We start from the raw sequence: 55,394 nt of genomic DNA, 5'->3' as shown, positions 1-55,394 counted from the left end.
TGCGCCGATGATACTACAAGGGAGGCCTTGTGGGAAAGTAGGTCGTCGCCAGGTCCAATGGAATATTAAATGCAGAAGAAAATATCTTCTGCATTTTTTAATTTTCATCTATTTTTCTATATAAAGTTGCTATACTTATGCCAAGTTTTTCAGCTATAATTTTTTTACCATTTAAGTCATTACCGTATCGATTAAGATAATCCTTTATAATCTTTTTTTCATAAGTTTTAGTCATTTCTGATAGTGTTAAATCTACATTTCCAATGCTTGTGTTATTCCATTTTTTATTTATAGTTTCAGTATCTATATAATCTTTACTTTCGAAATTAACAGCATATTCGATCAAGTTTTTCAATTCTCTTATGTTTCCGGGAAAAGAATAACTAAGTAGTGCTTGTTCACAATTTAAAGTAAAGCCTTTAATATCTTTATTATATATGTTATTGTATTTATTTAAAAAATACTTAGCTAATATAATGATATCATATCCTCTTTCGCGTAAAGGTGGTATTACTATAGGAACTACATTTAATCTATAAAAGAGATCTTCTCTAAACCCTTTATCTAAAACCATATTATGCAGGTTTTTATGAGTGGCAGAAATAATTCTTGGGTTAACCTTTATGTTATTGTAACCACCCACTCTCATAAGTTCTTTTTCTTCAAGAACTCTTAAAAGCTTTACTTGCATGTGCAAAGGTAAATCTCCTATTTCATCTAAAAATATAGTACCATCTTTAGCTAATTCAAATTTACCTATTTTACCTGTGGTGTTCGCTCCCGTAAAGGATCCTTTTTCGTATCCAAAAAGTTCACTCTCTATTAAATTGTCAGGTATAGCACCGCAATTAATAGGCATAAAAACATCATTTCTTCTTTTGCTAGCAAAGTGTATAGCTCTAGCAAAAACCTCTTTTCCTGTGCCACTTTCACCAAGTAAAAGTACAGATATATCCTTCTCAGCTATTTGGATAGCTTGACTTTTAACATATTTTATAGCTTCGCTTTCACCAACTATATCATCGAAAGTCACTATACCTGATATTTTACTAGCATTTAGCACAGATTCTTGCATTTTATCAAAATCTGAGAATACTAGCACTACTCCTTGATTTGCACCTTTAACTATAATTGGAGAAGCATTGATTAAAAATTTATTTTTTTCAATGATAATAGGACCAATTTCTCCATTAAAATTCTTTTCAATTAGATTGTTTACTACTTTGACAGGTATAATATCAGATATATTGGCATATTGATTTATGTTTGATATATTTAATCGATCTTTCATATATTTATTTATTGATAATATTGTTTTGTTATTATTAAGTATTATTATTCCTTCATTTAAGGAATTGATTAGGGTCATAAGTTCTGATGAACGATATTCGACGATTACTCCTAGTTTTTCCTCATTTATTCTTGTGGAGATTAAACTACTTAATCTACTTTCAAAATTCTTAAAGTCTTCCTGTTTATTTATAAAATCTAACTTTGTTTTCTCATCAAATATACACATGCCTAAAATACCTATTGTTTTATTATCGATTCTTATAGGTATACATAATTCTAATTTTTCTTTACAACTATCTCTGCCATAACAGTCAATACATAAATCATCTGTAGCAGGATCAACGATTAAATATTGACGACCTGAAATTAGAGATTTTTCAAAAGCAGAGTTTTTAGGAACATAACCACCTATTTTATCTTTTAATACACCTGTCCCCGCAATTCGTTTAAGATTATTGTCAACAATAGTTACGTCAACACCTGTTATAGCTTTTATAGTTTCAGCTATGTTCTGAAGTTCATTTCCTATATTTTTCATAAAAATTAACCTCCATTTAACTATTTAATAGGAGTATATATTAATAATACCATGAATCTGTATAAAAATTTATATAATAAAAATTATTTATCAAAAATGATAAATAATTTTTATTTTTGATAAATACAAATACTACTTGATAAATCAAGAAAGTTGTATGAAAAGTATATTTTATTATCAAAAGTGATAAATACATAGCAGAAATACCATGAATTTTGTAGAGTTAACTTAATGGCATAAACTTTGCTTTATAAATTAATGAATGTTTATAAAAGGGAGATGCTAGATATGGATAAGAATCTTATTATAGAAATATTAAAAGCAGGAGTTACACCAGCATTAGGATGTACAGAACCAGGAGCAGTAGCCTATGCGGTAGCGAGGGCAAAAGAAATATTGGATAAAGAAGTAACAGAGTTAGATATATGGGTGGATAAAAATATATTGAAAAATGGTATGGATGTAGGTATACCTGGAACAAAGGAAAAAGGAATTATATTTGCTGCAGCACTTTCTCTAGTATGTGGTAAACCACAGTATAAATTAGAAGTATTAAAGGATTCAAATAATGAGGATATAGAAAAGGCTTATGAAATAGTTAATAAAAAAGTTATTAAATTGAATTTACAGGAAAGTACTGAAGGATTATATATAAAGGTTGTAGCAAAAGGACAAGGAGAGGAAGCGGGAGTTGTTATTAAAAATAATCATTTAAATATAGTTTCTGAAGAGAAGAATGGAAAAATATTTGAATTATTAGAAGATACAAATATTAATAATGAGAGAGAAGAAAAGAATAAAAACTATGCAATAAAAAATAGAATAAAAGAGTTTTCTATTGATCAACTAATAGAATTTTCTGATGATGTAAATTACAGCGATATAGAGTTTATAAATGAAGGAATAGAAATGAATAAAAGAATTGCTTTTATAGGAGTTAATGAAGAATTGGGCATAGGAATAGGAAAATTATTAAAAAATCAAGCTAATGATTCAGAATCCCTTGCTAAGGCATTAACTGCAGCAGCTTCAGAAGCAAGAATGTCTGGATATCCTCTACCAGTAATGAGTAGTGCAGGTTCAGGAAATCATGGGTTAGTTGCTATACTACCTATTGCTATTATTGGAGTAGAAAAAGGAATAGATAGAGATAAAATAGTAAGAGCAGTAACACTGAGTCATTTAATAACCGCCTATGTAAAAGTATATACAGGAGCTCTATCAGCAGTTTGCGGATGTGGTGTGGCAGCAGGGGTAGGTTGTAGCGCAGGTTTGACTTACTTAATGGGAGGAAATAAGCAGCAGATAAAGGGATCTATAAAAAATATGATAGCAGGATTGACAGGAATGATATGTGATGGAGCTAAAATTGGATGTTCATATAAACTATCTATATCCGTAGCATCAGCAATTGAAGCTTCAAAATTAGCTTTAAATAATTTATTTATACCTTCAGACAATGGAATTCTAACAGAAACTGCAGAACAAACAATCGAAAATTTAGGAAGAGTTTCCATGGAGGGAATGAATAATACTGATGACGTTATACTAGATGTAATGTTAAAGAAATGCATTTAATTGATATTATCGCCCCTATAAGTATATAATATAAATAGTACATTTAATGGGGGTAATAGTAATGAATAATAAAGAAAAGCTCAAAGAGATAATAAGGAATAGTTCAAATATAGTTTTCTTTGGAGGAGCTGGAGTTTCTACTGAAAGTAATATACCTGATTTTAGATCAGAAGTTGGACTATATAAAACTAAGGATAATTACTCCTACCCACCAGAAGTTATGCTAAGTCATACTTTTTTCTGTGATCACACTGAAGATTTTTATGATTTTTATAAAAATAAAATGATATACAAAAATGCAGATCCTAACGCAGCTCATTATGCTCTATCTCAATTAGAGGAGATGGGCAAATTAAAAGCTGTGATAACTCAAAATATTGACGGCCTTCACCAAAAAGCAGGATCTAAAAATGTTATAGAGCTTCATGGTAGTGTTCATAGAAACTTCTGCACGGATTGTGGACAATTTTATGATTTAAATTATATATTAGATAGTAAAGAGGAAATTCCTAGGTGCGAAAAATGTGGTGGTATTGTTAAACCAGATGTTGTACTATATGAAGAACCTTTAGATGATGACGCAATAAATAAAGCGGTTTATTATGTTGAAAATTCTGATGTTTTAATTGTAGGAGGTACATCTTTAGTAGTTTATCCTGCAGCTAATTTAATTTACTACTATAAGGGAAATAAGTTAATACTTATAAATAAATCATCTACTTCTTATGATTCTAATGCATCTTTAGTTATCAATGATAAAATAGGAGAGATCTTGGGGGGAATAGTTAAAGAATTATAATTTTAAATAATAGCATTTAAAAGTCATTGACAAAATGATTTTTAAATGCTATACTTATATAGTATTTTATGTGGCGCTATAGCCAAGCGGTAAGGCAAAGGTCTGCAAAACCTCTATCCCCCGGTTCAAATCCGGGTGGCGCCTCCAACAAAAAACCTCTGAAATTAAAATATTTCAGAGGTTTAAGTTTTATAAACAATATTTTAATATAGAGTTTATTAGGCACTTACTTAATAGTAGGTGCTTTTTTATTTTCCTATGGCATAATTAACACTTATTATATATGTAATGTGACTAATATATTGATATTATTAAATGAATATAAAATTTTTTTTAGTAGCGGTGAAAAATAACAATATACGAAGATATAATGAGTAAATATGAAGCTTCTATTGTAATATAGTATATAAAGATGAATAATTGCCTCTATAAGGCTATAATAAAATGTAGCTGCTATAGATAAAATATAAAAACCCTAGTATAATCTCTATGGTATTAATAATAGTTCCTTTTATAATGGAGGTTATTTTATGGGAAACATGTATAAAGAAACTATAGGCAGAAAAAAACTTTCTTCAATAGTTAAATTTTTTTCTATTCTAGTTGTATCTTTGTTTTTTATGGAAATTATGGATGAGTTTGGGAGATTAACTGTTGCTGTATCTTCTGTCCTTATAATTGTCACTTTAATTTGTGAAATTATGTACTGTAGGGTCAGATATACTTATTCTATAATAGCTGATCAGTTTATAATTCATAGAATAATTGGCAATGAAGATAAAGTGGTAGAGAATATAAAGTTATGGAACATTGAATATGTTGGACAAGAAAATTTATTAGTTTCACATAGGAAAATATTTAATGCTAAAAGATATATATGTTCAGCTTTTAATACTAAACCATGCTATTGCATTTATAGGGATGGAAATAAAATAAAAAAATTTTACTTTGAACCTAGCGATAATTTAGTAAAAAAAATAATGTTCAATAAAGAAAAAGTAGCCTAATATTTTAGGCTATTCTTTTTTTATTGTTTTGTTAAATTCTAATTTTATTTCACTCAATAGGCTTTCTTTTTGTAGTAGATCAAGAGCTGTTATTGCTAATGCCTGAGCAACTTTCATCACTTTTTCATGAGCAAAACGTGAAATAGTAACCATTGCAAATTCTGGAGATGAATATTTAATAGAATCACTTTCTACAATTGAAATATAGGGATGAATACAAGGTACAACATGACTCACTGTTCCTAAACTTAATGAAGAAAATGTATCTTTAGGAGGATCTATATCAATTAAACCACTTTCTTTAAGATTATGAGAAAAAATTCTTGATAAAGTACTATTGGTTATAAGCTCCTCATAAGGTAGTTCATATAAGGAAATCTCTGAATGAACCTCTAGTAGATTAGAAATATATTTAACTAAATCGCGAATCTTTTTTTCAATAGGTTCAATATGACACATTTTTGAGCCTCTTATATAAAATTTCCCTTGCCATAGATGAGGAAGTAATGCAGGAGAAGTTCCTCCTTCTGTTATAACACCATTAACGCTAATTGTAGAATTGAATCCTTTTGATAGAGCGTTTATAGCATTGAATGTAAGTATACCGGCGTCTAGGGCCGAATGTGATGAAGACTTCATAAAGCTCATTCCCTTTTCACTAGTATATGTGATTTCTAATGGAATTAATGCGGTGGAGCTACCACTCTCTGCTGTTACGGTATTAGGATGAGCCATTAAAACAGCATCAATTCCATTAAATACTCCCTGCCTAACCATGGTCACTTTTGAACTTCCAACATATTCACCAGGGCAGCCGATAACTACTATGGATCCGCCTATTTTGTCTACAGCTTTTGTAAGGGATAAAGCAGCAGCAATAGATATGGATGATATTAGGTTATGACCTGAAATATGTCCTAAGTCATCAGCTGAATCATATTCACATATAAAGCATATTTTAGGATGGCCTATTCCATATTCCCCATAAAACGCCGTAGGCATATTCATAAAGTTTTCTATTACATTAAAGCTATGCTTTTTTAATATATCAATTAAATAAGCAGAACATTTATATTCATGAAAACTTTTCTCAGGATTATCATATATATATCTTGAGATATTAAATATTTCTTTATCTAATAAATTTAAAGAAGTTACAATTTCTTGTTTCATAAAATCATCTCCATATTAGGTTTTTATTAGTATAACCAAAATTTATTTCATATATTTATGTGGACAAAATAAATTTCAGCACTATACTGAATAAAATATATAGTAAGAGGCAAAAATTTAGATGTAGAAATTTTAAGGAGGAAATTTATGAAAAGACAATGCTGTATTATATGTGGTAAGCCTCTAAACCGTGGTATAATATTAAATGGAAAAGGAATATGCCAGAATTGTGAAGAGAAAATGGTGAATGTAAGAATGGATACAGATTTTTATTTGTATTATAAAAATTGCATAAAAAAATATTTAACATACTCTATGTTAAGAGGAGAGGATAACAGGTGTCAAAATTACCACTTATAGAAGGGGTTTTAAAATACTTAAAAGAAAATAATATTAATTTTGCCATGCCAGGCCACAAAAATGGAGAGGGATTTAGCACTACCATTGAGGGGAAAGAGTTTATAGATAATTTAATTCATTTTGATATCACCGAAGTAGACGGTGTTGATAATCTTCATAATGCTGAAGGAATAATCAAAGAATCTAGTAAACTTCTATCCCAACTATATGGTAGTGAAAAGTCTTATTTTTTAGTTAATGGAAGCACTAGTGGCAATATGATAATGATATTTTCCTCTTTTGAAGAAGGAGACAAGGTTATAATAGATAGAAACTGTCATAAATCTATATTCAATGGAATTATAATGAGAAAATTAAAACCAATTTATATTGAGAATATAATAGATGAGAAATTTAATGCTCCTTTTTCCATAAATATGGAGCATTTTTTTCAATGTATAAAAGAAAATAGTGATGCTAAAGGCATAATACTAACTTATCCTAATTATTATGGTGTATGTTGCTCTTTGGATAGGATAATTAAAGAAGCTAAAAAATATAATATGAAAGTTTTAATAGATTCAGCCCATGGGGCACATTTTGGTATAAACCCTAATTTACCTGAGAGTGCAGTAAAATTAGGAGCGGATATGGTGGTTATGAGCTCTCATAAGACTTTACCAAGTTTCACTCAAACCGCATTTCTTCATGTAAATAAAAAAGAGGATATAGAAAAAGTGGACTTTTATTTTAGTTCATTTTCTAGTACAAGTCCCTCGTATTTATTTTTATGCTCAATGGACTATGCAAGATATTATTTAAGTGAATTTGGATACGAGGATTATGATAAGTTAATAAATGTCATGGAAAAATACAAACATAAAATTAATGAAATAGAAGGTATAAATATAATAGATAAAAATTATGTGAAAAGCAAGTATGGTTATGATTTAGACAGTACTAGATACGTATTGAGTTTAAATAAAGGATATAATTCTAACTTGCTTTTAGCTTATTTAAGAAAAAATAAAATACAATGTGAAATGAGCGATACTTTTAATTGTATATTAATTTTTTCACCGTTTAATAGTGAAGAGCAGTTTAAACACCTTTATGAGGTTTTGAAAAAATGTAATTTATTAGAGTTTAAGGATAAAACTATAGATTTGATAAACCATCATATACCAAAATCTATTATAGCCCCATACCAAGCTTTAAACATGAAAAAGAAAAAAATAAAATTGAGTAAGTCTATTGGTAGTATATGTGGTGAAAATATAATCCCTTATCCACCAGGAATACCAGTAATTATGATGGGTGAGCTTATAGATAAAGAAGTAGTAGATATGTTAAAATATTATAAAGAACATGGATTAGATATTATAGGATTACATGGTGAAGAAATAAATATAATTGAAAATGATTAGTACGGAAGAGGTTAAGAATATGAACAAAGGAAAATTGATTGTGTTAGAAGCTAGTGATGGAAGCGGAAAAGCTACTCAAACAAAAAAACTTTATGAAAGATTAATAAAGGAAGGATATAAAACAATAAAAATACAATATCCAAACTATGATAGTCAGTCATCAGCTTTAATAAAGATGTATTTAAATGGTGAGTTTGGAGATAAACCTGAAGACGTAAATGCGTATGCGGCATCTACATTTTATGCAGTAGATAGGTTTGCTTCATTTAAGAAGGAGTGGGAGGATTTTTATAATAATGGGGGTATAGTTTTAGCAGACCGATATACTACATCGAATATGGTTCATCAAGCAGCTAAAATAGAAAATAAAGAGGAAAAGTATAAGTATCTAGATTGGCTTTGGAATCTGGAATTTAATTTAATGGGATTACCTGTACCTCATACTGTAATTTTTCTTGATATGCCACCTAAATATAGTAGACAGTTAATTATGAATAGGAAGAATAAGTTTACTGGTGAAAATAAAAAGGATATACATGAGAAAGATGAGGATTATCTAATTCATTCTTATGAAAATGCCTGTGAAATTGCAGATAAATATAATTGGCTTAAAATTAATTGTGTATACAATGAAAAGATTAAGACTATTGATGAAATACATGAGGAAATATACAATGCAGTAACTAAAAGCTTATAATGTATGATAAAATATAATTATAAGTTATTAATACGAGGAGGTATGTTTTATGAAACTCATAATTGCAGTTGTTCAAGATGATGATGCAAATGATTTAATAGATTTATTAACGGATAAGGGCTTTAGAGTTACAAAACTAGCTACCACCGGAGGTTTTTTGAAATCAGGAAATACTACACTTATGATAGGTGTAGAGGAAGAAAAGATAGATGAGGTAATAGGACAGATAGAAGAGATATGTAAAACGAGAAATCAAATAATGACAACACCTTCACCTATAGCAGGTTCTACTGGGGTATATGTTCCATATCCAATTGAAGTAAAAGTAGGTGGAGCTACTATATTTGTGGTAGATGTAGATAAATTCGTTAAAATATGATGGAGGAGTAATCATTGGATTATATAATAGGCCATGATCATATTAAAAATCAAATAATTAATTCTATAAATAGTGAAAGATTTTCCCACGCCTACCTTATATGTGGAGAAGATGGTATAGGAAAAAGCTTAATAGCTAAGGGGATAGCGTGTTTATTATTGGGAAAAGAGCCAAATAGAGAATATGCAGATATAATAGAGTGTAAAATTAGTAAAAACAAAAAATCTATTGGCGTTGAAGAGATAAGAAATATTATTGAAGAGACTAATACTAAGCCCTATGAAGGGGATAAAAAAGTAATAATCATATATAATTCAGAACTTATGACAATACAAGCTCAAAATGCATTTTTAAAGACTCTTGAGGAACCTCCTAGGGGAGTTTTTATAATAATGCTATGTGAAGAAGCAGAAAATGTATTGGATACTATTAAATCAAGATGCCAAGTATATAAACTTAATCATTTGAGTAATGATGAGATGAAACAATTTTTAACTAGTAAATACCCTCATTTAAACGAAGAAGAATTAAAGATAATTTCTGTAATTAGTGATTATATTCCTGGTAGAGGTGAAAAATATATTGAAAATTCAAATCTGAAGGAAATACGTGATAATGTACTAAGTATTTTAAATAGCTTAGCAAATAAGGATTTAGATATTTTAAGCTATGAGGAAATTCTTGTAAAATATAAATCTACTTGGAAGGAGACCTTAACTTGGTTTCTTTCCTATGCACGTGATATTATGATATATAAAGAAATTGGAGAAAGTTCATTGATGATAAACTTAGATAAATTAGACCACATAAAAAATCTAGCTGAAGTATTTTCATTTACACAACTGAATGATATTATGGAGATAATAAAAGATACAAGGGATAAATTAGAGAGCAATGTAAATACATCTTTAGTTTTTGATACAATGTTGCTGAAGATGCAGGAGGTATAAAACAATATGGTAAAGGTAGTAGGAGTACGCTTTAAAAAGGCTGGGAAAATATATTATTTTTCTCCAGGAGATTTAGAAATAGGTAAAGATAATAATGTTATAGTAGAAACTGTTAGAGGAGTAGAATTTGGTCAGTGTGTAATTGGACCAAAAGAGGTAAGTGAAGATGATATAGTTGCTCCTTTAAAAAATGTTATAAGAAAAGCTACAGAAGAAGATGAAGATAAGCATTTACAAAATAAAAATAAAGAAAACGAAGCTTTTAATGTATGTTTAGAAAAAATTCAACAGCACAATTTGCAGATGAAGCTTATAGATGTAGAGTATACCTTTGATAATAATAAAGTAATATTTTACTTTACAGCAGATGGAAGAGTGGATTTTAGAGAGTTAGTTAAAGATTTAGCAGCTATATTTAGAACAAGAATAGAGCTTAGGCAGATTGGTGTAAGAGATGAGGCTAAGATGGTAGGAGGACTGGGTCCTTGTGGAAGAGCTATGTGCTGCTCTACATACTTAGGTGATTTTGCACCAGTATCAATAAAGATGGCTAAAGAGCAAAATCTTTCATTAAACCCTACTAAAATATCAGGTATTTGTGGAAGACTTATGTGCTGTTTAAATTTTGAACAGGATACCTATGAGGAAATAAGAAAAAAATTACCGAGGGTTGGTTCTATAATAAGTAGCTCATATGGAGAAGGCGAAGTAATATCAAATAGTGCTGTAAAAGAAAGCGTAAAAGCTAAGATAAAACCTTTGAATGGTGAGGAATTTATTCAAGAGATTCCAATAGAAGAATTGAGTTTAATTTCAGGATCATTCGAAGGAACGATAAGTGATGAAGATATTAAAATAGAGATAGATGATGAAGATGAAGTCATAATTAAGGAATTATTTAAAGAAAACTAGGAGGAAGCTATGAAGTCTATTATAAAGATATGTAATATGAAAAATATGAGCGATATTAGTAGAGTTAGAAAAGCTATATCAAATAATGAGGGTGTAGTAGCTTGTCAAATAAATCCTGAAAAAGGAGAAGCTAACATAGTTTATGATGAACATTTCATATCATTAGATGAAATTATAGAGTCCATAGAAGACTTAGGATATACTATTTTATAAAAATCACTTTAAAAATCTTACTAAACGTGGTAAAATATAAATCGTAATAACTTGTCCAAAATTTAAGGAGGTGTGCACATTATGGCATATAAAATAACAGACACTTGCATAAGCTGTGGAGCATGTTCTTCAGAATGTCCAGTTAGTGCTATAAGCCAAGGAGATACTCAGTTTGATATCGATGCTGCATCTTGCATTGATTGTGGAAACTGTGCTAACGTTTGCCCAGTAGGAGCAATTGTTCAAGAATAATAAAAAAGACCACTTAAATAAGTGGTCTTTTTTGTAATGGTTTTAATTTGTATGGAGGATAGATAATATGTTTAATTTGTTAAAAAGAAATCATACTTTAACTGCCCCTATGGATGGGAAAGTAATAGATTTATCAACTATACAGGATAAGATTTTTTCAAAGAAGTTAGTGGGAGAAGGTGTAGCAATAGATCCTATTAACGATGTTGTAGTTGCGCCTGCTAATGGAAAATTAAGTTTATTATTTAAAACTAATCACGCTTTTGGAATGGTTTTGGACAACGGTATTGAAATACTAATTCATATAGGAATAGATACAATAGGCTTAGAAAGCGAAGGTTTTACTCCTTTAGTAAAAGAGGGGGATACGCTAAAACTAGGAGAGCCTGTAATTAAAATAGATAGGGAACTTATTATAAATAAGGGATATTCTTTAATAACTCCAGTTATAATAACTAATGTTGATGTAGTAAAAGAAATAGAATATAATACAAATGAGAATGTAAAGTCTGGTGAAGACATTTTATTTACTTATAAATTATAGACACTAGAAAAAATGAAACAAATAGTTTATTTGTTTCATTTTTTTAATATTTTATGGAAAGGGAAAATACTATGAAGAGACTAGAACTTATAAAAGATGGAGAAACTTTAGATGATTTGCAAATAAATGGCTATGCGGTTATACAAAAAGAATATGGATTTAGATTTGGCATGGATGCAATATTATTAGCTAACTTTGCAAAGGTAAGAGAAAAGGATTCTTTGGTAGATCTATGTAGCGGTACAGGAATAATACCTTTTGTTATTGCTGCAAAGAATAAGGTTAACAAAATTGTAGGCATAGAAATACAAGAAGATATGGCAGAGATGGCTAATAGAACAGCTTTATATAATGATATTAGTGAAAAAGTAAAATTTATAAATGGAGACTTAAAGGATAAAAAGTTAATGAAGTCTTTAAACAAAGTAGATGTGGTAACAGTTAATCCTCCTTATAAGTTAATAAATAGTGGATTAGTAAACTTAGATAATAAAGATTCCATAGCAAGACATGAAATATGTTGCACTTTAGGGGATGTTATAGAAGCGGCTAGTACTATATTAAAAGATAAAGGTAGATTATATATGGTACATAGACCGGAGAGAATAGCAGATATCTTATGTGAAATGAGAAAATATAAGATAGAACCCAAAGTAATTAAAATGATTCAACCTTCTATGAATAGACCTCCAAATTTAGTGTTGATTGAAGGACAAAAAGGCGGAGGCAAGTTTTTGAAATGGGATAATACCTTATGTGTGTATAATGAAAAAGGTGAATATACTGAAGATATAAATATAATATATGGTAAAGAGGATGATAAAAATGAGTAAGGGAAAGCTTTATATTGTTCCTACACCAATAGGAAATTTAAAGGATATTACTTTAAGGGCTATAGAAGTGTTAAATTCAGTAGATATTATAGCCGCAGAAGATACAAGGCAGACATTAAAATTAACTAACCATTATAATATAAAAAAGCAGTTGATTAGTTATCATCAGCATAATGAATATGGTAAAAGCAATAATTTAATAGAAATTCTTCAAGAAGGAAAAGAAATTGCATTAGTAAGTGATGCAGGAACACCAGGTATTTCAGATCCAGGAAGTGTTATTATTAAAAAATGTATTGACAATAATATAGATTTTGAAGTATTGCCTGGAGCTACAGCGTCTATTACAGCATTAGTATACTCGGGTATGGATACCTCTAAATTTATGTTTTTAGGTTTTATTCCTAAAAGTAATAAAGAAAAAAAAGAACTAATCGAAGAAATAAAAGAAAGAAAAGAAACGTTAATATTTTATGAGGCACCTCATAGATTAATAAATACTTTAGAATTTTTAAAGGATAATTTAGGTGAACGTAGAATATCTTTATGCAGGGAGCTTACAAAGCTTCATGAAGAAATTATAAGGATGACTATTGAGGATTCTCTAGAGTACTATAAAAAAAACTTGCCAAAAGGAGAATACGTTCTTATATTAGAAGGAAAAAGTCAAGAAGAAATAGAAATGGAAGAAAGAGAGAAATGGCAAGACTTATCAATAGAAGAACATATAATGATGTATATAGAAGAGGGCTTAAGTAAAAAGGACGCAATTAAAAATACTGCAAAGGATAGAAAATTATCAAAATCTGAAGTTTATAGGTTCTCTATAAATATCCATAAAGATTAATTTAGCATGAATTTCCATCGGTAATATATATTTTGCCATTGAGATTTTGTTAAAAATAATGTTATAATAAAAAAGTAACAAAACGGTAACAATTATAAGATTATGATTAAACTATTAAGTTGATAAACAAAAGTATTACGGGGGGTGTCTTAGTGAATAAAAAATTAGTGTCTGCTATAGTAGCTTTATCTTTAGTTGGAACATTAAGTGTACCAGTATTAGCAGAACCACTTACTGAAAAAATAAAAAACCAGCAACAAAAAATAGAGGAAAATAAAAAGTCTTTAAACAATGTTAAAAATAAGCAAGAAGCTATTGAAGTTGAATTGGAAAAATTAGATAGTAACATAGAAGGAATATTAAGACAGATAGAGGATACTAAGAAAAAAATATCAAATACTGAAAAAGAAATACAAGTAGTAGAAAAAGATATTGAAAAGGCAGAGGAAGATATTAAAGAAGAGCAAGAGCTCTTTAATAAAAGAGTTAGAGCAATGTACATAAGTGGGGTAGGAAGTTACCTTGATATGCTTGTAGAAGCAGAGGGAATAAGTGATCTAATTTCTAGAGCGGATTCTATAAAGAAAATAATTGAATTAGATAAGAAAATAATTGCAGATCTTAATGCTAAAAAACAAGCTATAGAAAAGAAAAAAGAAGCCTTAAAAAATGAAAGTAATAAATTAGTGGCTCTAAAAGCTGACAATGAAAAGAAATTAGCAGATGTAAATAACAAAAAATCAGAACAGGACAAGCTATTAGCAGAACTAAGAAATCAGGAAAGAATGTATGCATCAAGGATAAGTGAATCACAAAGCATTATAAATTCTGCTATGGCAGAGATTAATTCTATTAGGGATAACGTTCCTGAGTACAAGCCTTCTAGAGGGCCATCTGAAATTTCTTCTAATACAATTGTTGCATATGCGTCAAATTTTTTAGGAACACCTTATCAGTGGGGTGGAAATGGTCCAAGTAATTTTGATTGTTCAGGCTTTACAAGATATGTATATGCGCATTTTGGTATAAATATACCAAGAGTATCAGAAGATCAACAGAATTTTGGAGCATCTGTATCTAGGGACAATCTTGAGCCAGGAGATTTAGTTTTCTTTGGATCCCCTGCTCATCATGTAGGTATTTATGTAGGAAATAATGCTTATATACATGCACCAAGAACAGGTGATGTTATAAAAATATCTCCTTTAACTAGAAGCGATTATAGTGGAGCAAGGAGAGTAAGATAAAAATTGTTAGGAGTTTTAGCTTGATTAAGTTAAAACTCCTTTTTAATAATATAAAATAAAAAACCCACACTTACAAGTGTGGGGGGATAGAGCGAGTGTATTAGTCTACTTTTAATTCGTTTAAACAGCTTTTGCAGATGTTTTTTCCTTTATAATTTATAACATCTCTTGCATCACCGCAGAATATACAAGCTGGTTCATATTTTTTTAATATAATTTGTTCACCATCAACGTAAATTTCTAAAGCATCTTTTTCTGCTATATCTAAAGTCCTTCTTAATTCTATTGGTATAACTATTCTACCAAGTTCATCTACTCTTCTAACAACACCTGTAGATTTCATTATTCATTCCTCCTAAAATCAATTTCAAAATTCAACAAATTTTAACATAATACTACATACAATGTAGCATTTAAAAGCTAATAAATTATTTTATAAAACTACAAAATTCTTATAAAAATTTATCTAATGTTACTATACTACCATTTAATTCAAATGTCAATACATTTTCAATGAAAAAATACATATTTTTACTATATTAATAAAGCCAATAATGTCAATGGACAAGCGTTAAAATCAATGGAAATGTAAAAATAAGTATTTGATTTTTGATAAGCGAATTACGACAAAAATTTATTTAGAATAATAGTAATAAAATTACAAAAACGCTGATTGTGTCGAAAAATAGTGATTGTGTTTTGGGATTTGCTAAAGATGAAGATAAAGTTTTATTATGTTATAATTATTTATATTTAAAATAAAAAGTGAGGTGCTTAAAATGAAAATTTTTATTGATACTGCAAATGTTGAGGAAATTAAAAAGGTAGCTCAATGGGGCATATTAGATGGTGTAACCACTAACCCAACATTAATTGCAAAAGAAGGAAGAGATTTAAAGGAAGTCATCGAAGAAATATGTTCCATAGTTGACGGTCCAATAAGTGCTGAAGTTATTAGTTTAGAAGCTGATGCTATGGTAGAAGAAGGAAGAGAGCTATCTAAGCTTCACAAAAATATAGTTATAAAAATTCCTATGTGTGAAGAAGGAATAAAGGCAGTAAGTAGATTGAGTAAGGAAGGAATTAAAACAAATGTTACATTGATTTTCTCTGCTCAACAAGCTTTAATAGCTGCTAAAGCAGGAGCAACATACGTTAGTCCATTCTTAGGAAGGGTAGACGATATAGGTAACGGAGGAATACAAATAGTAAAAGATATAATGGATATATTCAATATATATGGTATTTCTACAGAAGTGATTTCTGCTAGTATTAGAACACCTATGCATGTTTTAGATTGCGCCAAGGTTGGAGCTGACATTGCAACTGTACCTTATAAAGTATTAGAACAAATGTTAAAGCACCCATTAACGGATATAGGTATAGAAAAGTTTTTAGAAGACGCAAAAAAAATGGGATAAAAAGTAATATAATTGCATATTAAATTGCAGAATAATAACATTATTGTTTCTTACTATTCCACAACATGTAGATATAGTTATCAACAATAAAATTGTGGATAATGTTAATTGTAGTGGTAAGATTAATTAAATCAATATATGATTTAATATAGGTTATCCACTTTTTCTGTGGATAATATCTCATATATTGTTGATAACTAAAAAAATACAAAAGAAATAGAACTTGCAAAAGTCAATTGTTAGAAAAAAGTATGTATTAACACATACTTTTTTCTAAATTTAATTGTGTATATTATGGCCTAACAACTCCCGTCAGTACTTCTAAAATAAATATTAAATGAGTTTTTAAATAAGTTTTTTGTAACAAATTTGTATATTTTGTAATACATGAGTAATATTTTTATAATACTAAGTTTTTATTTATAATTTCTATTAGTCAATCTTCTATGGAACTCATCCATAGCAAAATTAGAGCTTATATATACTCTATCTAAAGTTAATATACCATCCGTTTTATCTGACCATGTTCCACTTGTGGTAAAAGCCATTTTATATCCTACATCTTCTGCAGCTTTAATGGTATCATCATTCCAATCACCATATGGATAGGCTATATAGGGTATTTCTTTATTTAATAATTTTTCTAAGAATTCCTTTGAAGACTTAAGAGTTTTTACTTGATCTTCATAATTTAATGTAGGTAATCTCTCATGATTTGCTGTATGACTTTGGATTTGTATACCGTTTTTATCCATTTCTATAATTTGTTCGGAAGTTAAAAAATTTTTATGGTTATCTATATTATTAGTAATAACAAAAACCACAGCATTAAAATTAAATTCCTTTAATATTGGAAAGGCATTAGTGTAATTATCTTTATAGCCATCATCTAAAGTTATAACAACAGATTTTTCAGGAATTGGTTTGTTATTTATAAAAAAATCATATAATTGGTCTAAAGTAAGAGTTGTATACCCGTTTTTCTGCAAATAGCTCATATGTTCCCTAAACTGTTCCTTTGGTACCATAAGCCCATTTCCTTTTTCATAATTTATTGAATGATACATTAATACTGGGATACCTCTATCATTATAAATTAGGGGAGAATTTTTATCGCCTTCTATATCATCTAAAGAGTTGTTAGTTTCTTTGTTGATAACTTGTGTATTATCATTAACAATAGTCTCATTATCTTTAGTATTATTTTTAGAACAAGAGGAAGATAAAAGGAGAAATAGCAAGGAAAATAAGATTAATTTAAAATTAAAAGTTTTTTTAAATGACATTTTTACACTCCTTAATATATAATATATTGTAAACCCTTTAGTTTTAAGGGTTTTATATGAATATGACTTTGTAAAAGTAGAAAAAGTATATATATTATACACATTATCCACAATTACCCTGTGAATAACTTGTGAAATCAATGTTGATTTTCAATAATGTATATATATTATAAAGTAGTATTAGAAAATTTAAAAGAATTTTTAGAGATTTAGCTGAGAAAAATATAAAATATGCTAACATTATCCACAGAAATGTTGATAACATGTGGACAACCATGAAGCAGTATATAATTTTTATTAATAAATATGTAACAAAAATTAAAATATGTAAATATAATATACTATGTTACTTAAAGCCCATTTGTAATTTATTATTAAGCATCTATTATTTAGATGCTCTTTTTTATTTGTAAAATATTAAGAATTTTCTTAACAATTTAAAGGGTTTATGTTATTATTATATTAAGAAGCAATAATTATTGAAGGGTGTGAATAATATGAAAGATAACGTAATTAATGTTGATTTTTCTAAGGGGAATAAAAGTATAAATAAAAACAATAACATTATATTAAAAATAAAAAATATACTAAAGAAATTTATTAAGTTTAATAAGAAATCTCCCACACCTAAAAATGTAATAGCTTATAGGAAGAATATATCATAGGATAAATTAAGTAAATAATAAAAGGAAACTATTAGTTACGTAGTTTCTTTTTATATTGCTATTTAAATTGCAATAGATGAATTAACTAAAAAAAGAGACTTGTAAAATAAAATTTATAAGTCTCTTTTAAGTCTATGTTCTAAATATTACATCTTCACGGCTAAACATGAATCTAGCAAATAATACTGAGGAAACTATATACACCAATATCCAACTGAAGGTTATGATTATATGGGTCGGATTATATATTCCCATTATAAATTCCTTCAATAAGCACACAATGTTGCTCAATGGAATATGAAAATATATGTTGCTAATATTTTTTACGTCCATCATGTAGGTAGCATAAGTAGGTATTATAGCTAGTATGGTAAGGGGAGAAAGATAAGTTTGAGCTTCTTTAAAGGAGCGAGCATATATGCTTATAGCTAATTCCAATGCCCCAAACACCATTGTTGTTAATACAGCAATAAGACCAATTAATAAAATGCTTTTAATATCCAAACTTATAACTGCTTCTGCTGATCCAGATAAAAATCCATCCTTTTGATTCATTCCCAAGTATAAACCAAGAAGGGATGAGATGGTAGTAAGTAGTCCCATAACTGTTATTGCACCGAATTTACCCCATAGAAGCGACATTCTTCCTGCTTGAGTAGTTAATAGGGGTTCTAAGGTTCCTCTTTCTTTTTCCCCAGCAGCTAAATCTGTAGCTGGTGCAAGTGGACCTGTTACACTATATATAACAAGCATCAGAGGGAGTAACAAAGATAGCATGAATTTACCTAATCCATCTGTTTCTTTTACAGAGGTAACATTTTTTACTGCTATAGGATTTAATATATCAGGATTTATATTTTTCGCTGAAAGTCTCTTACTTACTATAGTCTTCGAATAATCATCTATATAAGAATTAATTATTGAATGTGCCATCATAGATTGTTGACTGGCATTATCATAAGTTAATTCTATATTAGATACTTGTTCTTTAGAAATTTTTTCTTCAAAGTCATCTGGAATAGAAACTCCAACCAATATATCTCCGGATTTAACATCTTCACTTATATTAGAAGAATCCACAATGGTTATATTATCTTGAGATTTAAGAAATTGAGACAGAGCAGTATTCCTATTATCTGTTATAGCTATTTTGAAATTTTTTTCTATATCTTTTGTATTTTTATTAATGCTTTTTCCCATTACAGTAAATATTATAGGGAAAAGTATTAAAGGAATTACTATGCTCATTATTAGAGATTTCTTATCTCTAAATATATCTTTTAACTCTTTTTTAAAAACTATCATAGTGATGTTTTTCATTATTTATCACCTACCAATTGCATAAATATATCTTCCATATCTTCAGAGGAGTATTTCTCTTTAAAGTAGGAAATGGTTCCATTGTCCACTATTCTGCCTTTATGTATGACAACAATTCTGTCGCAAAGTTTTTCCACTTCTCTCATACTATGGCTAGAGAAGATTATAGATTTACCACCGGATTTACATTTTAATATGAAATCTTGAACTACTTTAGTAGCTGTAACATCCAAGCCAATGGTAGGTTCGTCAAATAGCATTACAGAAGGGTTATGCACTATAGAACGAGCGATAGCTATTTTTTGTTTCATTCCCCTTGAGAATTTACCTACTCTTCTATCTATATACTCCTTCATATCTAAAATATCTGTTAAATATTCCATACGCTTATCTATTTCTTCTTTATCCATACCATTTAGTTCTGCAAAATATTGAATATTTTCACGGCCTGTTAATCTATCATAAAGCCCAACTTCGCCACCAAATAATATTCCTATACTTCCTCTCACGTTATTACTTTCTTTTATAATATCATAGTTATCAATTTTTGCTGTCCCACCTGTAGGTTTAAGCATTGTTGCTAGCATTCTTAAAGTAGTAGTTTTACCAGCACCATTTTCTCCTATTAATCCTAGTATTTCTCCCTTTTTTACAGAAAAACTGATAGAGTCAACAGCATTAACTTTTTTGAATTGTTTACTTAAATTAACCACTTCAATCAAGAGGGTCACCTCCTTAACATTACAATATTAATTATAACACTTGAACTCATCAAATATCAGTGAATAAAGTCATTATATTTTGTGACTTTTAGTATTTGTTGATGTATACTAATATTGAAATTTTAAACAAGGGGGAGATTATAGTGAGAATAGGTATGGGTTATGATGTACATAGATTAGTTGAGGGAAGAAAACTTATAATAGGAGGAGTAGAAATTCCTTACGAAAAAGGGCTTTTAGGTCATTCAGATGCAGATGTTTTATTACATGCAATAATGGATAGCATACTAGGAGCTGCAGCTTTAGGAGATATAGGAAAGCATTTCCCGGATAAAGATGATTTATATAAAGATATAAGCAGTGTAAAACTTTTGAAAGAAGTTAAAAAGATAGTAGAAAGTAAAGGTTATAAAGTAGTGAATATTGATTCCACTATAATAGCACAAAAGCCTAAAATGGCACCATATATAGAGGAAATGAGAGTGAAAATATCAGAGATATTGGATATTTCTATAGATATGATAAATATTAAAGCTACTACTGAGGAGGGGCTAGGATTTACAGGGACAGGAGAGGGTATTTCTGCACAGAGTATTTGTTTATTAAGTAAAATTTAAAATTAAAAAGCTTTGGGATAAACTCAAAGCTTTTTATTATTACAAGAAATACTACTAGATAAAGCAAGCTTATCTTTTATAAAAAGAAAAATTAAGTTGATTAAAGGAACTAGATATAAATAAAAAGCATAAAGAATTACTTTATAATCAACGCCTAAAATAGATGCAGATAGAAATAGTGCAGTATTCCAAGGTATGAGAGCAGCTATAAGAACAGAAGTGTTCTCTAAATCCGTAGCTAGGTCATATTTATCTATATTTCTAAGATTATATCCATCCTTTACAAACATATGAGTAAGAACTATTGCTAGTGTTTGATTGCAACCAAAAGCTGAAGTTAATATGCTAGTGAGGATAGTTGCTAAAAACAATTCACTTCTATTTTTAGCTTTATAAACTAAACTAGTAAAGTTTTTTAGCATGCCCGTTTCATTAAAAATTCCTGCCATGGCTGAGGAGATTGATATAACTAAACATAGTCTTAACATGGAAGTTATTCCTCCTCCATGAAATATACTGCTAAGTTGCCCTTGAGTTATCTTATTAAAGCCAAAGGACATATATTTAAGAGACTCTATAAAAGAATTTTTTTGCATGCATATGGAAATTGCAAAAGAGGAAAGTATACTAAGAATCATAGTGAGTTTTATATTCATTTTTGAAAGGGATAGAATAATAATTAGGGCCGCAGGAACAAGAGTTATATAATTTAATGCAAAAAATCTTTCTATTTCCGTAAGAATATCTGTTGATGTAATTTTCAGAGGATACTTATAAGAAATAATAGTATAAATTAATACAGTTACAAAGAAAGGAATTAAGGATGTTTTAAACATACTTTTTGTATTTGTATGGATATCTGTCTCAGTTAGTTCTACTATTAAGTGTGCTCCTGATGAAACGGGGGAGCATCTATCTCCAAAATAAATTCCTGAAATGACTGCACCACCAGCAATTAAAGGATTCACTCCTCCGCTTCTAGCTATAGCCATAAGTGCAATACCTGCTGTTCCAGTAGTACCCGAAGATGTACCTATAAGAAATGAAACAATACAGCAGATTAAAAAGCATGAGAGAATAAATAAATTTGGATTTATAAAATTTATGCTGTAATAAACTATAGCAGGCACTGTACCAGAAGCCATCCATATACCTATAATGGCTCCAATCAATAAAAAAATAATTACAACAGAAGAAGTTTTCTTAACTCCATTAACACACATGGCATAAATATTCTTTAACGTAAATCCTTTTTTAAAAGAAAGTAATATAAATATGAGTAAGCATAAGATAAGAGGATATAGTATGTAAATTTTTTTATAAATACTAATTATTAAGAATATAAAACAAAGAATAAAGGATAAGATAACATCCATAAACAATCCTCCTTATAAAGTTTCTTTATAATTAGAACAGTGGTAGATATAATATTCTAATTATTTTTATCTTTATTGAGTATACTTAGATAACGATAGATGCTTGGCTCTGAACAGCAAAGTTGCTTAGCAACTTCGCTAACGGCTCCCTTTAACATAAATATTCCCTTTTGGTTTAAAACATCTACAATATTAAGACGTTCATCTTGAGTTAGGCGATCAATAGGGATATTTTTGTCAGCTAGAAGCTTATTTAAAACAGTTTCGGTAACTTCTCCAATGGACTCGGAAAAATTTTCGGGAACGTCGGTTAAAATTGAATTAACTGATTCATAAGTGCTATTTTGAAGTATTAATTCATCAGGATGACAGAGTTTTAAAATGTCTTCACTTAGGGACATATACTTACTGTCATCAAAATTAATACATAGCATTCCAATAATTTCGTCATTATCGTTTTTTATAAACATAGTAGATGAGCGTAGAACTCTATTGGTCCTTGAAGCGCCATTGTAATTAATAAGGTAATCACTATTCTTATAACTTCCCATTGCCATTACTTTCAACCCAAGATTCGTTAAAGGGGCTCCCACACTGCGACCACTAACATGTCCATTTGCTATGGCTACAATAGAATATGTTTTATCAGTTAAATCATGGAGTACAACTTCATAATCAGGACCTAATACTTTTCCTAAAAACTCAACTAATTTGATATATTGTTCTAATGTAGTTTTACCCATTTTATGCACCTACTTTGTGACTTCATATTTTATATTATACAATATCACGCAGAGGAATATATTGCAATATATAAAAAAATATTACAATAATAAAATTTTATTATTACGAGAAAAATAATTAAGCATTGAAATGGGATAAACCATTCGAAAAATGGCTATATTGAAAAAAATTACAAAAAATCCAATAAAAATAAATTATATTATTGATTAAAAATTATAGCGGTGATACAATTGTATTAAAGAAAAAATAATTTGAATTTTCAAATTATTTTTTCTGTGGTAATTTATCTATTATTTATAAGATAAATTAAAATTTAAAGATGGAGGGGTCAATATGGATATTAGATACGTACCAGAACCATTTAGAATTAAGATGGTCGAAACAATTAAGATGCTTAGCCGTGAAGAAAGAGAAGCAAAAATTGCGGAGGCAAAGTATAATTTATTTAGTCTTAAGGGAGAAGATGTATATATTGACTTATTAACAGATAGTGGAACAAATGCAATGAGCCAAGAGCAATGGGCTGGGGTAATGAGAGGTGACGAAGCCTATGCAGGAGCATCAAGTTACTTTAAACTAGTTGAAGCGGCACAAGACATATTTGGTTATAAATATATTCAACCTGTACATCAAGGCCGTGCAGCAGAAAAAGTTCTTTTTGGATTATTAATGAATAAGGGACAATATTCTATATCCAATATGCACTTTGACACAACAAGAGCACATGTTGAACTTGCAGGTGCAAGAGCAATTGATTGCGTTGTTCATGAGGCCGCAGATCCAGCATTAAGGGTTCCATTTAAAGGGAATATGGATGTTGTGAAGCTTGAAGAATTAATAAATAAATATGGAGTAGATAAAATTGGACTTGTTATTATGACTATAACAAATAATTCAGCAGGAGGACAGCCGGTATCTGTTCAAAATATAAGAGAAACCTCCGAAATTTGTAAGAAATATAATATTAAACTTTGTATAGATGCAGCACGTTATGCAGAAAATGCTTACTTTATAAAACAACGTGAACCTGGTTATGAAAATAAATCCATAAAAGAAATTGTTAAAGAAGTGTTTAGTTATGGAGATATGTTTACAATGAGTGCTAAGAAAGATACTATTGTAAATATGGGTGGATTAATCGGAATTAAAGAAAATGAAGAATTATTCCAATTGTGCAAAGGTCGTACAATTTCTTTTGAAGGATTCGTTACTTATGGAGGGCTTTCAGGTCGTGACCTTGAGAGTTTAGCAATTGGTCTATATGAAGGAATTGATGAAAACTATTTAAGATATAGAATAGGACAGATGGAATATCTTGCAGGACGTCTTGATAAGGCAGGAATAGCTTATCAATCACCAGTAGGGGGACACGGAGTGTTTGTAGATGCGAAAGCTATGTTCCCGCATATTCCATATAATGAGTTTCCTGGCCAAGCTTTAGCAGTAGAACTTTATGTAGAAGCAGGAATTCGTACATGCGATATCGGATCTTATATGCTAGGTAATGATCCTGATACTGGAGAGCAACTTCATGCAGACTTTGAATTTACAAGACTTGCAATTCCACGTCGTGTATATACTCAAGCACATATTGACATTATGGCAGACGCTTTAATTGCCATTAGAGAAAGAGCAAATACTGTTAAAGGTTACAGAATTACATGGGAACCACCTATTCTTCGTCACTTCCAAGCAAGCCTTGAACCAATAAAATAGGAAAAAATATGCCCGTAAAGTGCTAAATTTATATACTTTACGGGCAATACTTCCATCTATAAAGCTACCTAATAATGGGGAAATTTCGAAAAAATTCTTGAAAGTGGGCATAACAAATAAAAGTTACTCATATCTTATAGAACCTTTATAAATTTCGTTATTTAGTATTTTTTAATCAGCAATACTACAACTTTATTTGTAACAAAGGTAATTTCTACAGGAAATCTAGCCATTGTAAAAGATTAGTAAAAACTTACTTGATATGACTTAAATAAAAAAATATTATAAAAAGTGAGTCAATGTTCAATAGAATATTAATAAATTTTCTATTGGGTATTATGGCTACATAAATGTAAGAGGTGAAATTATGGGGAATAATAAAAAAGAAAGCCATTACAATTCGTTAAGTAATGAGACTAATCGTGATACCTTTGATTCAAAAGTTGGGTTTATTTTAGCATGCATTGGTTCAGCAGTAGGCATGGGTAATATTTGGATGTTTCCTTATCGTGTGGGGCAGTTTGGGGGAGCTGCATTTTTAGTACCATATTTTATATTTGTCATAGTTATTGGATTTACAGGAGTTATTGGAGAGATGTCCTTTGGTAGGGCAATGGGAACAGGGCCACTTGGAGCCTTTAAAAAAGCACTAGAGAGAAGAGGAAAGAAACATGGAGACCTTATTGGACTTATTCCAGTAGTAGGTTCACTAGGAATTGCCATAGGGTATTCAGTGGTTGTAGGTTGGATACTTAGGTTTACTGTAGGAGCTATTACTGGTTCTATGATAAAAGCTCCAGATAGTGGAGCATATTTTGGTGCCATAGCTGGTAGAATGGGAAGTCTTAGTTGGCATCTTATGGGACTAGCATTGACATTTATTATTATGTTGGCGGGTGTTTCTAATGGAATAGAAAAAGTTAATAAAGTGATGATGCCTGCTTTCTATGTATTATTTTTAATTCTTGCTATTCGTGTAGGAACATTGCCAGGAGCTATGGAAGGATACAAGTATTTATTTAATCCTAAATGGGAATTTCTTGGGAATCCTAAAACTTGGGTGTATGCTCTAGGGCAAGCATTTTTCTCTCTTTCATTAGCTGGTTCAGGAACTGTAGTATATGGAAGCTATTTGAAAAAAACTGAAGATATTGTGGGAAGTGCAAAGTATGTATCCATTTTCGATACTTTTGCAGCAATGTTAGCAGCACTTGTAATCATACCATCAGTATTTGCCTTTGGAATGGATCCAGCGGCAGGACCACCACTTATGTTTATAACAATGCCGAGTATATTTAAACAAATGCCAGCAGGGCAATTCTTTGCAATTATCTTTTTTATAGCTGTTTTATTTGCAGGAGTTACATCTTTGATGAATTTATTTGAAACTCCAATAGAGGCATTACAAGAGAGATTTAAACTTTCTAGGAAAACTTCAGTTGCCATTATTGCATTGTTTGGAGCATTTACAGGAATAATACTTGAAGATGCAGATAAACTTGGCGTTTGGATGGATGTAATATCTGTTTATGTCATTCCTCTAGGAGCACTTCTTGCTGGAATTATGTTCTTTTGGGTTTGTGGATCTAAATTTGCAAGAGAACAAGTTCAGTTAGGTCGTGATAAGGAAATAGGATCTTGGTTTGAGCCAATGACAAAATATGTATTTTGTGGACTTACAATTATAGTTTATATTTTTGGAATATTTTATGGAGGGATTGGTTAAAGTTATATATTCAATTTCACCTAATTTTTTAATTAATTGATTAAATAACTAATATATAATATATTATTATTAGTGGAAAAAATAAAATCTTAATTACTAAAAACTATTAACTAAAGGAGGAATTATAAATGAAAAAAGTTATTTCAACGGAGTTAGCACCTAAGGCAATAGGTCCATATTCACAGGGGATAGAATTTGGAGATTTGTTGTTTTTATCAGGTCAAATACCTGTGGATCCAGCAACAGGGGAAATAGTAACAGGAGAGGACCCAATAGTAGCTCAAACTCATCAATCTATGACAAACATAAAGAACATACTAGAATCTCAAGGATTAAGCTTCAATAATGTAATAAAGAGTACAGTATTTATTGCAGACATGAATGATTTTCCAAAGGTAAATGAAGTTTATGCTCAATATTTCAAAGAAACTTATCCAGCACGTTCTTGTGTACAAGTAGCTAAACTTCCAAAGGAAGCTTTAGTAGAAATTGAGATAATTGCTCATAAATAAATTTAAAAGAATATAAAGTTAAAAAAGGTGTCTTAATTAAAAGACACCTTTTTTTATTTAATTACAGAAGCTTCTTCAGTTTTAGAGGACCCCTCTATTAATTTCAATATTGTATGTAATTCATTATGAGTTAAATACCTCCATTTACCAATGGAAAGTCCTGATAATGTTACATTCATAATTCTTATTCTTTTTAGTTTTATGACATTGTATCCTAAAGTTTCGCACATCCTTCTTATTTGTCTGTTTAAACCTTGGGTTAATATTATTCTAAATACATTTCTGCCTTCTTTATATATTTTACAAGGTTTTGTTACTGTATCAAGAATTTTTACTCCTGAAGACATTTTTTTAATAAAATCCCCTGTTATAGGTTTATCTACAGTAACTATGTATTCTTTTTCATGATTATTTCCAGCTCTTAATATTTTGTTTACTATATCCCCATCATTTGTAAGAAAAATTAGTCCTTCAGAATCTTTATCTAATCTTCCTATGTGAAATATCCTCTCAGGATAATTTATAAAATTTACTATGTTATTTTTCTCTTTTTTATCTGTAGTACACACGATACCCACTGGCTTATTTAGAGCTAAATAAACTGATTTAGGTTTTTGACCTATAGTTTTTCCGTTAAGACTTACCTCATCTCCATCATAAACTTTTGAGCCAGTTATAGCTATGTTGCCGTTTATAGTTACTTTACCGAGTTCTATTAATTTATCAGCTTCTCTCCTTGAACAAATTCCTTTTTCGCTAATAAATTTATTAATTCTTATTCCTTCATTCATAAGTTCCCTAAACCTCACTTTGAATAATAATCCTTAGATATTATAAAATAAAATTCAGAGCCTGAGCCTAATTTACTATTTACACCATAATCAAAATTATGAAGTTTTAAAATTTGACTGCAGATAGGAAGACCTAATCCCATTCCGCCGCTTTGAGAGTGCTTATAATATCTATTCCATATATCATGTATCATATCCTCTTCTATTCCTAACCCTTTATCTTTGACGGATACCATTATACCATTATTATTGTACTTTATATACAATTCTATTTTACATGAGTTTGGGCTAAATTTAATAGCATTATCCATAAAGTTATATAAAACTCTTTCTAAAGCTATCTTATCCCCATAAATAAGGGTATTCTTTGATATATCAAAAATTAAATCTATAAATATATTTTTTTCTAAAGCTCTATATTTAAATTTATTTATTAAAGAGTTTAAAAACTCATAGATATTAAATTTTGTCTTATTTAATTTAAGCTTTCCTTCTTGAAGCTTAGATAGCTGTAAAATATCCATAACTAGGTCGTTTAATTTGTCTACCTCATCTATAATATCTTTAGAATATTTTTGAGCTGATTCTAAATCTACTAATCCGTCATGTATTGCTTCGCTATAGTTTCTTATTATACTTAATGGAGTTTTAAAGTCATGTGATACATTTGCTATAAAATCTCTTTGCATGGAATATTTCTCCTCTAGTTTTATAGCCATATTTTTTAAACTCAAAGATAGTTCTTCGATTTCATCTCCTGTATTTACTACCATATCAGCTTTAAAATTTCCATTAGAAATATCATAAGAGGATTTTTGTAATTTTAATATAGGTCGGGTAAAATTTTTACCCCAAATTAGTATAAAAGGTATGCACACTATTAATGACATTAAAAATACCATGGATAATACAGTGTTAATTACTCTTATATAATCTGTAGTAGCTTTTAAATTTTCAAATAGTATTATTGTACCTATATCAGTATCCATCCTATAATAAAGATATTCTTCCCCCATATGATGCTTGAATGTACCTTTTTCACCTATGGAATTAATATTTTTACTGTGCAAAAATCCCATTAAAGCCATTCTGTTTTTTCCTATGCCATAAGCAGAGTCTTTAGTTATGATTACTCCAGTAGCATCAATACTTTCATATGGAGTACCTTCTATTATAGCATTATGAACATTTTCTATCTTAGATTTTAGTTGAGTATATTGATTTTGAACATAAAATTTGGATAAGAAAATTGAACTGGTTAAAAATGATAAAATAACCACGAATGCCATTATCAATAAAAAACCCTTTATTAATTTTTTCGTTATCTTTTCCATAACTTTAATCCTCCGAAGGTTATCATATTTCTAATTTGTAACCAACTCCCCATACAGTTTTTACATGTTCATTACAAAATTTAATTTTTTCTCTTAAATTTTTCACGTGAGTATCTATAGTTCTAGTATCTCCGGCAAAATCATAACCCCAGACCTTATCTAAAAGTTGAGCTCTTTTGAAAACTTGAGAGGGGTTTTGGCAGAAAAATAGCAATAAGTCAAACTCCTTTGGAGTTAAATTTATTTCAATTCCATTCTCTATAACTTCCCTTTTATCTTCATTAATAGTCATATTTTTAAAGTTAAAAGTATTATCCTTACTAGGAGAACTGTTTATTCTTAAGTTTACTCTAAGAACTAATTCTCTCATACTTAAAGGTTTAACCATATAGTCATCTGCTCCTAATTCTAATCCGAAGATTCTATCATCTTCTTCACCTCTAGCAGTAGTAAGTATTACAGGGGTGTTACCTATAGATTTTATTTTTTTAAGAAGGAACCAACCGTCCTTTTTAGGCATCATCACATCTAATATTATTAGATCAAAAGTTCTATTTTCAATAAAGGATTCTCCTTCATCACCATCACTAGCTGTAAATACTTCATATCCTTCATTTTTTAAATATAAAACCATAACTTCAGAGAGTTTTCTTTCATCTTCAATAATTAATATTTTTTTTCTCATTTCTCTATACCTCATCATTTTTATTTAAAATATAATAAATGCTATAAAAATATGTAGAAATTATAAGCATTAAATATAATATCCCTTAATAACATTATATAAATTTATAATATAATTTAAAATATAATTAATAAAATGAACTATTCGTTTATTTTTCATAGCAAAAATGTTAAATGTTATATATAATAATTATATATAACAATAATTACGGTAGGGGGTATTTTATGAAATTTTTGAGAAAGACTGCATTAACTTTTTTTATAGCAATGACTGTTGGAGCAGGAAGCGTGTTAGCTGCTGAAAATTTTACAGAGATAGGTAGCAAAACTGGTGTGGCTACAGATAAAAAGTGGACTGTTACATTTAATTTAAATTTAGATAAAGATACTATAAATGACGAAAATATTACCGTTACAGATGCAAAAGGTAATAAAGTAAAGGCAGCTGTATCCATGGGAGCTACAGATGGTACTGTAATAATAACGCCTAAAACAGAAGGATACTTGCCAGGAAGTACATATTATGTAAATTTTGGAACGGGAATAAAATCTTCGGGAGGAAAAACTTTTTCATTGCCAAAAAGAATGAAGTTTGTAACTACAGGAAAGTTCTCAGATGCTTCAACGTATGAGGGAGTTCCTAATATTGTACAAGCTAATATGGAATATGAGCCTATATTACCTAATCAAAAACAAACTTTCAATTTAAAATCTTCTTCAGAGGACGTACAATATAGAATATTTGTGAGTAAATATGTTTATAAATTTGATAGACATGAACCTTATGAAGAAATTACCAATGGGTATGTAAGTGCAAAAGATGGAAAGATAACCACAGATAAATTATTTGAATCAGGAGAAAATGGAGAAAAATATAAAATATTAATTTATGTTAAAAGAACTAATAAACAAGGAGCTCATGTGGATGAAAATACAGATTATGATAACTATTATATAGATTATTTAAGATGTGTAGATTCTGTAGACAGATCTGTATTTACTGATTTAAATTTGAATTTTACTTTTAACGAAGCTTTGGACAAGCAAAATAATACTAAGGTATCAGTGACAGATGAGGGACCAACTTCTTGGGTAGGAGCTAGTGCTAATCAGATAAAATACTATATGAATCCATTGAATTTCACAGACGAATATGGTAAATATATGTTCCTAAAATTGAGCTATATAGATGATAGTATTACTGAACAAGATTTAAATGGTATGCTTAAAGGTAAAGGAGTACTAGAGGAAAAGGGAAAGGCTTTTTTACAAGCAGCGAAAGAAAATAATATAAATCCAGCTTATTTAGTATCTCATGCACTCTTAGAAACTGGTGGGGGAACATCAAAACTTGCTACAGGAATAGAAGTAGACGGAAAAGAAGGAAAGAAAATAGTACATAATACTTATGGAATAAGAGCTATTGATGATGATCCTAATAAATATGGATCAGAATATGCATATGAGGAAAAGTGGTTTACTATAGAGGAAGCTATAATTGGAGGAGCAAAATATATTGCTGAAAAGTATGTAAATAATCCTACAGTAAAAAGAGATACATTATATAAAATGAAATGGAACCCTTCAACACCAGGAAGCTATCAATATGCTACAGATATTGGATGGGCATATAAGCAAGTAGTTAAAATTAAAGAGTTAATGGATCAATGTAAAAACCCTACATTAGAGTTTGAGCTTCCAGTGCATAAAAATTAAGAATAAAGATTAAAAAGGATTTTAGCAAAGCTAAAATCCTTTTTAATTTAAAGTACCTTTTTTTCTCTTTTTTTTATGAATCTCATCTATAAATGGCGCGTAAAATTCAAATATTTTTTCATGTCCACAATCGGAACACACACATATACAAATATCATGAGGAACATCATCTATTAAGTCTATATTTAAGTCATCAGCAAAGTATTCCCCACCACATACTTCACAAGGAGTACCATTTATTATTTTATATTCACTTTCAATATATTCCATTATATCTTTAATAGTCATAAGTGACCTCCAATTCAACTAAATATCACATTATACATGGTAACACTATTAAAAATTAATTGCAATACAAAGGTTTTAATTTACATATACATTAAATAGGCCTTTGTAGCAATAAATATTTAGGAGGAAAGTATGATAAATTATATCTGGTTTTTAATTTTAAGTTCTGGAATTATAGTGGGAATAGTTACGGGGAGGGGAGAGATAATATCTCAAGCTATAGTATCTTCTACAAATTCAACTGTTGAACTCATTATAAAGCTATTAGGTATGATGTGTTTGTGGTGTGGAGTAATGAAGATAGCTCAAAAGAGTGGATTGACGGATAAATTAGCAAAGCTTCTAAAGCCTATACTAAAATTATTGATGAAAGAAGGGGGGGATGATGATAGTACCCTAGGTCCTATGGTTATGAATATTACAGCAAACATGATGGGCTTATCCAATGCAGCTACTCCTTCTGGAATAAAGGCAATGGAAGGTCTACAAAGGATTAATAGAAAGAAGGATACCGCTAGTGATGATATGGCTTTATTTTTGGTGTTAAATGCAGCATGTATTCAGTTTATTCCTACTACAGTAATATCTATAAGGGCTGCTGCTGGATCTAAAAATCCAGGGGAAATAATAGTTCCAGCTATAATTACTACTACTTGTGCTGCAATAGTAGGGGTAATATGCTGTAAAATACTAGAAAAGCATTTTTGATGGAGGGGGCTATGAACATATCAAATTTAATTATACCTATTATTATTGTGTTAATTACCACTTATGGAATGATAAAGGGAGTTAAAGTATACGAGTGTTTCATTGAAGGAGCTAAAGAAGGTATGAGTATTTGTGTTAGAATATTTCCTTACCTTTTAGCAATGATATTAGCCGTAACAGTCCTAAGAGAGTCTAAGGTTCTTGACTATATAATTGGAATTATAAATCCTATAGTAAAATTTATTGGTTTACCAGGAGAAGTAGTTCCATTAGTGCTAATAAAGCCTCTATCTGGAAGCGGAGCTTTAGGAGTATTTACAGATATCATAACTAATCACGGAGCTGATAGTTATATAGGAAGAATTGCTTCCATAATAATGGGATCTACGGAAACTATTTTTTATACAATTACAGTTTATTTTGGGGCGGTAGGTATAAAAAAGATAAGACATACTTTGTGGGCAGCCATACTTGCTGATTTAACAGCTATAATAGTATCAGTAATAGTAGTAACATTAATTTTTTATTAAAACAAAAAATAATTTATTCTATAAGTCTTAGAATTGTGCTAATATTTAAATAGTACTACAACTTAGCAAAGAAGGAGAAATGCTATGATAGAGATTATTGATGTAAACAAGTCATACAGTGGAAGCACAAAAGCAGTAGACAATATAAATTTAAAGATAGAAGATGGGGAGATTTTTGGATTTCTAGGACCAAATGGAGCAGGTAAAACTACTACTATAAAAATGATAACAGGAATATTGCATTCCGATAGTGGTTCTATAAAAATTAATGGAATTGATGTTAAAGAAGACCCTTTAAAGGCTAAAAAGCAATTTGGATTTGTACCTGATAATCCAGATATGTTTTTGAAGTTAAAGGGAATGGAATACTTAAATTTTATGGCAGATATTTATGATGTGCCAAAGGAAGATAGGAAACCAATAATTGAAAAATTAAGTAGAGAGTTTGGATTAGAATCAGCTTTAGGAGATCAGATACAGAGCTACTCTCATGGTATGAGGCAAAAAATAATTATTATTGGTGCTCTTATACATAATCCATCTGTATGGATTTTAGATGAGCCTATGACAGGCTTAGATCCTAAGTCATCATACTTATTAAAAGAAATGATGAGAGAGCATGCAGATAGAGGTAATGTAGTGTTTTTCTCCACTCATGTACTAGAGGTAGCAGAAAAGCTATGCGATAGAGTGGCTATAATAAATAAAGGTAAGATTTTATTCTGTGGAACGCTTGAAGAAATAAAGAATCATTTTAAGGAAAATGATTCTTTAGAAAGGATATTCTTAGATATTACTGAAAATGAATAAGTATATTTCTTTAGTAAAAGTATTATTAAAAACCTCTAATGAAAATTTAACCAATAGTAAAAAGCGTTCCAAAACTATAATATTATATTCATTATTATTATTGGCTTTAGTCCCTTTTATGTTTCAAATAGGTAGTATGACAGGATATTTATATGATTCACTATCAAGAATAAATCAAGAAGGTATGATATTAGCTTTAGCTTTAGCCGTAACTTCACTGTCCATAATGATTTTAGGTGTTTTGTATGTAATAAATGTATTTTACTTTTCAAGTGATATAGAATATTTACTCCCATTGCCTTTAAAACCTTCTCTGATATTGAGCGGTAAATTTACTGTAACAGTAATATACGAATATATAATTGAGGCAATGTTTCTGTTTCCTGTTTTTATTAAGTATGGCATTAAAAGCGGCGCTGGAATATTATACTATATGTACTCGCTTATAGTATTTCTATTTACTCCAGTAGTACCTTTGATCCTGTCATCTATAATAGTAATAATAATTATGAGATTTACAAATATAGCTAAAAATAAAGATAGATTTAAGATGATATCTGGCTTCTTTGCCATGTTTCTAGCTCTAGGGGTTAATTTAGCTGTTCAGAAGCTTGTTGGTAGAAGTAACGTAGATATTCAACAAATTATTACTAGTGGAGATAATTCATATATAAATATAATATCTAATATATTTCCTACGATTAGATTTTCTTCACTGGCACTAACAAATTCCTATAATATTAAAGGATTACTCTATTTTTTATCTTTCCTAGTTATAAATGCTGTATTATTTAGTGCATTTTTATTTATTGGAGAAAAGATATACTTTAAAGGAGTGGTGGGACTCTCTCAATCTTCTTCAAAAAGAAAGAAGTATGAAGAAGAAGAATTAAGAAAAGTCATAGTGAGAAAATCACCTTTAATGAGTTATACTTTAAAAGAAATAAAGATGCTTATAAGAACACCTATATATTTTTTAAACTGCGTAATAATAAATTTTTTATGGCCTGTATTTTTAATTATACCTATGATATTACAGCCGGAAAGTAAAGATGCTATTCCAATAGTATCAAACATTTTAAGAAATAGCGACAATTTAGGTATAGTTATAGGAGGAGTAGCTGCAGGGGCTTTATTTATATCCTCTGCTAATGGAATAACATCTACCTCTATATCTAGAGAAGGACAGAATGTTTATTTTAATAAGTTTATACCACTAAATTACAATATAATAATAATGGCAAAAGTTTTGTCTGGAGCTTTATTTAGCTTCGTAGGGTTACTATTATCATTTATAATCTTTTATGTGGTATTAAAACCTACAGTTAACATAATAATTTTATCTATATTAGCTAGTATATTTGCTATAATTCTTGCTTCACTTATGGGAATAACTATAGATTTAAATTTTCCTAAATTAAATTGGGATAGTGAGCAGAAGGCCGTGAAACAAAATTTTAATGTTTTAATAAACATGGTGGTAAATGTGATTTTTGCAGTTATAACAATAAAAACTATAAATGCTTTTAAGTTAGACGGTTTATCAGTATTTTTCTTTATAATAGTACTGTATTCTGTTATAAGCTTATTATTGTATTTATATTTAAAAAGAAATGTGAATAAAATTTTTGAGGGAATTACAAATTAGAAAATTATCAATATAAAAAGCTTTTGGGATATCCAAAAGCTTTTTATTAATGGTTAAGATTTTATAATAGAATTTTAATAAATTTACATTTTAGCATTTAAAACAGATTTTTTAAAAAATAGGTATGCTATAAATACGGTAAGCACTTCAGCTATAGGAACCGATAGCCATACACCCTTATTACCTAAAAATATAGGTAGAATAAATAATAAGGGTAGTAGCAAAATTAAGCTTCTGCATAGAGATATAATTACAGATTCTTTCCATTTCCCTATTGATTGCAAACCAGAAGCTATAACAATGTTGATACCAGAAATAAATAAAGCTGGGAAATAATAAATAACGGCGCTTACAGAAGTATTAATAAGATCAATATCTTTACCTGCGAATATAGATATTGGATATTTACCTAAATTATATAAAAGAAAATAGATGACAGTTCCAACGATTGTAGAAATTATTAAACTTATATTTATAATATCTTTAATTTTTGAATTTTCTTCGGAGCCGCGAAAGAAGCTTATCAGTGGCTGAGACCCTTCTGCCATACCTAAGAATATGGATATTGCTATTAAAGCTATATATCCTACAATACCATAGGCTGCAAAACCTAGTGACCCCATGTACATACCTATGGCAATATTACAACAAAGTGTAGTTATGCCTAAAGCAAATTCCATCATAAAAGATGGTATACCTCTTTTTATAGTTAAAAGTATGATCTCAAGATCTAATTTTACCTTCTCAAAATATAAGTTTCCTTTTTTTCTTAAAAAATGCGGCAACATTATAAGTATACTGAATATGGGACCAAGACCAGTTGCTAAAGCAGCACCAGCAAGTCCCATCTTAAGTGGAACCATAAAGTACCAGTCTAAAAAGATGTTTGATAAAGCACCTACAATCTGTGCAATCATTACAAGTGATGGTTTTGAATCATTTCTAAGCCATGTGCACATACCATAACTGAGCATAAAAGCAGGGCAAAATGCAAAGAAATAGGTTAGGTACTCTACTACCAAGTGAATAATATCAGGAGTAGCTCCTAGAAAACTTGATAAAGGATATATAAATATCAACGATAATCCTGCAATTATTATAGAAATTGCCATCAACAATCTAAAGGATAGATTAAAAATTCTTCGCCCTTCTTTAGTATTTCCAGCACCATTGCTATTAGAGATAAGTACTCCAGCACCAACAGAGATAAGCATGCTTAAAGCAAGTAATACCTCTACTACAGGTACTCCTACGGTTACAGCTGCTAAGGCTTCTCTTCCTAAAAGTCTCGCTACGAATAATCCGTCAACTAAAATATATAGAGAGTTGAAAATAAGACCAGCAATGCCTGGAATAGCATAGGATAAAAATAAACGTAAAAGATCCTTTTTGTTATTAGTAACTTCATATACGTTGTCCATAAATAAATTCTCCTCCTTAAATAAAAATAAAAAAGTAGGCTTGATGCACATTCAAGCCTACTTATGCAAACTAATCTCGTATTAATAGTATTAATTCCCCGGCGAGAACTAATACAACGAATATTATTAAATTTCATTATATATTATCAAAGTTAAGTACATATGTCAATATATTACTTTTAATTTTTATAGCTGTTAATTAAAGCATGAAATTTTTTTCTATAAACTATATACATCACTGTTCCTTGGAATATCCATTGTATAGCTGTAATCACCCATACCCATACTACTGATAATTTTAATATATATATAAAATAAATCATTAGTGGAAGTCTAATAAACCAATTAGATATAAAAGATACTATAAAAGGTGTTTTTGTATCTCCCGCTCCATTTAAAGCACCACTTAAAATCATATGAACTCCCATAAAAGGTTGTTCGATGGAGGCTATCATAAGGCAGGTTGCCCCTAAGTTAATTACATCTACCTCGTTCTTACTTATAAAAAGAGATATAAGAAATTTTGGGAATACTAGAAACATTACTCCGCATAATAACATAAGTAGAGTCCCTATAATTGTACTAGTTTTTGTATATTCTTTTGCTTCTTTAAAATTCTTTTCCCCAATTTTATGTCCTACCAAAGTCGTAGTAGCTACGGCAAATCCATTACCAGGCATGAAAGAAATTGACTCTATAGTAGTAGTAATTTGATTAGCAGCAAAGGCTAATTCTCCTAAATGCATTACCATAATTGTACCAATAAGTCTTATTACACTAAAAGCTCCCTCTTGGAGAGAAGAGGGTATGGATAATTTTATAAGATCTTTGCATCTAGAAAAGGAAAGGTTTTTTATATATTTTAATCTTGGTTTAATTGAAGAATGTTTCAAAGTATAATAACTTATAAAAATGAAGCCTGAAAAATGAGCTATGGCGGTAGCTATGGCCGCTCCTTTAATACCCAGTTCTGGGAAGCCTAATTTTCCAAAGATTAAAACCCAATCTAAAAACAAGTTTATAACATTTATTATTGCAGAAGCTAGTAAAGGGATTTTTGTATTTTTTCCTCCTCTTAGTATAGAATTTAATACGTTCATTGTCATATTAAAGAATATACCTAAAGAGGTTATCCTCATGTAAATAATCCCATATTTTAATACATCATTTTTAGCTCCAGCATAGGCTAAAATAGTAGGAGCAAATATAAAGGTTGTACTAGATATAAGTAGTGCCAATATTGAACCTGTAAGTAAGCCTAAAGTAGCATACTCTTCAGCTAAATTTTTTTCATTGGCTCCTAACTTTCTTGATACTAACGATACAGTTCCTACAGATACACCGACTGCAATAAATATATTTACCAAGGAGTATAGTATTTCAGAACTAAGTCCTACAGTACTTACAGCCACTTGTCCACCATATTTCCCAACCATCATAGTATCCAGAACCCAAATCATCATGTAAAGGATCATTTCTCCTACCGCGGGCAAAGCTAAATGCAAAACTTCTTTTATTATTTTTTTATTTATGATATATTCCTCCTCGTAAACATAAAATTGTTTATTATATTTATTATATTAATAATTAATTACAAATATAATAGTACATTACATTTACGTGAGGTGGCAAGACTATTAAAGTAGGTGAGAAGAGCTAGTTGAATATATAAATGGAATTAGTGGAATAATAAATAAAATAAAGTAGTTGACAAGACTTGTTTATATATTATAATTATACTAAATGCAATGATAGGAAGAGTATTAAATGAAAGTACTTAAAGAGAGCCAGGAAAGGTGAAAGCTGGTAGTGTGGAAGTTTATGAACATGGTCCTAGAGCATGTTGTCTGAAGATTACAGTAGGGCGATGCGGTAGCAACCGTTATATTGCAAGGTGATTATTAGTCACTTATGGAGATTCTATCTGTGAGGATAGAATAAATTAGAGTGGTAACGCGTAAATTGCGCCTCTATACAGCAAAACTGTATAGAGGCTTTTTTATTTTATGAAGTGATTTTTAGTTTTAAAAGGAGGATTTAAAATGGAAAAGAAGACTTATTATATTACTACCCCAATATACTATCCGTCAGCTAAATTACACATAGGAAATACGTACACTACAATAGCAGCAGACGCATTAGCAAGATTTAAGAGACTTACAGGTTACGATGTAATGTTCTTAACTGGAACAGATGAACATGGGCAAAAGATTCAAAGGTTGGCTGAAGCTAAGGGAGTCACACCAAAGGAATATGTAGATGAGATTGTAGCAAGCATTAAGGATTTATGGAAATTAATGAATGTAAGTTATGATAGATTTATAAGAACTACAGATGACTATCATATAAGTGCTGTTCAAAAGATATTTAAGCAACTTTATGATCAAGGTGATATATATAAAAGTGAGTATGAGGGATGGTATTGTACTCCATGTGAGTCATTTTGGACAGAAACTCAGTTGACAGAGCATAAATGCCCGGATTGTGGTAGAGCTGTAGAAAAAGCAAAGGAAGAGGCATACTTTTTTAAAATGTCAAAATATGCAGATAGACTTTTGGAGCATATAGAGAGTCATCCTCATTTCATACAACCAGAGTCAAGAAAAAATGAAATGATCAATAATTTCTTAAAACCAGGATTACAGGATTTATGTATATCAAGAACTTCTTTTGACTGGGGTATACCTGTAAGTTTTGATGAAAAACATGTTATATATGTTTGGATAGATGCCTTAGCAAACTATATAACTGCATTAGGATATAATAGTGGAAAGGAAGAATTATTAAACAAATATTGGCCAGCGGATGTACATCTTGTTGGAAAAGATATTTTGAGATTCCACACTATTTATTGGCCAATTATGTTAATGGCATTAGGAGTTCCACTACCTAAGCAAGTATTTGGGCATGGTTGGTTATTAGTAGATGGAGGGAAAATGTCAAAATCCAAAGGCAATGTAGTAGATCCAGTAGTACTTGTTGATCACTTTGGAGCTGATGCAGTAAGATACTATCTATTAAGAGAGATACCTTTTGGAGCTGATGGAATATTTAATAATGAATTATTCATACAAAAGATCAATTCAGATTTAGCCAATGATTTAGGAAATCTATTGTCAAGAACTACAGCTATGATACAAAAATACTTTGATGGGGTAATTCCAGCTCCAACTTGTAAAGAAGATATTGATGATAATTTAATTAACCTAGCAATTAGTACTTCTAAAAAAGTAGAAGAGCATATTGACAAGTTAAGAATACCTGAAGCCTTAGACGAGATATGGGCTTTAATTGGAAGAGCTAATAAATATATAGATGAAACTACTCCTTGGATATTAGCTAAGGATGAGGATAAAAAAGAAAGATTAGGAACAGTGCTTTATAACTTAGCAGAAGCTTTAAGAATAGTGTCTGTGTTACTTTCGGCATTCTTACCAGAAACAAGTGCTAAGATTAATGTACAATTAAATGTTGAGGCTACTACTTGGGAAAGTATAGCATCCTTTGATGGAACAAGTGCAGGAACTAAGGTAGTAAAAGGAGATGCAATATTTCCAAGAATAGATATTGAAGCTAAGATTGAAGAATTAAATAAATTAAAAGAAGAACAAATGAAAGAAAGTGCTCCTAAAATGCAACCACTAAAGGAAGAAATAACTATAGAAGATTTCGAAAAAGTAGACTTAAGAGTAGTTAAAGTTTTATCCTGTGAACCTGTTAAAGGAGCTAAAAAATTATTAAAGCTTAAGGTAGACTTGGCTGGAGAAGAAAGACAGGTAATATCAGGTATAGCGCAGTATTACAAGCCTGAAGAACTTGTAGGAAAATATGTTGTATTAGTGGCTAACTTAAAACCTGCAAAATTAAGAGGAGAAATTTCTCAAGGAATGATTTTGGCTGCAGCTACTGACGATGATAGCAAATTATTTGTAGTAGATGTTCCAGAAGAATTACCAACAGGAAGCATTGTTAGATAGTGAAAAGTTAAAAATTAAGAGTGAAGAGTATTGGATGAAATTCCTTTATTCTTCACTCTTAATTTTTAAATAATCTAAATATTATCCATATTATAACATATATCCTTTTGATATGTAGTCTTCTATATGATAAAATATTCATACAAATAAAAAGAGGTGATTTGTATGGAAAAATCAAAGGTTTATTTTACGGATTTGAGAACAAGACCTGGACTTAATTTACTTGACAAACTAGAAAAACTAGTAAAAAAAGCTGGAATTAATAATATAGATTTTAAAAATAAGTTTGTAGCTATTAAAATTCACTTTGGTGAACCAGGTAATTTAGCTTATATAAGGCCTAATTATGCTAGAAGGTTGGTAGATATAATTAAGGAACTGGGAGGCAAACCATTTTTAACAGATGCTAATACTCTTTATAAAGGCAGAAGAGACAATGCATTAGACCATTTGGAAGCTGCAATGGAGAATGGATTTAATCCACTAACTTTAGGGTGCCAAATTTTAATTGCCGATGGTCTTAAGGGGACGGATTATAGCGAAGTAGAAATAGAAGATGGGGTACATTGCAAAACTGCTAAAATTGGAACTGCTATTGCAGATGCAGATATTATTATTTCTATGAATCACTTTAAAGGGCATGAAATGACTGGATTTGGAGGGGCAATTAAGAACTTAGGAATGGGCTCAGGTTCTAGAGGTGGAAAATTAGAAATGCATTCAGCATCTCAGCCCAAGATAGTTAAGAAAAATTGCGTAAGTTGTGGCTTTTGCATGAAGAGTTGTTCACAAGATGCTATATCCTATGATAATGATAAAAAAGCAGAAATAAATTATGTAAAATGCATAGGTTGTGGGCAGTGTGTAGCAGTTTGTCAATTTAATTCTGCTCAAGTTATTTGGAATGAATCAGCAGATATTGCAAATGAAAAAATTGCTGAATATACATGTGCAGTTATAAAAGGTAAACCTCATTTCCATATAAGTTTTATTATGAATGTATCACCAAATTGTGATTGTTGGGATAGTAATGATACACCTATAGTTCCAGATATAGGCATAGCGGCATCTTTCGATCCAATTGCACTTGATATGGCTTGTGTAGATTTGGTAAATGGGGCACCTATGATGAAAAATACAATATTGGAAGATAAATGTTATCATCAAGGGCATGATAAGTTTACACACATTCATAGTAATACAAATTGGAAAGCAGGACTAGACCATGGAGTGAAGCTAGGAATTGGCAATGAAGATTACGAGCTTATTATAATATAATTTTAGAGTTATACATTAGAGCTTATACATAGGAGGAATTTTAATGTTTATATTTGATTCACATGCACATTATGATGATGAGAGTTTTGATAAAGATAGAGAAGAAATACTAGAAGAATTAAAAGAGAGCGATGTTATAGGAGTATTAAATTGTGGTTCTTCCTTTCAAGGAGCTAAAGACTCAGTAAAGCTAGCAAGAGAAAATACTATGTTTTATGCAGCAGTAGGAATACATCCAGAGTATGCAGATGAAGTTAATGATGAATTAATAAAAGAAATAAGAAAAATGACAGAATATGAAAAGGTTAGAGCCATAGGAGAAATAGGATTAGATTATTATTACGATGAAAATCCTCCTAGAGAGGTTCAAAGATATGCTTTTATAAAACAAATGGAATTAGCTAAAGAGCTTAATTTGCCAGTAGTGATACATGATAGAGACGCTCATGCCGATACATTGGAGATATTAAAAATGTTTCCAGATGTAAAAGGGGTTATACACTGTTTTTCAGGGAGCGTTGAATTTGCAAGGGAATGTTTAAAGTTAGGCTATTATATAGGATTTACTGGAGTAGTTACTTTTAAAAACGCTAAGAAAATAGTGGAAGTGGCTAAGGAAGTTCCTCTAGATAAAATTTTAGTGGAAACTGATTGCCCCTACATGGCTCCTACACCATTTAGAGGAAAGAGAAATAGATCTGAGTATATAAGTTATATATTGGAAGAAATTGCAAATATAAAAGAAATCTCCATAGATGCACTTAGTAATCAAACTATTTCAAACGTGAGAGAGTTGCTAAAAATAAAATAATAGTGTAAAATAACTTTATGTATTTTACAAGAAAAGGGTAATTATTTTGTGATAAGTGATTAAAAATTAAATAATTGGCATATAATATAATAACTTAAATTGTAATAAATTCCACCTTTAGAGACTGTTGCCATATAAAACCGCAATAATATATTTATTATAAACTTATGCACAGTGTTGCATTTAAACAGTCAAAATATAAGGAAATTTGACAAAACGAAATTTTAAGGATATAATCTTCAAATGTCCTAAAGAATAGGAACCATACGTTTTGCCAAAGGGAGGTATTTATGGTGGAAAAATTAAAAAATTCTATCAAAAATTATTTTTCCAATGGTCCTAAGGCAGTTTTCGTTACTGTATTATTAATCATGATTAGTACTGTTATAATAACTGGTACTAGAAAAACTTTGTATGTTTATATTGATGGTAAAGAAAATAAAATAACGACATTTAGATCAAACTTAGAAAAAGCTTTAACTGCTAGTGATATAGAAATAGGATCAAAGGATAAAGTAACACCGGGGTTAGGCAGTAATATAAAAGATAAAGATAAAATATATATTAAAAAAGCTGTAAATGTTGAACTGGAGTTAGATGGAAAAACTTTAACTATCCAATCTGCAGAAGATGATGTAGAGACTATGTTAACGGCAGAAGGAATACAGTTAAATGCACTTGACAGAGTAAGTCCATCTAAAGAAGAACCACTTGGCGAGGATTTAAAGGTTGAGATAACTAGAGTTGATAGCAAAGAATTAAAAGAAGTGAAAACTCTAGACTTTGCCACTGTTACTAAAAGCGATGGCAATTTAGATCAGGGAAAGAACAAAGTTATTCAACAGGGTCAACCTGGAGAAAAAGTTATTACTACAAGAGTAGTTTATGAAAATGGAAAAGAAGTTTCAAAAAAAGTAATAAGTGAAGTGGTTACTAAGAAGCCAGTTGAAAAAATAATTGCTATGGGGACATCAGGAAATTATACTCCATCGCGTGGTACTAATATGCGTTATTCAAACGTAATGAGAATGAAAGCAACTGCTTATACTTCTGATTACGAGTCTACAGGAAAGAGTCCTGGTCATCCACAGTTTGGAATAACCGCGACAGGAACTACAGCGAGAAGAAATAATGGTGGTTATAGTACTATAGCAGTTGACCCAAGAGTTATTCCTCTAGGAACTAAGGTTTATGTAGAAGGTTATGGCTATGCCATAGCAGAGGATACTGGTGGAGCTATTAAAGGAAACATAATAGATGTTTATCTTGATAACAATAACCAGGCTAACAATTGGGGAGTAAAATGGGTAAACGTTTATATACTTAAGTAAAATAGGGAGCCGTAGGCTCCTATTTTTTTGGTGTTGGGAGAGGATAAAATGATTAAGGAAGTAATTGTAGTAGAAGGTAGAGATGATATTACCGCAGTTAAAAGGGCAGTAGATGCAGAGATTATAGCAGTAGGTGGATTTGGTATAAATGCAAAAGTTATAGAGAGAATAAAAGAAGCACATAAAAGGCAGGGGGTAATAGTACTAACTGATCCTGATTTTGCTGGAGAGAAGATAAGGAAGATAATATCCAAAAGAATACCAGATGTAAAGCATGCCTATATATCTAAAGTAGAAGGATTGAAGGATGGAGATATAGGTGTGGAAAATGCATCGCCAAAGGCCATAGTAAGCGCATTAAAAGAAGCAAAGTGCGAAGTCAAAAATAAGAGAGAAGCTTTTACAATTGGGGACATGATTTATTTTGGACTCAGTGGAAAAGAAGATTCCAAAGAAAAGAGACAACAGTTAGGTAAAATACTCAGAATAGGGTATGGAAATGCTAATCAATTTTTAACTAGACTAAATAATTATGGTGTAACAAAGGAAGAGTTCATAAAAGCTATAGAAAAAATTAGTAGGGAGAATGATTATGCAAAATAACACTAAAGATATAGTAAGTAAGTATAATTTTAAGTTCACAAAAAGTTTAGGACAAAATTTTTTAATAGATGACGGAGTGTTAAAAGATATAGTAAAGGGTGCTGAAGTAGATAAAGAGGATTTTGTAATAGAGATAGGACCCGGTGTAGGTACTTTAACAAAAGAACTTTTAAAAGAGGCTAAAAAAGTTTTAGCCATAGAACTAGATTCAGATTTAATTCCAATATTAAAAGAAGAGCTAAAAGATTTTCCTAATTTTGAAATTATAAATAAAGATGTATTGAAAATAGACTTTAATGATTTACTTAAAGAAGAAGAGTCAGTAAAATTAGTTGCTAATTTACCATATTACGTAACAACGCCTATTATATCTTCATTACTTAAAGGAAATCATAAGTTTAAATCATTAACTATAATGATACAAAAAGAAGTGGCAGATAGAATAGCTGCTGAACCTAATACTAAGGAATATGGCTCTCTTTCTTTATTAGTTCAATATTATTGTGATGTAAAAACAGTAAGAAAAGTATCACCAGCTTCTTTTATACCGAGACCAAAGGTAGATTCCATTGTAATTAGGTTAGATAGGCTTGATAAGCCAAGAGTAGATGTAAAGGATGAGGAATTGTTTTTTAAAATTATAAGATCATCTTTTAATATGAGAAGAAAAACTCTTTGGAATGCTTTAAAGAGTCTAGGAATAAATAAAGATTTATTAGAGGAAGCATTGCAAAATGTCAATATAGATAGCAAGAGAAGAGGAGAAACTTTATCCATTGAGGAGTTTGCAAATCTAGCTAATAATATAAAAGAATTACTATAATGTAAAAATTTGTTCACTTTTTGAAATGTGACTCATATATTATAATGAATAAAATATATGGAGGTACATTGATTTGGCACAAAAAAAGAGTTATAGTAGATATTTTATTATATTAAATGAAGAGGTAAAGGGATATGCCATAGCTTCTGATAAATTACCTACTGGATATGTTAAACTTGAGATAAAAAATAATAAATGTAAAGTTTCGTATTATGTGCAAAATCTAAAGAAAGAATCTATCCCCTATTACATGATATTAATACTTGGCAAAAAAGACACTAATAAATTAATTAAAATTGGAGAGTTGAACATAGACGATTACGGAAGAGCAGACATTTCTTATGAATATCCTTCAGATAATATAGGGGATACTGGAATGGATATTGAGAATGTTTCAGGAGCTGCAATTGTTAAATTACAGGGCAATGATGTAAGTCCGGTTTTAAACGGATTTTTAACTTCGGATATTCCGGCATGGAAACAATACACAGTAATTGAGCCTCAAAGCAGAGACATACCAAAAGAGGAGAGAGCAGAACCTGATCCAGTTAGCATTTTTGATAAATATGAAGAGGTTATTGAAGAGAAAGTTAAAGTGGAGAAAGAAGATAAGCAGGAAATTGATCATGAAAATACTAGAGAAGAGAATGAAAGTAATGAAGATAAGATAAAAGAAAAAGTGGACGATGAAATACAAGAAATCCACTATGAAGATACAAGAGAAAAAATTGATGTTGTCCCAGAAAAAAATGAGAATGAAGAAGATGTTGATGTTATCATAGAAGAGAATATTGTAGATATTAAAGAAGATAAAGATGCAACAAGAGAGAGTGAAGATACTGCTGAAAATAATTCAGAAGAAATTGTTGAAAACATACAAGAAGACAATATAGTAAGGCATAGTGATGAGCATAAACATGAAGATGATGATGAAAAAATGCCTAAAGGAAAAGTAGGAAAGTTCTTCAAAGAATTGGGTAAGGATTTTGAAAAGGTTGAAGATGAAATTAAGGACATAAAGAGATGTATATGGCACAAAGTACCTATAACTAATAAAAGTGATATGGGTTGTCATTTTAACTGGAATAAGCATTGCGTTATATATCAGCCAATGATTAACTATTATAACTATATTATTCCTCATAAATATTATATGGTTGGATATAAGTGTGATAAAGAAGGTAAAATGAAATATTTGGTATACGGTATACCAGGAAGTAAATCAAAAAGGGACCAACCATTTAGCGGGAAAACTGGATTTGTAACTTGGGTACCATCTAATTCAGGAAAATGTGAAGGATATTGGTTAATGTTCTACGATTTCAAAACTTCAACAATACTAATTCCTGTAAAATAGGTATGCAAATGTGCATACCTATTTTTATTAATATTTTTAAATAAGACCTCATATATTGTATTATTAATCCATTTATAAAGGGGTAGGGGTATGAGAGTTATTTTGATAAATAAAAGGAGATTAGGTGTATCTGTAATAATCATTGGGCTTATGTTAACAATGTTTGGTATGCAAAAATTTTTTGGAGATAGAATTAACTATACATCTTTAATGCAAAACAACATAAATTCTTTAAAGGAATACGTTATTATGAAAGGGGAAGCGTCATATAATCTTCCGGATGAGTGGAACACAAATGAAAAGTCATTTGGAGGAGAGGAAATAATATATCATAATAATTTTCAATCAAAAGATTTAAAAATACATGGCTTTGTAGAAGTATGGAATTTAAAAGAAGACATAACTGAATTTTTAAAAAAGAGTGAAGAAATATCTAAGGATGAAAATAAAATACTTGATTATAAGTTAGAAGTTATAAAGATAAATAATGAGGAATGGTACTTAGTAGAATATTCAATTAAGAATAATTATGGTTCTAAATATAAATGTAATGAATACTTTAAGAAAAGTAATGGTAGACTTATTAGATTTTCATTTTTTGTCTTGGAGGAAAACTTTAAAGAGAATATGCCTACATTATTTAAAACAATAATTCAAACTTTTAAACATAATTTAAAACAATAAATTATATGTTATAATTATAATAAAAGATTAGAAAATGATAATAAAAGACCAACAAAGGATAGAAAAGTACCTAAGGAGGATAAACTAGATGAAGCCAGTTTTGTTTAAGATATTTAATAAAGAGATATATGGTTACGGTACAATGATAGCAATAGGTATTTTATCAGCTATATTATTGCTAAACTATAGAATTAAGGATAAAAAATATAATGAGGAGCATGTTTTTAACATGATAATAGCGGGTATATTATCAGGAGTATTAGGAGGCAAGCTATTATATATAATAACAGAATTTAAATATATAATTCAAGATCCTAGTAGTATATTAAAAGATTTTGGTTATGGGTTTGTAATATACGGTGCAACAATAGGGGGAGCTTTAGGAGTTTATTTATATTGTAGAAAAAGGAAATGGAATACATTAGAGATGTTTGATTTAATTATACCCTCTGTAGCCTTAGCTCAAGGCTTTGGAAGAATAGGTTGTTTTCTTGCTGGATGTTGTTATGGAAGAGCAACAACTTTACCTATAGGAGTGGATTTTACCAACTCTCCTTTTGTAACACCAGGAATTTTAAGACATCCAACTCAAATTTATTCTTCAATTTTTGATTTTTTATTAGCAGCTTTCTTAATATGGTATAGCAAAAGGAATAAAAATGCAGGAAGAGTTTTTGCATTGTATGTTATAATATATGGCATAGGAAGAATAGCTATTGAATTTTTAAGAGATGATCCAAGGGGAGCAGTAGGGTTGATGTCAACATCACAATTTATTAGTGTATTTACTATTATAATAGGAATTGTTATATTCAATTTAAACAGATTTAAGAGCAAATTAACCTAGGGGGGTTAAATAAGTTGTTAAAGAGAACTAAAGATAATAAAGTAAAATATGTTTTTTTAATTATAGTGTTAATATTACCAATACTTTTGAGCGGGTGTGGTAGATTAGACTCAATGAAGGTGAAATTAGGACTAAAAAATAATGACTTTGAATATATAAAACAGAATAAAGTTGATAAAATTGTAATACAAAATACAAGGGATAAAGGATATAGATTCATTGTAACAGATCAAAAGGCCATGGAAGAGCTATATAAAATATTATCTACAGCTAAGGAAGTAGAGGAAAAGTCAACATTAAAACCAGATTATATATTTGAAATACACGAATCACATGATAAAATTCATGAATTTAAATATATAGCAGGACTAGATAAAAAGAATGGTGGCAATTTATATAGTGAAGATAAAGTATATATAGTTTCCAAAAGAATAGACAATGATATAATAAAAAGCTTTTGGAATATAAGAGTTCCTAAGGACTTTACAGATATATATTATAGTTCAATAATGATGGTGCTTAATGAATACGCTAAAGGTAACAAAGGTGATAAAACTGTAGGTATAAATTTAGATGATGATATTGATGTGAGCAAATTTATATTGTCTGCAGATTTAGAAAACCTAAAGTATAAGTTAAACAATAAATTTCCGGGAGTTACTTTAATAGAAGATGATAGTACCAAGTATGACATTTTAATGACAGTTAAAACCCAAGGATATAAAAGAACTTCTTATAAATCAATTGTAACTTTCTATGATAAGGTAAATAAAAAGGAAGTAAAATATTATACAGTAGGTGAGTATAAAAATACGGATTGGAATATAAATATTTCCAGTGAAAAACCTAAAGACTTTTAATACTGCAATTTAATTGCAGTATTTTTTTATTTGAAAATTTAAATAAATAGTATGTAATTGTCAATAATATAGATATCTTAATGGGTAATGGAAATAATTTAAATTAGGGGAGGAGACAGAGGGAAGATGAAAAAGAAAAGTTTCATTTGGATTACTTCCATAATCATAATTGTAACTATAATATCATTTTTTTATATAAAAAAAATAGATAAAAAAATTGTTACAGTAAAAACAGCTACTATTCAAGAAGGAGAGATAAAATCTTATTTATCTACCACAGGAGTTATAAAATCAAAAAAATCCAAAGAATACTACGGAGATCAAGGTAAGATAAAAAAATTACATGTAGGACTTGGTGATAGGGTAAAAAAGGGGCAAACCTTAGTAGAATTTGATATTCCGGATATAGAGGATAGTATTAGACAAGTTGAAATACAATACGAAAATGCTCTTTTGCAGAAAAATGATTTGATAAACCAAAGAGATAATATAGAAAAGAATAAAAAAAAATTAGATGAAAAAATTAATGAGTTAGAAAACAGTATGAATCCTAATGGTTTATCACAATTGCAGGCTTTAAAACAACAAAGAGAAAGTATTCAAGATATATCTAATGAGAGGCTAAAACAATCAGAAAATTCTGTTGCGCTAGCTAAAATTGCATTAGATTCAACAAGAAAAAAGAAAGAGGAAATAAAAGCTAAAATAACTGCTGATTCTGATGGAGTTATAACTGTAGTAAATGGAGCAGAGGGAGCTATTTACAATGGAATGCAGCCAATAATGGTTGTTGAGGATATAAATAACTTAAGAGTTATAATATCTTTAAGTAAATATGATGTTGGAAAAGTAAAGGTTGATCAAATGGCTATTATAAAAAATGGAGATAAAAATTATAATGGTAAAGTTACATTCATAGAGCCTATAGCTAAAAAGTCAATATCGCCTATGGATGGAGAAAAAACTCTTAATGCTACTGTAGATATAATAGATAGAGTAGAGGACCTAAAAATAGATTTTGATGTGGATATAGATATACTTACAGGTAAAGTTAATAAAGTAACAAAAATTCCCACAGAATGTATTAAAAGTGAAAAAGGTGGAAGAAATATTGTATACATAGTTTCTGAGGATATAGCTATAGAGAAAGAGGTAAAAATAGGTTTGCAGTCGGATACGGAAGTTCAAGTGGTTGGAGGGCTAACATCAGGAGATAAAGTTATATTAAATCCTAGTACTAATATCACAAATGGAACTCCTGTAAAAGAAAGTTAAGGTGAGCTGGTAAAATGATTCAGATAAAAAATCTTATGAAAAAATATAGTATGGGAGATTCATATTTTGTTGCTCTAGAAGAAGTTAATATTAATGTAGGGAAAAAGGAATTTACGGCAATAATGGGGCCTTCAGGTTCAGGTAAATCAACCCTAATGAATATACTAGGATGTTTAGATAGATTTGATAGTGGTGAATATATTTTAAACGGTAAGAACGTATCTAATTTATCTGAGGATGAATTAGCTTATATAAGAAATAGAGAAATAGGTTTTGTTTTTCAATCATTTAACTTATTGCCTAGAATGAATGTGATAGAAAATGTTGAATTACCTATGGTATATAGTGGATTATCAAAAAAAGAAAGAAAAGAGAAAGCATTAAATGCGTTAGAAAAGGTAGGGTTATTAGATAGAATTTATCATAAACCAAATGAAATATCTGGAGGACAAAGGCAAAGAGTGGCTATAGCTAGGGCCATAGTAAATAACCCTTCAGTTATAATGGCGGATGAACCTACGGGAAACTTAGATTCAAAATCTTCCCTAGATATAATGGGTATATTTCAAAGGTTAAACGAAGAGGGGGCTACTATAATAATGGTAACTCATGAACAGGATATTGCTCAATATTCAAAAAGAATAGTAAGGGTAAGGGATGGAAAAATAGTTTTCGATGAAGAGGTTAAAAATAGGGTTGTTTTGTAATTGAATAAATTGCTAGGGGAGAGAAATATAATGAATTTCATAGAGAATATTAAAATGGCAATAGATAGTATAAGGGCTAATAAACTAAGATCCTTTTTAACTATGCTTGGTATAATTATAGGAATAAGTTCTGTGATAACTATAGTATCTTTAGGTAATGGAGCACAGAAGACAATTACAGGGGAATTTGAAAAAATAGGATCTTCTACTATTACCTTAAGGGTTAATGCTTCCAAGGCTTCTAGCAGTGATTATATAAACTTTGAAGACATAAAGGCCATAAAAAGCAGAGTGGAAAAAGTTAAATATGTATCTCCATTGATACAAAAAAATGGGGTAGCTGATTCAGGGAAAGCATCTAGAAGGGCTATCATAAGTGGAGGGAATAACGATTTACTGTACATATCAAATGAAGAAATAGTTTATGGGAGATTTTTCAACGAAAGAGAATATTTAGAGGGGAAGGCAGTTGTAGTTATCGATGAACATTCTGCGAAAAGCCTATTTGGGTATGCGGATGTAGTTGGAGAAACTTTAAAATTAGGGTCAAAATCATCTTTAAAGAAGGCTTTAATAGTGGGTGTAACAAAAGGATTTACAAGCCCATTTATTGACCCATCGGAAACTAATATGCCAACATTTATCTATACGCCTGTTACTTTTCTAAATTTAGTATATCCCAATGATTATAATATGGATACTTTAAATATTATGGCAGTTAGTAAAAATGATTTAGAAAGCGCAGGAAATGGAGCTAAAAATGTGTTGGAGAGCAGACATAATAATAAAAATAAAGAAATTTATAAAGTTGAGAGCATATTAAAGCAAATGGATCAAATAAATAGGATACTAAACATATTTACAGCTTTCATAGGAGCCGTAGCAGCTATATCTCTATTAGTTGGTGGTATAGGGGTAATGAATATAATGTTGGTATCTGTAACAGAAAGGACTAAAGAAATAGGAATAAGGAAAGCTATAGGTGCTACCACTAAGGTAATCTTAATACAATTCCTTACAGAGTCATTAATAATATCATTAGTAGGTGGCATAATAGGTATGATTTTAGGTATAATTGGAGGAGAGATAATAGGTATTTTTGCTAAAATTAACCCAGTGGTTTCAATCAAAGCTGTATTAGGTGTTATACTTTTTTCCTCAGCAGTTGGAATTTTTTTTGGAATATATCCTGCAAGGAAAGCAGCTAAGTTAGATCCCATAGAAGCTTTAAGATATGAATAGCATATTTGTATAAATATGGATTAAGGTTAATTAGCTAATAATCAATACAATAGGAGGAGTTATAATGAGTAATTGTGATAGTTGTCCAAGTAAATCAAATTGTAATACTAAGGAATCAGGATGTTCTAAGCTAGTACCTAAGCATGGAAAGATAAAGCATATTATTGGAATAATAAGTGGTAAAGGTGGAGTAGGAAAGTCTACGGTGACTGGTATACTAGCAACGCAATTAAGCAAGGCTGGATATAAGGTTGGTGTTTTAGATGGAGATATAACAGGACCTTCTATGCCAAGATTTTTTGGCATTAATGAAAGAAGAGCAGAGATATATGCTGTGGAAAATAGCGAGGAAGTAAAGTTTATACCTGTGGAGACATCGTCAGGTATAAAAGTAATATCATTAAACTTACTTACAGAAAAAGAAGAGGAACCTGTTATATGGAGGGGACCTGTAATAACAGGTGTTTTAACTCAAATGTATGCTGATACTCAATGGGGAGATTTAGATTATCTTCTTATCGATATGCCACCAGGAACAGGAGATATAGCACTTACAATTATGCAGAGTATCCCAGTAGAGGGCATGGTAGTGGTATCAACGCCTCAAGATATGGTGTCTATGATAGTTAAGAAGGTAATTATAATGGCTCAGAAACTAAATGTAAATATAATAGGAGTAGTAGAAAACATGTCCTATGTTCAATGTGGAGAATGTGGAGAAAAAATAAAAGTGTTTAGTAAAAAGTCTGCAAAAGAACATGCTGAATATTTAGGAGTACCTTTATTAGCTGAAATGCCTATAAGCTTAGAGTTATCAGATAGCCTAGAAAAAGGGGACGCTGAAAAATTTGTATCAGATAATAAGCAATATGAAGAAATACTAAAAAATTTCAACAAACTTATACAAAACCTTGCTTAAATAGATTTTTTTGACAATAGAGTTATGTTATAAATAAATTATAATTAGGTAAAAATAAAAGTGTAATTTTTTATTTAATAAGGAGGTTATATTATGAAGGCACATGTAGATAAAGATACTTGTATTGGATGTGGATTATGCCCAAGTATTGCCCCAGACGTTTTCGAAATGGATGATGATGGAAAGGCTATAGTTACAGTAGATCAAGTTCCAGATGGATCAGAAGATGCGGCAAAGGAATCTGCAGATAGCTGTCCTACAAACGCTATTTCAACGGAAGAATAAAATATAGAAGAGCAAAATAAGGAGGGATGAATGTCTCTCCTTATTTTTAAATAATCAAAAGAAATCTACGTATTTATCATTGGCTATTCTAGGAATTCCAGGATCAATTCTTACAGTGTCACCGATTTTGGAATTTGATGGTAAATTAAATTTATTTACATCTATGGTAACGCCGTTTTCAAAACTTACAAATACTTCGGTATTATTCATGTCAATAATTCTTCCAACCATTTTTATCCATACCTCCATGAAATATATTCTTAAAATATTGTTTACATTATTTAATGAATTTATTAATATTAAATATAATGGTATTGATTCCATTATTTATAAAATGGGATATGGAGGATAAAATGCAAACTATATTAAAAGATCTACTTTTATTAGCCCTTATAGTTTTTACGTGTATACAATTTATTAATATAAATAAAATGAGAATACATATAAGAAAGTTAGAAAAAATAAAAGAAGCATTGTATGAAATTGCATATACAATAGTACATACAGAAAATGAAGAAGAATTATATGATATTATTCTAAGTACAGCAATTCAATTAATTCCCAATGCATCAAAAGGTAGTATATTACTACTAAGTGAAGATAATAAATTTTATTTTAAAACTTTAATAGGATATTCAGAAACATTAAAGAATATATCTTTTTCTAAGGAAGAAATATATATTAGTAATATGACTTCGAAAATGAGTATTATTATAAAAAACCCCTCAAAGTTTGATGAAAATTTTTTAAGTGTAGATAAAAATGAATATTTAATGGCAAACAATGCGTTGGATATAGAATGTACAATTAGTTCCCCCATTTACATTGATAATAAATTAATAGGATTAATAAATATAGATAGTACTAGTAAAAATAAAATATTTACCGAAGAAGATAGAACCTTTATGGATTATATAAAAAGAGATTTAGAATTAGTGCTTAAAAATACTTATATACAAAATAAGCTTAAATTCATGGCAAATTATGATGAGTTAACTGGATTAATTAATAGAAGATATTTTAGACGGTTACTTGAGAGGGAAGTTAAGATGATTAAGGAATGCGATGATACTTTATCAGTAGTAGCTATAGATATAAATGATTTCAAAATAATAAATGATACCTATGGACACTGTATGGGTGATAGAGCTCTTAAAAGGTTTGCTAAGGTAATTAGTAGCGGAGTTGGAGATAACATCTGTGCTAGGATATCTGGAGATGAATTTGTAATTGTTTTTAAAAACTATTTATTTGAGGAGGCAAATGAAAAGGTAATCCGTATAAAGGAAGAAATTAATAAAATAAAATTTGGTGATTTGAGTTTAGACTTTA

Annotated in this window: 57 protein-coding genes, 1 tRNA gene and 1 other annotated feature (1 of these 59 cut by a window edge); of the genes, 43 read left to right on the top strand and 15 right to left on the bottom strand. The window is 29.7% G+C overall.

From position 1 onward, the window contains the following. Nucleotides 1-97 precede the first annotated feature (97 nt). Complete coding sequence (locus RYO54_RS06375; protein WP_315116809.1) at nt 98-1,831, bottom strand: sigma 54-interacting transcriptional regulator; 1,734 nt, start codon at nt 1,829-1,831, stop codon at nt 98-100. Between the two features lie 288 nt (nt 1,832-2,119). Between RYO54_RS06375 and RYO54_RS06370 the strand changes: the two genes are divergently transcribed. The 4 genes from RYO54_RS06370 to RYO54_RS06355 all read left to right on the top strand — a co-directional run bounded on the left by RYO54_RS06370 (nt 2,120) and on the right by RYO54_RS06355 (nt 5,215). After that, nucleotides 2,120-3,409: an L-serine ammonia-lyase, iron-sulfur-dependent, subunit alpha gene (locus RYO54_RS06370; RefSeq protein ID WP_315116807.1), complete on the top strand. Its 1,290-nt coding sequence runs from the start codon at nt 2,120-2,122 to the stop codon at nt 3,407-3,409. Nucleotides 3,410-3,470: 61 nt separating this feature from the next. Next, the gene (locus tag RYO54_RS06365) at nt 3,471-4,208 is read left to right on the top strand and encodes an NAD-dependent protein deacylase (protein WP_315116805.1); all 738 of its coding nucleotides are present in this window, start codon (nt 3,471-3,473) and stop codon (nt 4,206-4,208) included. A 72-nt stretch (nt 4,209-4,280) separates the two neighbouring features. After that, a tRNA-Cys gene (locus RYO54_RS06360) sits at nt 4,281-4,355 on the top strand. 383 nt (nt 4,356-4,738) lie between these two features. Next, on the top strand, nt 4,739-5,215 hold the full coding sequence (locus RYO54_RS06355) for a hypothetical protein (RefSeq protein WP_315116804.1): 477 nt from the start codon (nt 4,739-4,741) through the stop codon (nt 5,213-5,215). Between the two features lie 9 nt (nt 5,216-5,224). Here RYO54_RS06355 and RYO54_RS06350 read toward each other — a convergent pair whose 3' ends face one another. Beyond that, nucleotides 5,225-6,388 (bottom strand): M20 family peptidase, encoded by a 1,164-nt coding sequence (locus RYO54_RS06350; RefSeq protein ID WP_315116803.1) that lies wholly within the window; start codon nt 6,386-6,388, stop codon nt 5,225-5,227. A 147-nt stretch (nt 6,389-6,535) separates the two neighbouring features. Here RYO54_RS06350 and RYO54_RS06345 point away from each other — a divergent pair, with 147 nt between their 5' ends. From RYO54_RS06345 to RYO54_RS06290, 12 genes are all read left to right on the top strand, one after another. After that, a complete protein-coding gene (locus RYO54_RS06345) occupies nt 6,536-6,748 on the top strand; it encodes a sigma factor G inhibitor Gin (RefSeq protein ID WP_315116802.1) in 213 nt (70 codons plus the stop codon). Then, nucleotides 6,727-8,154 (top strand): aminotransferase class V-fold PLP-dependent enzyme, encoded by a 1,428-nt coding sequence (locus RYO54_RS06340; RefSeq protein WP_315116801.1) that lies wholly within the window; start codon nt 6,727-6,729, stop codon nt 8,152-8,154. Before RYO54_RS06345 ends, RYO54_RS06340 begins: the two co-directional genes overlap by 22 nt. A gap of 19 nt (nt 8,155-8,173) precedes the next feature. Beyond that, entirely contained in the window at nt 8,174-8,851 is a 678-nt protein-coding gene (locus tag RYO54_RS06335) for a thymidylate kinase (protein ID WP_315116800.1), read from the top strand. Between the two features lie 49 nt (nt 8,852-8,900). Continuing rightward, nucleotides 8,901-9,230 carry a cyclic-di-AMP receptor gene (locus tag RYO54_RS06330; RefSeq protein WP_315116799.1) on the top strand — a complete coding sequence of 110 codons (330 nt, stop codon included), beginning with the start codon at nt 8,901-8,903 and terminating at the stop codon, nt 9,228-9,230. A 14-nt stretch (nt 9,231-9,244) separates the two neighbouring features. Next, entirely contained in the window at nt 9,245-10,180 is a 936-nt protein-coding gene (locus tag RYO54_RS06325) for a DNA polymerase III subunit delta' (RefSeq protein WP_315116798.1), read from the top strand. Nucleotides 10,181-10,186: 6 nt separating this feature from the next. Continuing rightward, complete coding sequence (locus tag RYO54_RS06320) at nt 10,187-11,092, top strand: stage 0 sporulation family protein (protein WP_315116796.1); 906 nt, start codon at nt 10,187-10,189, stop codon at nt 11,090-11,092. A 9-nt stretch (nt 11,093-11,101) separates the two neighbouring features. Continuing rightward, the gene (locus tag RYO54_RS06315) at nt 11,102-11,305 is read left to right on the top strand and encodes a heavy-metal-associated domain-containing protein (RefSeq protein ID WP_315116794.1); all 204 of its coding nucleotides are present in this window, start codon (nt 11,102-11,104) and stop codon (nt 11,303-11,305) included. A gap of 81 nt (nt 11,306-11,386) precedes the next feature. Beyond that, nucleotides 11,387-11,557, top strand: a complete 171-nt coding sequence (locus RYO54_RS06310; protein ID WP_315116792.1) for a 4Fe-4S binding protein — start codon at nt 11,387-11,389, stop codon at nt 11,555-11,557. A gap of 67 nt (nt 11,558-11,624) precedes the next feature. Then, nucleotides 11,625-12,101: a PTS glucose transporter subunit IIA gene (locus RYO54_RS06305; protein ID WP_315116790.1), complete on the top strand. Its 477-nt coding sequence runs from the start codon at nt 11,625-11,627 to the stop codon at nt 12,099-12,101. Nucleotides 12,102-12,172: 71 nt separating this feature from the next. Then, complete coding sequence (locus RYO54_RS06300; RefSeq protein ID WP_315116788.1) at nt 12,173-12,934, top strand: tRNA1(Val) (adenine(37)-N6)-methyltransferase; 762 nt, start codon at nt 12,173-12,175, stop codon at nt 12,932-12,934. After that, nucleotides 12,918-13,781, top strand: a complete 864-nt coding sequence (gene rsmI / locus RYO54_RS06295) for a 16S rRNA (cytidine(1402)-2'-O)-methyltransferase (protein WP_315116816.1) — start codon at nt 12,918-12,920, stop codon at nt 13,779-13,781. The genes RYO54_RS06300 and rsmI overlap by 17 nt, the downstream gene beginning before the upstream one ends. Nucleotides 13,782-13,933: 152 nt before the next feature. Then, entirely contained in the window at nt 13,934-15,028 is a 1,095-nt protein-coding gene (locus tag RYO54_RS06290) for an NlpC/P60 family protein (protein WP_315116786.1), read from the top strand. A gap of 100 nt (nt 15,029-15,128) precedes the next feature. On the opposite strand, the gene RYO54_RS06285 is transcribed toward RYO54_RS06290, so the two are convergent. After that, nucleotides 15,129-15,371 (bottom strand): AbrB/MazE/SpoVT family DNA-binding domain-containing protein, encoded by a 243-nt coding sequence (locus RYO54_RS06285; protein ID WP_315116785.1) that lies wholly within the window; start codon nt 15,369-15,371, stop codon nt 15,129-15,131. 436 nt (nt 15,372-15,807) lie between these two features. On the opposite strand from RYO54_RS06285, the gene fsa reads away from it, so the two are divergent. Further along, a complete protein-coding gene (gene fsa / locus RYO54_RS06280) occupies nt 15,808-16,449 on the top strand; it encodes a fructose-6-phosphate aldolase (protein ID WP_315116783.1) in 642 nt (213 codons plus the stop codon). A 416-nt stretch (nt 16,450-16,865) separates the two neighbouring features. Here fsa and RYO54_RS06275 read toward each other — a convergent pair whose 3' ends face one another. Beyond that, nucleotides 16,866-17,735 (bottom strand): polysaccharide deacetylase family protein, encoded by an 870-nt coding sequence (locus tag RYO54_RS06275; protein WP_315116782.1) that lies wholly within the window; start codon nt 17,733-17,735, stop codon nt 16,866-16,868. A 497-nt stretch (nt 17,736-18,232) separates the two neighbouring features. Here RYO54_RS06275 and RYO54_RS06270 point away from each other — a divergent pair, with 497 nt between their 5' ends. After that, a complete protein-coding gene (locus RYO54_RS06270; RefSeq protein ID WP_315116780.1) occupies nt 18,233-18,400 on the top strand; it encodes a hypothetical protein in 168 nt (55 codons plus the stop codon). Between the two features lie 132 nt (nt 18,401-18,532). Here RYO54_RS06270 and RYO54_RS06265 read toward each other — a convergent pair whose 3' ends face one another. Beyond that, a complete protein-coding gene (locus RYO54_RS06265; protein ID WP_315116778.1) occupies nt 18,533-19,720 on the bottom strand; it encodes an ABC transporter permease in 1,188 nt (395 codons plus the stop codon). Beyond that, nucleotides 19,720-20,442 (bottom strand): ATP-binding cassette domain-containing protein, encoded by a 723-nt coding sequence (locus tag RYO54_RS06260; protein WP_315116776.1) that lies wholly within the window; start codon nt 20,440-20,442, stop codon nt 19,720-19,722. The genes RYO54_RS06265 and RYO54_RS06260 overlap by 1 nt, the downstream gene beginning before the upstream one ends. A 143-nt stretch (nt 20,443-20,585) precedes the next feature. Between RYO54_RS06260 and ispF the strand changes: the two genes are divergently transcribed. Beyond that, entirely contained in the window at nt 20,586-21,059 is a 474-nt protein-coding gene (gene ispF, locus RYO54_RS06255; RefSeq protein WP_315116774.1) for a 2-C-methyl-D-erythritol 2,4-cyclodiphosphate synthase, read from the top strand. A gap of 23 nt (nt 21,060-21,082) precedes the next feature. Here the strand turns inward: ispF and RYO54_RS06250 are convergent, their stop codons facing one another. Then, complete coding sequence (locus tag RYO54_RS06250; RefSeq protein ID WP_315116773.1) at nt 21,083-22,435, bottom strand: Na+/H+ antiporter NhaC family protein; 1,353 nt, start codon at nt 22,433-22,435, stop codon at nt 21,083-21,085. Between the two features lie 56 nt (nt 22,436-22,491). Next, complete coding sequence (locus RYO54_RS06245) at nt 22,492-23,178, bottom strand: PAS domain-containing protein (RefSeq protein WP_315116771.1); 687 nt, start codon at nt 23,176-23,178, stop codon at nt 22,492-22,494. A gap of 334 nt (nt 23,179-23,512) precedes the next feature. On the opposite strand from RYO54_RS06245, the gene RYO54_RS06240 reads away from it, so the two are divergent. The 3 genes from RYO54_RS06240 to RYO54_RS06230 all read left to right on the top strand — a co-directional run bounded on the left by RYO54_RS06240 (nt 23,513) and on the right by RYO54_RS06230 (nt 27,133). Further along, nucleotides 23,513-24,895: a tryptophanase gene (locus RYO54_RS06240; RefSeq protein WP_315116769.1), complete on the top strand. Its 1,383-nt coding sequence runs from the start codon at nt 23,513-23,515 to the stop codon at nt 24,893-24,895. 367 nt (nt 24,896-25,262) lie between these two features. Beyond that, complete coding sequence (locus tag RYO54_RS06235) at nt 25,263-26,621, top strand: sodium-dependent transporter (RefSeq protein WP_315116767.1); 1,359 nt, start codon at nt 25,263-25,265, stop codon at nt 26,619-26,621. A 128-nt stretch (nt 26,622-26,749) separates the two neighbouring features. Next, nucleotides 26,750-27,133 (top strand): RidA family protein, encoded by a 384-nt coding sequence (locus RYO54_RS06230; RefSeq protein WP_315116765.1) that lies wholly within the window; start codon nt 26,750-26,752, stop codon nt 27,131-27,133. A 53-nt stretch (nt 27,134-27,186) separates the two neighbouring features. On the opposite strand, the gene rluF is transcribed toward RYO54_RS06230, so the two are convergent. From rluF to RYO54_RS06215, 3 genes are read right to left on the bottom strand one after another with little or no spacing between them, the layout of a single operon-like run. Next, nucleotides 27,187-27,924, bottom strand: a complete 738-nt coding sequence (gene rluF / locus RYO54_RS06225; RefSeq protein ID WP_315116762.1) for a 23S rRNA pseudouridine(2604) synthase RluF — start codon at nt 27,922-27,924, stop codon at nt 27,187-27,189. Nucleotides 27,925-27,938: 14 nt separating this feature from the next. After that, entirely contained in the window at nt 27,939-29,258 is a 1,320-nt protein-coding gene (locus tag RYO54_RS06220; RefSeq protein ID WP_315116761.1) for a HAMP domain-containing sensor histidine kinase, read from the bottom strand. Between the two features lie 22 nt (nt 29,259-29,280). Continuing rightward, nucleotides 29,281-29,943, bottom strand: a complete 663-nt coding sequence (locus tag RYO54_RS06215) for a response regulator transcription factor (RefSeq protein WP_315116760.1) — start codon at nt 29,941-29,943, stop codon at nt 29,281-29,283. A 224-nt stretch (nt 29,944-30,167) separates the two neighbouring features. Here RYO54_RS06215 and RYO54_RS06210 point away from each other — a divergent pair, with 224 nt between their 5' ends. Continuing rightward, on the top strand, nt 30,168-31,658 hold the full coding sequence (locus RYO54_RS06210) for a glucosaminidase domain-containing protein (protein WP_315116759.1): 1,491 nt from the start codon (nt 30,168-30,170) through the stop codon (nt 31,656-31,658). A 42-nt stretch (nt 31,659-31,700) separates the two neighbouring features. Here the strand turns inward: RYO54_RS06210 and RYO54_RS06205 are convergent, their stop codons facing one another. Next, nucleotides 31,701-31,946, bottom strand: coding sequence for a metal-binding protein (locus RYO54_RS06205; protein ID WP_315116756.1), 246 nt, complete (start codon nt 31,944-31,946; stop codon nt 31,701-31,703). 132 nt (nt 31,947-32,078) lie between these two features. Between RYO54_RS06205 and RYO54_RS06200 the strand changes: the two genes are divergently transcribed. From RYO54_RS06200 to RYO54_RS06185, 4 genes are all read left to right on the top strand, one after another. Beyond that, nucleotides 32,079-32,654 (top strand): nucleoside recognition domain-containing protein, encoded by a 576-nt coding sequence (locus RYO54_RS06200; RefSeq protein ID WP_315116755.1) that lies wholly within the window; start codon nt 32,079-32,081, stop codon nt 32,652-32,654. An 11-nt stretch (nt 32,655-32,665) separates the two neighbouring features. Continuing rightward, on the top strand, nt 32,666-33,184 hold the full coding sequence (locus tag RYO54_RS06195; RefSeq protein WP_315116753.1) for a spore maturation protein: 519 nt from the start codon (nt 32,666-32,668) through the stop codon (nt 33,182-33,184). An 84-nt stretch (nt 33,185-33,268) separates the two neighbouring features. Next, the gene (locus RYO54_RS06190; protein ID WP_315116752.1) at nt 33,269-33,994 is read left to right on the top strand and encodes an ABC transporter ATP-binding protein; all 726 of its coding nucleotides are present in this window, start codon (nt 33,269-33,271) and stop codon (nt 33,992-33,994) included. Further along, on the top strand, nt 33,987-35,642 hold the full coding sequence (locus RYO54_RS06185; RefSeq protein ID WP_315116750.1) for a putative ABC transporter permease subunit: 1,656 nt from the start codon (nt 33,987-33,989) through the stop codon (nt 35,640-35,642). The genes RYO54_RS06190 and RYO54_RS06185 overlap by 8 nt, the downstream gene beginning before the upstream one ends. A gap of 83 nt (nt 35,643-35,725) precedes the next feature. On the opposite strand, the gene RYO54_RS06180 is transcribed toward RYO54_RS06185, so the two are convergent. Together RYO54_RS06180 and RYO54_RS06175 are read right to left on the bottom strand one after the other, a co-directional pair. After that, nucleotides 35,726-37,063, bottom strand: a complete 1,338-nt coding sequence (locus RYO54_RS06180; RefSeq protein ID WP_315116749.1) for an MATE family efflux transporter — start codon at nt 37,061-37,063, stop codon at nt 35,726-35,728. 179 nt (nt 37,064-37,242) lie between these two features. After that, nucleotides 37,243-38,598, bottom strand: coding sequence for an MATE family efflux transporter (locus RYO54_RS06175; RefSeq protein ID WP_315116815.1), 1,356 nt, complete (start codon nt 38,596-38,598; stop codon nt 37,243-37,245). A gap of 204 nt (nt 38,599-38,802) precedes the next feature. Further along, nucleotides 38,803-39,038 (top strand) — a binding site (T-box leader). A gap of 67 nt (nt 39,039-39,105) precedes the next feature. Between RYO54_RS06175 and metG the strand changes: the two genes are divergently transcribed. The 15 genes from metG (at nt 39,106) to RYO54_RS06100 (ending at nt 54,062) form a co-directional block, all read left to right on the top strand. Beyond that, a complete protein-coding gene (gene metG, locus RYO54_RS06170) occupies nt 39,106-41,040 on the top strand; it encodes a methionine--tRNA ligase (RefSeq protein ID WP_315116747.1) in 1,935 nt (644 codons plus the stop codon). Between the two features lie 165 nt (nt 41,041-41,205). Further along, nucleotides 41,206-42,318 carry a DUF362 domain-containing protein gene (locus tag RYO54_RS06165; protein ID WP_315116745.1) on the top strand — a complete coding sequence of 371 codons (1,113 nt, stop codon included), beginning with the start codon at nt 41,206-41,208 and terminating at the stop codon, nt 42,316-42,318. Nucleotides 42,319-42,361: 43 nt separating this feature from the next. Continuing rightward, a complete protein-coding gene (locus tag RYO54_RS06160; protein WP_315116743.1) occupies nt 42,362-43,129 on the top strand; it encodes a TatD family hydrolase in 768 nt (255 codons plus the stop codon). A 290-nt stretch (nt 43,130-43,419) separates the two neighbouring features. Further along, entirely contained in the window at nt 43,420-44,460 is a 1,041-nt protein-coding gene (locus tag RYO54_RS06155) for a 3D domain-containing protein (protein WP_315116742.1), read from the top strand. A gap of 48 nt (nt 44,461-44,508) precedes the next feature. Then, the gene (gene rnmV / locus RYO54_RS06150) at nt 44,509-45,063 is read left to right on the top strand and encodes a ribonuclease M5 (RefSeq protein WP_315116740.1); all 555 of its coding nucleotides are present in this window, start codon (nt 44,509-44,511) and stop codon (nt 45,061-45,063) included. After that, entirely contained in the window at nt 45,053-45,886 is an 834-nt protein-coding gene (rsmA, locus tag RYO54_RS06145; RefSeq protein WP_315116738.1) for a 16S rRNA (adenine(1518)-N(6)/adenine(1519)-N(6))-dimethyltransferase RsmA, read from the top strand. Before rnmV ends, rsmA begins: the two co-directional genes overlap by 11 nt. A 73-nt stretch (nt 45,887-45,959) precedes the next feature. After that, nucleotides 45,960-47,243, top strand: a complete 1,284-nt coding sequence (locus RYO54_RS06140) for a hypothetical protein (RefSeq protein WP_315116736.1) — start codon at nt 45,960-45,962, stop codon at nt 47,241-47,243. 90 nt (nt 47,244-47,333) lie between these two features. Then, nucleotides 47,334-47,927 carry a hypothetical protein gene (locus RYO54_RS06135; protein WP_315116734.1) on the top strand — a complete coding sequence of 198 codons (594 nt, stop codon included), beginning with the start codon at nt 47,334-47,336 and terminating at the stop codon, nt 47,925-47,927. 88 nt (nt 47,928-48,015) lie between these two features. Next, entirely contained in the window at nt 48,016-48,774 is a 759-nt protein-coding gene (locus tag RYO54_RS06130; protein WP_315116733.1) for a prolipoprotein diacylglyceryl transferase, read from the top strand. A 14-nt stretch (nt 48,775-48,788) separates the two neighbouring features. Beyond that, a complete protein-coding gene (locus tag RYO54_RS06125; RefSeq protein WP_399549124.1) occupies nt 48,789-49,634 on the top strand; it encodes a hypothetical protein in 846 nt (281 codons plus the stop codon). A gap of 126 nt (nt 49,635-49,760) precedes the next feature. Continuing rightward, the gene (locus RYO54_RS06120; protein ID WP_315116731.1) at nt 49,761-50,909 is read left to right on the top strand and encodes an efflux RND transporter periplasmic adaptor subunit; all 1,149 of its coding nucleotides are present in this window, start codon (nt 49,761-49,763) and stop codon (nt 50,907-50,909) included. Between the two features lie 50 nt (nt 50,910-50,959). Beyond that, nucleotides 50,960-51,616 (top strand): ABC transporter ATP-binding protein, encoded by a 657-nt coding sequence (locus tag RYO54_RS06115; protein WP_399549138.1) that lies wholly within the window; start codon nt 50,960-50,962, stop codon nt 51,614-51,616. 30 nt (nt 51,617-51,646) lie between these two features. After that, nucleotides 51,647-52,858 carry an ABC transporter permease gene (locus tag RYO54_RS06110; protein ID WP_315116728.1) on the top strand — a complete coding sequence of 404 codons (1,212 nt, stop codon included), beginning with the start codon at nt 51,647-51,649 and terminating at the stop codon, nt 52,856-52,858. 64 nt (nt 52,859-52,922) lie between these two features. Next, the gene (locus tag RYO54_RS06105; RefSeq protein ID WP_315116726.1) at nt 52,923-53,777 is read left to right on the top strand and encodes an Mrp/NBP35 family ATP-binding protein; all 855 of its coding nucleotides are present in this window, start codon (nt 52,923-52,925) and stop codon (nt 53,775-53,777) included. A gap of 93 nt (nt 53,778-53,870) precedes the next feature. Continuing rightward, nucleotides 53,871-54,062 (top strand): ferredoxin, encoded by a 192-nt coding sequence (locus RYO54_RS06100; RefSeq protein ID WP_315116725.1) that lies wholly within the window; start codon nt 53,871-53,873, stop codon nt 54,060-54,062. Between the two features lie 54 nt (nt 54,063-54,116). On the opposite strand, the gene RYO54_RS06095 is transcribed toward RYO54_RS06100, so the two are convergent. After that, the gene (locus RYO54_RS06095) at nt 54,117-54,386 is read right to left on the bottom strand and encodes a hypothetical protein (RefSeq protein ID WP_315116724.1); all 270 of its coding nucleotides are present in this window, start codon (nt 54,384-54,386) and stop codon (nt 54,117-54,119) included. A gap of 29 nt (nt 54,387-54,415) precedes the next feature. On the opposite strand from RYO54_RS06095, the gene RYO54_RS06090 reads away from it, so the two are divergent. Then, a protein-coding gene (locus RYO54_RS06090) for a sensor domain-containing diguanylate cyclase (protein ID WP_315116723.1) crosses the window boundary here: on the top strand, nt 54,416-55,394 show its 5' portion. The gene runs 113 nt beyond the window's last position; 979 of the gene's 1,092 nt are visible here — the first part of the coding sequence; the start codon lies at nt 54,416-54,418; its stop codon lies beyond the right edge, outside the window.

Source organism: uncultured Clostridium sp. (genome assembly GCF_963515715.1).
Lineage (GTDB): Bacteria > Bacillota > Clostridia > Clostridiales > Clostridiaceae > Clostridium_AW.
Note: the sequence above shows the minus strand (reverse complement) of the source record. Positions and strands in the feature narration are given on the sequence as shown.

Bases quoted from the DNA above. Each gene is read 5' to 3' on its own strand.
- RYO54_RS06375 (WP_315116809.1), bottom strand. From the start codon at position 1,831: ATGAAAAATATAGGAAATGAACTTCAGAACATAGCTGAAACTATAAAA.
- RYO54_RS06370 (WP_315116807.1), top strand. From the start codon at position 2,120: ATGGATAAGAATCTTATTATAGAAATATTAAAAGCAGGAGTTACACCA.
- RYO54_RS06365 (WP_315116805.1), top strand. From the start codon at position 3,471: ATGAATAATAAAGAAAAGCTCAAAGAGATAATAAGGAATAGTTCAAAT.
- RYO54_RS06355 (WP_315116804.1), top strand. From the start codon at position 4,739: ATGGGAAACATGTATAAAGAAACTATAGGCAGAAAAAAACTTTCTTCA.
- RYO54_RS06350 (WP_315116803.1), bottom strand. From the start codon at position 6,388: ATGAAACAAGAAATTGTAACTTCTTTAAATTTATTAGATAAAGAAATA.
- RYO54_RS06345 (WP_315116802.1), top strand. From the start codon at position 6,536: ATGAAAAGACAATGCTGTATTATATGTGGTAAGCCTCTAAACCGTGGT.
- RYO54_RS06335 (WP_315116800.1), top strand. From the start codon at position 8,174: ATGAACAAAGGAAAATTGATTGTGTTAGAAGCTAGTGATGGAAGCGGA.
- RYO54_RS06330 (WP_315116799.1), top strand. From the start codon at position 8,901: ATGAAACTCATAATTGCAGTTGTTCAAGATGATGATGCAAATGATTTA.
- RYO54_RS06320 (WP_315116796.1), top strand. From the start codon at position 10,187: ATGGTAAAGGTAGTAGGAGTACGCTTTAAAAAGGCTGGGAAAATATAT.
- RYO54_RS06315 (WP_315116794.1), top strand. From the start codon at position 11,102: ATGAAGTCTATTATAAAGATATGTAATATGAAAAATATGAGCGATATT.
- RYO54_RS06310 (WP_315116792.1), top strand. From the start codon at position 11,387: ATGGCATATAAAATAACAGACACTTGCATAAGCTGTGGAGCATGTTCT.
- RYO54_RS06305 (WP_315116790.1), top strand. From the start codon at position 11,625: ATGTTTAATTTGTTAAAAAGAAATCATACTTTAACTGCCCCTATGGAT.
- RYO54_RS06300 (WP_315116788.1), top strand. From the start codon at position 12,173: ATGAAGAGACTAGAACTTATAAAAGATGGAGAAACTTTAGATGATTTG.
- rsmI (WP_315116816.1), top strand. From the start codon at position 12,918: ATGATAAAAATGAGTAAGGGAAAGCTTTATATTGTTCCTACACCAATA.
- RYO54_RS06285 (WP_315116785.1), bottom strand. From the start codon at position 15,371: ATGAAATCTACAGGTGTTGTTAGAAGAGTAGATGAACTTGGTAGAATA.
- fsa (WP_315116783.1), top strand. From the start codon at position 15,808: ATGAAAATTTTTATTGATACTGCAAATGTTGAGGAAATTAAAAAGGTA.
- RYO54_RS06275 (WP_315116782.1), bottom strand. From the start codon at position 17,735: ATGTCATTTAAAAAAACTTTTAATTTTAAATTAATCTTATTTTCCTTG.
- RYO54_RS06270 (WP_315116780.1), top strand. From the start codon at position 18,233: ATGAAAGATAACGTAATTAATGTTGATTTTTCTAAGGGGAATAAAAGT.
- RYO54_RS06265 (WP_315116778.1), bottom strand. From the start codon at position 19,720: ATGAAAAACATCACTATGATAGTTTTTAAAAAAGAGTTAAAAGATATA.
- RYO54_RS06250 (WP_315116773.1), bottom strand. From the start codon at position 22,435: ATGGATGTTATCTTATCCTTTATTCTTTGTTTTATATTCTTAATAATT.
- RYO54_RS06245 (WP_315116771.1), bottom strand. From the start codon at position 23,178: ATGGGTAAAACTACATTAGAACAATATATCAAATTAGTTGAGTTTTTA.
- RYO54_RS06240 (WP_315116769.1), top strand. From the start codon at position 23,513: ATGGATATTAGATACGTACCAGAACCATTTAGAATTAAGATGGTCGAA.
- RYO54_RS06235 (WP_315116767.1), top strand. From the start codon at position 25,263: ATGGGGAATAATAAAAAAGAAAGCCATTACAATTCGTTAAGTAATGAG.
- RYO54_RS06230 (WP_315116765.1), top strand. From the start codon at position 26,750: ATGAAAAAAGTTATTTCAACGGAGTTAGCACCTAAGGCAATAGGTCCA.
- rluF (WP_315116762.1), bottom strand. From the start codon at position 27,924: ATGAATGAAGGAATAAGAATTAATAAATTTATTAGCGAAAAAGGAATT.
- RYO54_RS06220 (WP_315116761.1), bottom strand. From the start codon at position 29,258: ATGGAAAAGATAACGAAAAAATTAATAAAGGGTTTTTTATTGATAATG.
- RYO54_RS06215 (WP_315116760.1), bottom strand. From the start codon at position 29,943: ATGAGAAAAAAAATATTAATTATTGAAGATGAAAGAAAACTCTCTGAA.
- RYO54_RS06210 (WP_315116759.1), top strand. From the start codon at position 30,168: ATGAAATTTTTGAGAAAGACTGCATTAACTTTTTTTATAGCAATGACT.
- RYO54_RS06205 (WP_315116756.1), bottom strand. From the start codon at position 31,946: ATGACTATTAAAGATATAATGGAATATATTGAAAGTGAATATAAAATA.
- RYO54_RS06200 (WP_315116755.1), top strand. From the start codon at position 32,079: ATGATAAATTATATCTGGTTTTTAATTTTAAGTTCTGGAATTATAGTG.
- RYO54_RS06195 (WP_315116753.1), top strand. From the start codon at position 32,666: ATGAACATATCAAATTTAATTATACCTATTATTATTGTGTTAATTACC.
- RYO54_RS06190 (WP_315116752.1), top strand. From the start codon at position 33,269: ATGATAGAGATTATTGATGTAAACAAGTCATACAGTGGAAGCACAAAA.
- RYO54_RS06185 (WP_315116750.1), top strand. From the start codon at position 33,987: ATGAATAAGTATATTTCTTTAGTAAAAGTATTATTAAAAACCTCTAAT.
- RYO54_RS06180 (WP_315116749.1), bottom strand. From the start codon at position 37,063: ATGGACAACGTATATGAAGTTACTAATAACAAAAAGGATCTTTTACGT.
- metG (WP_315116747.1), top strand. From the start codon at position 39,106: ATGGAAAAGAAGACTTATTATATTACTACCCCAATATACTATCCGTCA.
- RYO54_RS06165 (WP_315116745.1), top strand. From the start codon at position 41,206: ATGGAAAAATCAAAGGTTTATTTTACGGATTTGAGAACAAGACCTGGA.
- RYO54_RS06160 (WP_315116743.1), top strand. From the start codon at position 42,362: ATGTTTATATTTGATTCACATGCACATTATGATGATGAGAGTTTTGAT.
- RYO54_RS06155 (WP_315116742.1), top strand. From the start codon at position 43,420: ATGGTGGAAAAATTAAAAAATTCTATCAAAAATTATTTTTCCAATGGT.
- rnmV (WP_315116740.1), top strand. From the start codon at position 44,509: ATGATTAAGGAAGTAATTGTAGTAGAAGGTAGAGATGATATTACCGCA.
- rsmA (WP_315116738.1), top strand. From the start codon at position 45,053: ATGCAAAATAACACTAAAGATATAGTAAGTAAGTATAATTTTAAGTTC.
- RYO54_RS06135 (WP_315116734.1), top strand. From the start codon at position 47,334: ATGAGAGTTATTTTGATAAATAAAAGGAGATTAGGTGTATCTGTAATA.
- RYO54_RS06130 (WP_315116733.1), top strand. From the start codon at position 48,016: ATGAAGCCAGTTTTGTTTAAGATATTTAATAAAGAGATATATGGTTAC.
- RYO54_RS06120 (WP_315116731.1), top strand. From the start codon at position 49,761: ATGAAAAAGAAAAGTTTCATTTGGATTACTTCCATAATCATAATTGTA.
- RYO54_RS06115 (WP_399549138.1), top strand. From the start codon at position 50,960: ATGGGAGATTCATATTTTGTTGCTCTAGAAGAAGTTAATATTAATGTA.
- RYO54_RS06110 (WP_315116728.1), top strand. From the start codon at position 51,647: ATGAATTTCATAGAGAATATTAAAATGGCAATAGATAGTATAAGGGCT.
- RYO54_RS06105 (WP_315116726.1), top strand. From the start codon at position 52,923: ATGAGTAATTGTGATAGTTGTCCAAGTAAATCAAATTGTAATACTAAG.
- RYO54_RS06100 (WP_315116725.1), top strand. From the start codon at position 53,871: ATGAAGGCACATGTAGATAAAGATACTTGTATTGGATGTGGATTATGC.
- RYO54_RS06095 (WP_315116724.1), bottom strand. From the start codon at position 54,386: ATGGAATCAATACCATTATATTTAATATTAATAAATTCATTAAATAAT.